The sequence below is a fragment of the Pseudomonas sp. WSY_20 genome (genome assembly GCF_043104335.1).
Classification (GTDB): Bacteria; Pseudomonadota; Gammaproteobacteria; order Pseudomonadales; family Pseudomonadaceae; genus Aquipseudomonas; species Aquipseudomonas parafulva_B.
The window spans coordinates 1-56,661 of sequence record NZ_JBICKP010000037.1; the positions used below are offsets into that span (position 1 = coordinate 1).

The following is a 56,661-nucleotide window of genomic DNA, read 5'->3' on the forward strand; positions in this document are numbered from 1 at the left end:
CGCGCTAATGAATACCAACTTGCTATGTGCGCCCACGCTTTTAAGTTTTAAGTTTTAAGTTTTAAGTTTTAAGTTTTAAGTTTTAAGTTTGATTGCGTTGGTGTGGGTGTTGAAAGAGAGCATAGTCCATTTGCGATGGCGACGCTTAATCACCTTTTCGCCATTACGGCGAGTCACTTTTTGTCAAACGCGACAAAAAGTAACCAAAAAACGCTGCGCTCCATTCATACGGCCCCTACGCTGCGCTTCGGGGTTCCCTCACTCCGGTCTTGCTCCCGAGAGGACCGCGCTGTAGGCCCCATCCTGGGGCCCAGCGCTTGACAGGCATCCATGCCTGTCACCTCCCTCCGCAAGACCTGCGTTCGGCCTTCTGAAGTCGCGAAGATCAAAAGCAAGATCAAAAGCCAAAGCAAGATCAAGATCAACAGCAACAGCAAAAAGTTGACGATGTAAGGTCAGGAGTTAATACGTGGCGTGCGAGCAGAGTCAGGGTTCGCGTCGTTGCTTCATTAATGTGTGCTTGGCCAGACACTATGGTTAAGTGAGTTTCTGCCTGAAGCATTGCTGACTGAATCGGGGCGGGTTTTCCTTATTTCTATAGGCTAAGCGATGGCGCAGTTAAGATTATGACTTTGATAGTCAGAGGGATGTTCGTTTCTCCCGCTGGGCACGATTTTTTGCAGCACTGGTGTGCCTTAATATGCCTCCATTATGGCATTCGTGCCTCCAGTTCGAATTTCACCTCATTCAAGTTACCTTCGACCTTGTAATAGGCCGTATTGTGGAATTCATAGATCTTATTTAGGGTGCGTAGTTTTACGGATCGGCCCGTAATCTCGTGGACCGCACCCGTACTTCTCGTCACCAAAAAAGGAACTGAATCTTTGCTTTTTTGCAAGGCGGCTTCATGACTGGGCTGGACCTCCATCACGAAGTACCTGTACACGTGAGGGACTGTAGCGCCCCCACCACTGTACCGAAGTTCATAGATGGCGCCGTTCTCTCCGACACGGGACACGGAAATGATTTCATCGGGATCTGGCAAAGTACGGTTGGATGCATAAATGTAGATTATCTGGCCTAGGCAGAGCAGTGTTAATAACCAGAGGCAAATCCTAGTGTTCTTTGGACTTGGCATAATCAATACCTGCTTTAATCCATGCTTGATCTACTGGATCGTCACCGTATGGCGCCTCTGCCCACCAAGCGTCGAAATCCGCTTGCGATGTGCCTGAAACCAACTGTGCAGCCCCCGCAGCTCTTAAAAGGACGGCTTCGGATATCCCGCTTGCAGTACCTGTAGCACCATAATTGAAATTTCCAAAGCTTTCAAACTGCGGGCCCAGCTGCTTGTGGTCCCACTCACCACGATTACGCACTATCTTATAAACCAGCTCAGTAGAAAAGCGGCACCATCATTCTTGAAGTGCTCTTTTTGAGCTTTAGGTACTTCGAGGTTCTGGTCAAGTGATACACCTGGGGTGGAGAAGGATACTGCTCCCGGCTCACCAACCTTAAAAAACAACCCGGGCGCACGCAAGGCAATGAGATAAAGCGAAACATATTCCTATTGATGCTTCTGTGTCTATTCTGTTGTAACAAGAAGAAACGGATACGCATGTAGTTGTGTAGAAGGTTTTCTTCAATGCAGTGTCATGGCCCCTAGCCAAGTATCTAGATGCTTTACAGCGCGTCCCACGATTTATTATTGCAGGCGATAAGTGCACCGTAACTTGGCTGGGTACACGTCACGAAAGCGCGGTGCCCAATTCACACTATTGATGCCGCTAGACAGGTCAGCCGCCTAGCCACTTGGGTCGCCCGCGTGGCCGCGGGCCCATATGGACGGCTCAAAGATTCAGGCCAACAGCCCATCCCCTCACACCCCCTGCGAAAGCACCCGATCAATACAGTCCACAAAATAATCCACACTTGCCCGCGTGGTGCACATCGGCGGTTTGATCTTCAGGATGTTCAGGTAATCGCCCGTCGGCTGCATGAAAATCCCCAGCTCGCGCAGACGGTTACACAGCACCATGGTTTCCTCGGTCGCAGGTTCCAGCGTATCCCGGTCGCGCACCAGTTCCAGCCCCAGATAAAAGCCCGAACCATGCGCCGCACCCGCCAAGGGATGCTTGTCGACCAGCGCTTGAAGGCGGGCCTTGAAATAGCGCCCCGTCTCGCGGGCGTTGTCCCACAGGCCCTCCTGCTGCAACACATCCAGTACCGCCATGCCAATGCGGCAACTGACCGGGCTACCGCCGGCAGAGGAAAAGAAGTAACCCTCAGCCTCCAGCGCCTCGGCGATTTCGCGACGCGTGATTACCACCCCCAGCGGCTGGCCATTGCCCATGCCCTTGGCCATGGTGATGATATCCGGCACCACGCCTTGCTCCTCGAAACCCCAGAAATGTTCCCCTAGACGGCCATAGCCCACCTGCACTTCGTCGGCGATGCATACCCCGCCGCGTGCGCGCACCTTGGCATAGGCCGCTTGCAGGTAGCCCGGCGGCAAGGCAATGCCGCCGGCATTGCCATACACAGGTTCGCAGATGATTCCAGCCAGCTGGCGCCCGCTCGCATCGAGTTCGGCCAGCCGGTTATCGACGTCGCGCAGGTAGTCAGCGGCGCTGTCCGGGCCTCGGAAACGGCCGCGGAACGTGTTTGGGGCTTCGACCGGGTGCACCCAGGCGGGGCGGGTTTCCAGGGCCTGCGGGTTGTCGGCAATGGACGTGGAGATCGCATCGGTCGCCACCGACCAGCCATGGTAGGCCTCCAGTACGCTGAGCATGTCGCGTCCACCGCTGTAGGCCCATGCCAGGCGGATTGCCAGGTCATTGGCTTCAGTACCGCTGTTGACCATGAACACCCGGTCGAATCCGTCGGGCGCCAGGGCCAGCAGGCGTTCGGAGAATTCGGTGACGGCGGCGTAGTGAAAGCGCGAATTGGTGTTGAGCAGCGACCATTGCCGTGCCGACTCGGCCGCCATGCGCGGATGACCATGCCCGAGTACGGCCACGTTGTTGAGCATGTCTAGGTAAGAGCGACCTTGCAGATCGATCAGGTAGTTGCGCCAGCCGCGCTCGATCTGGGGTGGGTCTAGGTAATAATGCTTCTGCGACCGGGCAAAACTGGCCTCGCGTCGAGCCAGTAATGCGTGAGGGTCTGGCAGGGCGTCTGCGTTGCAGTCCAACCTCAGTAAGCCCGCAGGGGAAGGGCACAGGGCCAGCCATGCTGGCGCGCGGGAGGGCGCGGCGAAGAACGGCGGTTCGAGGCTGCTGTCCAGGCATAGCTGGACGCTGAGCCTCTCGCCGCTGTTACCCACTGCATCGCCCTTTCGCAACCATTGCCCATCGGCGGGGGCCTGTGCCAAACCATTGAGCCACAGGTCCCATGAGGAGCTGCGCAAGTACCCGCTCTGTTCATCTACAGACCGCCACGTGCCGTCCTCCGGCGCCTGCACGGCCGTGCCAGGCTCCAGTTTCAGCTCCACCCCCAATGCGCAGGTTGCCGGTTCTTCGCTACGATCGATGTGTGTCTGGGACAAGCGATACTGCCCATGCAACGTGCATGCTGGTGCTGACTGGGCTGCCAGCAGGCGCTGGTCGAACCCTGGCACCTCCCAATTGCCGGCATCGCAGTGCACGCTCAGCACCCCCAAATCGAGGCGGGCGACCGGGTGGCCAGCCACGGTAGGTAGCAGCGGTGCGCAATCAACGAAGCAGGGGGCCGAAGGCGCCGAACCAGCTGCCTGTAAAATGGCGACTTCCATCAGTGCCAACGGTGAGGCCTGCGCAGTCTCGAAAATCTGCCATTCATGGGCGGCGTTATCGCGAATGTACTGGTTACCGGGGTCGATGGCCTGCTGTTGAGCACTGCTGAGCACCAACACGATTGCACGGTTGACCACCAAGGGCCACAACGCGCGTAGTTCTGCCTCGGTCAGCGGATTGACCGCCTGATAGGCACTGACGGCGGCAAGCACTCTGAAAGGGTCACCGTCGGCATGATGCAGCAGCGCTGCGCAGGTCACCGACAGATCGGCAACGCGCCAGGTGCGAACCAGGTCGCCGAAATCGATGAGCCCCTGCAGTTGCCACTGGCGCTGCGCATCTTGAGCCCAGACGGTGTTGTCATCGGTGATGTCCAGGTGCACGGCCTGGATGGGCAACTGCTTCATCAGAGGGGAAAGGCGGATGGCAGCGGCTCGTGCTGCCTCGCTCAGCCGTCCGCGTAGCCTTGGGTCTTCCACCTGTGCCAGCAGGCGGTCAATCAATGCCGGGGCGTGCCTGGGGTCCCATTGCAGCGTGCGTGCCAGACCTTCGTGGTCGAAATCTGCAAGGGCCCTGTCGACCCGCGCGCAAAGCGTGCCCATCGCCTGAATCACAGGGGCTGGAAGCCACCCGCATCGGGTCAAGGGCTGTCCTTGCAAGTACTCCAAGACCCGGACCCTCAGCGCTTGCCCTTCTATATCCAGTGTCAGCAGGGTGTGGCCAGTCTTTGCGGCAACCACCGAAGGCACTGGCAAGCCCTGGTCACGCAGCACACCCAGCGCAGCATGCTGGGCGTGCAGCTCTGGCTCGGCATAGCTGGCGTGGCACGCCTTGAGCACGAACTTGCCCTGGCCAGTATCCATAAGCACATTCAGATCCTGTTGACTGCCAAGCGGCTGTAGTTCGCCGCAGAGGCCGTAATGCTCCGAGAGCAGTTCACGTGCCTGGGAGGGTGCTAGACAGGGCGCTGGCAGGCTCACACGTTCTGTGATCTGGCGAAGGACGGTGGCGGCATCATGAAGACGTGTAGGCATGGGTCGTACCGGGTCATAAGGAGATTGACGTTATTTATGCGCGTTCTGGGCGATGAAGAAAGACGATTGTCTTCAGTTTTTCTGAAAACGCTTCACGCGGCAGCGCGGAGCAAAGGCCCTTGTATTGCACCTGTACACAGGTGATTTCTTGTACAGAAAGGTGATATCTGGATGATGGCGTCCTATGCCGCGCCTTCGTCCCGTTCAATCACATTTATTAAGCCTGTCTATAGGAACGACCGCCGTATCTTCGAGTCGAAACGGCATCAGGGACGTGATGGACAGACCCCAGGCATCCTTTGGACCGCGCTGTGGGCCTGTACAAGTATTGACTGATCTGTCACACGTAAGCAGTGACAGTACGCTGGTGCTGACGCACCCCACCCTCAGGTGACCCCATGTTCAATCGGCAACTCAAAGCTACCTTGGCCGCCCGCGAAACCGAACTGGCTACGCTTCGCCAGCGCCTGGACGTTTTGGAAAACGGCGCATTCTTGCGCCTTGATGCACAACGTCGCGCTCTCGAATGCAGCCCGGCGTTCGCCACTGCCTTGGGCGTTTCGCCCGAAGCGGTGGTAGGGCAGCCACTCGGGAACTGGCTGGCGGCGCCGGCGCAAGAAAGCCAGGCACTGCTGGAGGCCCTGTTACGCTCCAGCGCCATCATCCAGTTCGACCTTGAGGGCAAGGTGCTGGCCGCCAACCCCAACTTCCTGACGGCGTTGGGTTACCGCCTGGACGAAGTGGTGGGGCAGCATCACCGCATGTTCTGCAGCCCTGATGAGGTCAAGGGCGAGGCATACAGCAGCTTTTGGCGCACCCTCAACGCAGGTCGCTACGTGACCGGGCGTTTCAGGCGCCTGGACCGCCACGGGCATGAGGTCTGGCTCGAGGCCAGCTACAACCCGGTCAGCGATGCCAGCGGCAAGCTGGTGAGGGTGGTCAAGTTCGCTTCCTTGGTGACCGACCAGGTGCAGCGTGAAGAGGCCGTCAAGCAAGCGGCGCAGGTGGCGCTGGAGGTGTCGCTGCAAACCGATGGCAGCGCCAGCGAAGGGGTCGTGGTCATGCAGGAAGAGGGGCAGTCCATGCAGGGGGTCGCGCGTCAACTGCAGTCGGCCGGTGACACCATCAGCGCGCTCGGCCAGCAATCGACGGTGATCAGTGCCATCGTCCAGACCATTGGCGCCATTGCATCGCAAACCAACTTGTTGGCGCTCAACGCAGCCATCGAGGCGGCGCGGGCGGGTGATCAGGGGCGTGGCTTCGCCGTGGTGGCAGACGAGGTGCGCAAACTGGCCGGTCGTACCAGCGCGGCCACGGCGGAAATCGATGCGGTGGTGGCACGTAACCAAGCGTTGGTGACCCAGGCCGTGGGCGAAGTGCAAAGCAGCCGTGCCGAAGCGGCCAATGGCCTGCAGCTGGCTGACCATGCAGGGCATGTAATCAGCAGTATCCAGGAAGGCGCCAAGCGCGTGGTCGGCGCTGTCGAGCGGGTCAGCAAGGACCTGCGTTAGCGTCCTGCAGGTCAGGGCGCAGTGTGAAACGCCCGCCGCCGCCTGACAGCGTGTCAAACCGACGCGCCCTGTAGAAGAGCGCGTCGGGCCGGGACACGGTTAACGCGCCGTGGGCGTTAACGGGCTTCAGGCTGCAAGAACGCGGCCTCCAGCAGTTGCTGGGTGTAGGGGTGTTGCGGGGCCTGAAAGATGGTTTGAGCATCCCCTTGCTCGACCACATGGCCTTGCTTGATCACCATCAGCTGATGGCTCAAAGCCTTGACCACTGCCAGGTCGTGACTGATGAACAGGTAGGTGAGGTTGTATTTCTGCTGCAGGTTGCGCAGCAGCTCAACCACCTGGCGCTGTACCGTCCGGTCCAGCGCGGAGGTGGGCTCGTCCAGCAGGATCAGCGCCGGCTTGAGCACCAGGGCTCTGGCGATCGCGATGCGCTGGCGCTGGCCGCCTGAGAACTCATGGGGGTAGCGATGGCGCGTCTGCGGGTCGAGTCCGACCTCCTGCAGCGCTGCGATGATGGCGGCTTCCTGTTCCTGGGCGGTCCCGATACGGTGGATGCGCAGGCCTTCACCCACAATCTCGGCCACGCTCATGCGCGGGCTGAGGCTGCCGAACGGGTCCTGGAATACCACCTGCATTTCCCGGCGCAGGGGGCGTACGGCTTGCTGGTTCAGCCCTTGCAGGTCTTTCCCGTGGAAGCGGATGCCACCTTGGCTCCCGATCAAGCGCAGAATCGCCAGGCCCAGGGTCGACTTGCCTGAGCCCGACTCGCCCACGATGCCCAGGGTCTGCCCCTGGGGCAGGCTGAAATTGATACCGTCCACGGCTTTGACGTGGTCGACGGTGCGGCGCAGCAAGCCTTTCTTGATCGGAAACCACACCCTCAGGTCATCCACTGCCAGCAGTGGCGAGCCGGGGGTGTTGTGCGCCGGCAAACCGCTGGGTTCGGCGTTGATCAGCATCTGTGTATACGGGTGCTGTGGGGCATCGAATAGCGTGGCGCAGTCGGCTTGTTCGACGATCTGCCCCTGCTGCATCACGCACACCCGGTGCGCGATTCGCCGTACCAGGTTCAGGTCATGGCTGATCAACAACAAGGCCATGCCCAGGCGCGCCTGCAGCGCCTTGAGCAGGTCAAGCACCTTGAGTTGCACGGTCACGTCCAGCGCGGTGGTCGGTTCGTCTGCAATCAACAATTCTGGCTCGTTGGCCAACGCCATGGCGATCATCACACGTTGACGTTGCCCGCCCGAGAGTTCATGGGGTAGGGCCTTGAGGCGCTTGCGCGGCTCTGGGATGCCGACCATCTCCAGTAACTCAAGGGTGCGAGCGGTGGCCTGCTTGCCGGTCAGCCCCTTGTGGATGAGCAGAATTTCGTTGATCTGCTTTTCGATGCAGTGCAGCGGGTTGAGCGAGGTCATCGGCTCCTGGAAGATCATCGCGATACGGTCGCCACGAATGCGCTGCATGCTCTTTTCGTTCTGCTGCAGCAAATCCTTGCCTTGGTAGCGGATCGTGCCACCGGGATGACGCGCCAGGGGGTAGGGCAGCAAGCGCAGGATCGAGTGGGCAGTCACCGACTTGCCCGAACCGCTTTCTCCGACCAGCGCCAGCGTTTCACCTTTGCGGATGTCGAAGCTGATGCCGTCGACCACCCGGTTGGTGTGCTCGCCGGTCACGAACTCGACGGCAAGGTCACGCACTTCGATCAGGTTTTCTTCGCTCATGTCACTTCCTCGGGTCGAAGGCGTCGCGGGCGGACTCGCCGATGAATACCAGCAGGCTCAGCATCACGGCCAGCACGGCAAATGCGCTGATGCCCAGCCACGGCGCCTGCAGGTTGGACTTGCCCTGCGCAACCAATTCGCCAAGCGACGGAGCGCCCGGAGGCAGGCCGAAGCCGAGAAAGTCCAACGCGGTCAGCGTGCCGATCGCGCCGGTGAGAATGAACGGCATGAACGTCATGGTCGAGATCATGGCATTGGGCAGGATATGCCGGTACATGATCGCGCCGTTGCGCATGCCCAGTGCGCGCGCGGCGCGAACGTACTCCAGGTTGCGTCCGCGCAGGAATTCGGCGCGGACCACGTCCACCAGGCTCATCCAGGAAAACAGCAGCATGATGCCCAGCAACCACCAGAAATTGGGCTGCACGAAGCTGGCCAGGATGATCAGCAGGTAGAGCACTGGCAAGCCGGACCAGATTTCCAGGAAGCGTTGCCCAGCCAGGTCCACCCAGCCACCATAGAACCCCTGCAAGGCACCGGCGATCACGCCGATGATGGAGCTGAGCACGGTCAGGGTCAGGGCGAACAGTACCGAAATGCGGAACCCGTAGATCACCCGTGCCAACACGTCGCGCCCTTGATCATCGGTGCCCAGCCAGTTGTCAGCTGAGGGGGGAGCGGGGGCGGGCACGCGCAGGTCGTAGTTGATGCTCTGGTAGCTGAACGGTATGGGTGCCCACAGCACGAAGCTGTCCTTCTTGGCCAGCAGGTCACGCACGTAGGGGCTCTTGTAGTTGGCTTCCAGCGGGAACTCACCGCCAAACGTGGTTTCCGGGTAACGCTTGAAGGCAGGGAAGTACCACTGGCCGTCGTACTGCACGGCAATGGGCTTGTCGTTGGCGATGAGCTCGGCGCCCAGGCTCAGCCCGAACAGGATCAGGAACAGCCACAGCGACCACCAGCCACGGCGGTTGGCCTTGAAACGCTCGAAGCGACGACGGTTCAGGGGGGACAAGGCCATGTCAGTGCTCCCGGCTGGCAAAGTCGATGCGTGGATCGACCAAGGTGTAGGTCAGGTCGCCGATCAGTTTCACCACCAGCCCCAGGAGGGTGAAGATGAACAGGGTGCCGAAGACCACCGGGTAATCGCGGTTGATGGCCGCTTCGAAACTCATCAGGCCCAGCCCGTCGAGGCTGAAGATCACCTCGATCAGCAGCGAGCCTGTGAAGAAGATGCCGATGAACGCCGAGGGAAAGCCTGCGATCACCAACAACATGGCATTACGGAACACGTGGCCGTACAGCACCCGTGACCGGCTCAGGCCCTTGGCCTTGGCGGTGACCACGTACTGCTTGTTGATCTCGTCGAGAAAGCTGTTCTTGGTCAGCAGCGTCATGGTGGCAAAGTTGCCAATCACCAGGGCCGTGATCGGCAACACCAAGTGCCAGAAATAATCGAGGACCTTGCCCGTGGTGCTCAGCTCATCGAAGTTGTTGGAGGTCAGGCCGCGCAGTGGGAACCAGTCGAAGTAGCTGCCGCCGGCGAACAGGACGATCAGCAGGATCGCGAACAGGAACGCCGGGATGGCATAGCCCACGATGATCGCCGAGCTGGTCCACACATCGAAGTGACTGCCGTGTCTGACCGCCTTGGCGATCCCCAAGGGGATCGAGATCAGGTACATGATCAACGTGCTCCACAGTCCCAGCGAGATCGATACCGGCATCTTCTCCAGGATCAGGTCGATGACCTTGGCGTCACGGAAGAAGCTGTCGCCAAAATCCAGCCGGGCATAGTTCTTGATCATGATCCACAGGCGTTCGGGCGGCGATTTGTCGAAGCCGTACATGCGCTCGATCTCCGCCACCAGCGCAGGGTCCAGGCCTTGGGCACCCCGGTAGTTGGAGCCGGCCACCGACACCTCGGCGCCCCCACCTGCGATTCGGCTGGTGGCGCCTTCAAACCCTTCGAGCTTGGCGATCATTTGCTCTACGGGCCCGCCAGGAGCGGCCTGGACGATGATGAAGTTGATGATCAGGATGCCGAACAATGTGGGGATGATCAGCAGCAGTCGCCGCAGGATATAGGCCAGCATGTCAGTTGGCCTCGCCGGCAGTGGCCTGGCTTGCCTTGGGCGGTGTGCCGGGCTTGATCCACCAGGTGTCGATGCCGATGTCGTACTTGGGCGAAACCTTGGGGTGACCGATGTGGTTCCAATAGGCCACGCGCCAGGTCTTGATGTGCCAGTTCGGAATCACGTAGTAGCCCCACAGCAATACCCGGTCCAGGGCGCGGCAGTGGTCGATCAGGCTCTGGCGCGACTCGGCGTTGATCAGGCCATCGACCAGTTGGTCGATGGCAGGGTCACGCAGGCCGATGAAATTGCGGCTGCCGGGGTTGTCGGCGGCCGCGCTGGACCAGAATTCCCGTTGCTCGTTGCCAGGGGAGTTGGACTGGGGGTAGCCGCCGACAATCATGTCGTAGTCGCGCGAGCGCAGGCGGGTGATGTACTGAGACACATCAACCCGGCGGATGTTTAGCTCAATACCCAGGTCCGCGAGGTTGCGCTTGAAGGGCAGCAAAACCCGCTCAAACTCGGTCTGGGCAAGCAGAAACTCGATGCTGACCGGCTGGCCGTTGGTGTCGACCATCTTGTCGTCGACGATTTTCCAGCCCGCTTCCTGCAGCAACTTGTAGGCTTGGCGCTGCTGCTCCCGGATCATGCCGCTGCCGTCGCTGACAGGGTTATGGAAGGCCTGGGTGAAGACCTGCTCAGGCACCTGGCTGCGCACCGGCTCGAGGATTTTGAGCTCGCCAGGGCCGGGCAGGCCACGGGCCGCCATCTCTGAATTCTCGAAGTAACTGCCGGTGCGCGTATAGGCGCCGTTGAACAGCTGCTTGTTGGTCCATTCGTAGTCCAGCAGCAGGCTCAGCGCCTTGCGCACGCGTATATCCTGGAAGACCGGCCGGCGGATGTTGAAGATGAAGCCCTGCATGCCGGTGGGGTTGCCATTGGGCAGCTCCTCCTTGATCAGGCGGCCATCGCGCACGGCCGGCACGTTGTAGGCTGTGGCCCAGTTCTTGGCGCTGACCTCCAGCGCATAGTCGAAGGCGCCGGCCTTCAGTGCCTCCAGCGCAACCGTAGTGTCGCGGTAGGAATCGAAGGTCATGGCGTCGAAATTGTAGAAACCACGGTTGATGGGCAAGTCCTTGGCCCAATAGTCCTTGACCCGCTCATAGCGCACCGAGCGCCCGGCCTTGACCTCGGCCACCTTGTAGGGCCCGCTGCCCAGCGGAATTTCCAGGTTGCCGCGGTTGAAGTCGCGCTGCGCGTACCAATGCTTGGGCAGCACGGGCAACTGGCCGAGAATCAGCGGCAGTTCACGGTTGCCCTTGTGCTTGAACTTGAACACGACCTTGAGCGGGTCTTCGGCGACCACCTCGGCCACGTCCGCGTAGTACTGGCGGTACAGAGGGGCACCGTCCTTCATCAGCGCATTGAAGGTGAACACCACGTCTTCGGCGCGCATGGGATGGCCATCGTGGAACCGCGCCTCGGGGCGCAGGTAGAAGCGCACCCAGCTGTTGTCAGGCGCCTTCTCGATCTGTCGAGCGACCAGACCATATTCGGTGAAAGGCTCGTCCAGGCTCTGGCGCATCAAGGTGTCGTAGATGATGCTGATGTTTTCGGCCGATACCCCCTTGTTGATGAAGGGGTTGAGGCTGTCGAACCCACCAAAGCTGGACTGGCGGAAGGTGCCACCCTTGGGAGCGTCCGGGTTTACGTAATCGAAGTGCTTGAAATCCGCTGGGTATTTGGGCGGCTCGTCGTACAGGGTGAGTGCGTGCTGCGGCGCTGCCAGCGCGGGAAGGCTCAGGCAGGCCAGCAACAGGCTGCCGGCCAGCCGGCGCAAGGAATGCGTGGGCGTCATTGGGCTTTCTCCGAAGTCTTGATCCACCAGCTGTTCAGCCCGAGGGTATAGGGCGGCGTGGTGACGAAGCCGAACCGATTGCGGTAGGCCAGGCGGTGGTTGTCGAGGTACCAGTTGGGAATCATGTAGTGCTGCCATGACAGCACGCGGTCCAGCGCTCGCGCCGCTGCCACCTGGTCATCACGGGTGCGCGCCGCCAGCAAGGTGTCGAGCAGATGATCGACCACAGGGTCGTCAACCCCGGCGTAGTTCTTGCTGCCTTTGGTGGCCGCCTGGCTTGAATGGACGTACAGCCACTGCTCGAGGCCCGGGCTCAGGGTCTGGTTCAGGGTCATCAGAATCATGTCGAAGTCGAACTGGTCCAGTCGCTGTTTGTACTGGGCGCGGTCCACGGTTCGCAAGCGCGCGTCTACACCGATGCTGGAGAGGTTTTCGACATACGGCTGCAGGATGCGTTCCAGGTTGGGGTTTACCAGCAGCACTTCCATACGCAGCGGTTGGCCCTTGCTGTCGACCAGGCGCTGCCCCTTCAGCGTCCAACCGGCCTCCGCCAGCAAGGCCAGGGCCTTGCGCAACGTCTGCCGGTCGATCCCCCGCCCGTTCGTGCGGCTGACCTGGTAGGGTTCGGTGAACAGCTTGGCCGGAAGCTGATCGCGAAACGGGGCCAGCAACAGCCATTCCTTGCCCTGGGGCAGGCCGGCGGCTGCGAATTCGCTGTTGGGGTAATAACTGGTCGAACGGCGGTAGGCGCTGCTGAACAGCGCACGGTTGGTCCACTCGAAATCGAACATCAGGCCCAGCGCCTGGCGCACCCGTGGATCGCTGAAGGTGGCCCGACGGCTGTTCATGAACAGGCCTTGGGTCTGGGTCGGGATGCGGTGGGGGATCTGCGCCTTGATCACCTCGCCGCGCCGTACGGCGGGGAAGGTGTAGCCGTTGGCCCAGTTCTTGGCCTGATGCTCGATGTAGATGTCGAACTCGCCTGCCTTGAAGGCTTCGAAGGCAACGGTCGAGTCGCGGTAGAACTCGTACTCGACACGGTCGACGTTGTACTTGCCGCGATTGACGGCCAGGTCCTTGCCCCAGTAGTTCTTGACGCGCTCGAACACCAGGCGCCGGCCTGGCACTACCTGGGTCACCCGGTAGGGCCCGCTGCCCAGCGGCGGCTCGAAGGTGGTGGCCTTGAAGTCGCGCGTGCGCCAGTAATGCTGGGGCAGAACCGGCATTTCCCCAAGGCGCAGGATCAGCAGCGGGTTGCCGGCACGCTTGAACACGAAGCGGATACGAAGCGGACCGAGAATGTCCACCCGCTGCACTTCCTGCAGGTTGGTCCGGTAAAGCGGATGGCCTTCCTTGAGCAGTGTGCGGAAGGAGAAGGCCACGTCTGCCGACGTGATGGGCTTGCCATCGTGCCAGCGGGCTTGCGGACGCAGGTTGAACACCACCCAGCTGCGGTCCTGGCTGTATTCGACCGAGCGGGCGATCAGCCCATAACTGGAGGTCGGCTCATCGCCCGAGGGGTCGTACTGGCCGGTGCCCACCATGAGGGTTTCGTTGAGTTCGTTGACCCCATACTGTTGAAAGTTGGGCGTGCTCACCGGGCTCGTACCCTTGAAGGTATAGGGGTTGAGGGTGTCGAACGTACCGAAGGCCATCGCCCGCAAGGTGCCACCTTTGGGGGCTTGCGGGTTGACCCAGTCGAAATGGGTGAACGAGGCCGGGTACTTGAGCGTGCCGAACTGCGCGTAACCGTGGCTCTCGCTCACGGTTGCGACGGCGGGAAAGCTCAAGGCCAGGCTGAGTGTAAGAAGGAGGGGACGTATCAAGTCGGCATCCGATCCAAAGGCATTGGGCTTTGATCGGGCTACAGTAACAGTTTGCACTGGCGCGGCAAGCGCCAAACGGCAAGAAAACACAGGTACGCGCACGTACGGGTGTCTCCTTGCCGCCAGGGTCAGTGGCCGACGTAGACGGTCAGGGTCTGGCCTGGTTTCAGCGCATGGCCGCTGCGCGGGTTCCAGCGCTTGAGGTGGGTCATCTCGACATTGAAGCGTTTGGCCACCAGATACAGCGAATCGCCCTTGCGCACCTTGTATTGAGTGGTGCGTTTTGCCGAACTGGCGACCCGGTTGGCGGCGCCACTGGAGGCTTTGCCGCCGCGCAGGGCTAGCACCTGGCCTGCCCGCAGGCTGCTACCCGAAAGGCGGTTCCAGCGCTTGATGTCCGCAATGGACACACGGTTGGCCTTGGCGATGGCCCCCAGGTTGTCACCACGCCTGACCTTGTAGCTGCGCGCAGCCACGGGCGCCTTGGCTTCGGCCACGGCGCGAGCGAAAGCGGCCTTGGGCGGCTGAAGAGTGACCAACTGCTCGGGGTTGAGGTTGGAGAGGCTGGCCGAGAGCAACTGCGCCTTGGCCGTGGGTACCAGCAACTGCTTCGGGCCATCGACCGTCATGCGCTTTTTAAAGGCTGGGTTCAGCTGGATGAGTTCGTCTTCGTCGATGTCGGCGAAGGCAGCCACCCGCGTCAGGTCGAGCCGGTCGTTGATCGCGACGGCTTCGAAGTACGGTTCGTTGGCAATCGGCGTCAGGTTCACGCCGTAGGCTTCAGGCGTGGAAACTACCTGTGACAAGGCCAGCAGTTTCGGCACATAGTCACGGGTTTCCTGAGGCAGCGGCAGATTCCAGTAGTCGGTGGGCAAGCCCAGCTTCTCGTTGCGCTCCATTGCCCGACTGACCGTGCCTTCCCCAGCGTTGTAGGCCGCCAGCGCCAGCAACCAGTCGCCGTTGAACATGTCGTGCAGGCGGGTCAGGTAGTCAAGCGCGGCGTTGGTCGAAGCGGTGACATCGCGGCGCCCGTCATAGAAGTTGGTCTGGCGCAGGTTGAAGTGCCGGCCGGTGGCTGGCATGAATTGCCACATGCCGGCTGCACTGGCGCGTGAGTAGGCCATAGGGTTGTAGGCGCTCTCGATCGCCGGCAGCAGGGCCAACTCCAGTGGCATGCCGCGCTCTTCGAGGCGTTCGACGATGTAGTGCAGGTAGAGGCTGCCGCGCTCGCCAGCACTTTCGATGAACGTCGGGTTACTGGCAAACCACAGGCGCTGCTGATCGATGCGCGGGTTGACGTCGCGGTACTCCTGGAGCACGAAGCCCTGGCGCATGCGTTCCCAGACATCCCGAGGCGCTTGCTCGACCGGCTTGACCAGCAACGGCGCGGGTCTTGGCTTGATTCGCGCTTGCTGGCTGTGCGCGCGGACGCTATCGGCTTCGTCGAGCTGACGTGTGCTCTGGCAGCCCACCAAGGTGGCGGCCAGCGCGAGCGCACTGACCTGGGCCAGGCGCGTCAGCGCGACGGAATGAGAGGTTCTGCGGCTTCGGGAAGACATCGGCGGGCACAGGTATCCGGGCAAAAAATTTCGGCGATTCTAGGAACCGCTCCGGACCGGGTCAACCTCTGACCGCCACTTGCGATATATCTTGGGGTTATCAGAAGCTATCTTTCCAAGACCTCAAGGCAGCAAAAACAGCGACATGCGAGGTGTTGGAATGTCCCTTCCATTCGTCTGCTTTTTGTTTAACAGATGTTTCAGCGGTGCGCAGGAAAGGGTTGGTCAGCCGTTCCAGGGCAATGGTGGTGGGCAACGTGATGCGGTCTTGCGCACGCAGACGGGAAACCGCTTCGAAGCGCTCCAATACATCTTCATTGTCAGGTTCCACGGCCTTGGCGAAACGCAGGTTGCTCAAGGTGTATTCATGGGCGCAGTACACCAGGGTCTCGGCTGGCAGGGCTGCCAGGCGGGCCAGGGCCGGTTGCATCTGCTCGGCAGTGCCCTCGAACATGCGCCCGCACCCAGCTGCGAACAGGGTGTCGCCACTGAACAGTACAGGTGTAGCCGCGCCACCGTTGAAGAACGCAATATGCCCCAGCGTGTGGCCTGGCACGGCAAGCACGTCATACACCTCTCCCAGCACCGTGACCTGATCGCCATCGTCCAGTGCCACATCCCTGCACGGGATGCGCTCGTTGGCCGGGCCGTGTACGTGCGCGCCAGTCAACGCCTTGAGCCGCTCCACACCGCCCACATGGTCATTGTGGTGATGAGTGATGAGCATGTCGGTCAGCTGCCACCCCGGGTGAGCGACGAGCCACCGTTCTACCGGGCCGGCATCGCCAGGGTCGACCACCGCGCAGCGGCGTTTGGCAGTATCCTGTAACAACCAGATGTAATTGTCCGAGAAAGCGGGCAACGCTTCGATCTGTATCATGGTGGGAATCCGATTCGCCTTGCTTGGCACATGAAGGCATCTTAGCCGCGATGGCGCGGTGGGAGAACCTTCCGAGGAATTGCACAATGACCGACCAAGCCTTCGCCCAGGCCGACCCGGACTGGGTCAAGCTGATCAGCCTGGCCCGTGAGTGGTTTCAGGGCCCGCTCGGCCAGTTGATGCTGCACGAAGAACAGAAGCTGCTGGAGGAAGAGCTGGGGCGCTTCTTCGGTGGCTACCTGGTGCACTACGGCCCCTGCGCCGATGCCCCGCCCAGTGCGCCGAAGGTCCAGCGCAACGTGCGCCTCGGCGCACCGCTGCCGGGGGTGGAGATCGTCTGCGAGGAACAAGCCTGGCCGTTGAGCGAGCACGCGGCCGATGTGGTGGTGTTGCAGCATGGGCTGGATTTCAGCCTGTCGCCCCATGGGCTGTTGCGTGAGGCCGCCAGCGCCGTGCGCCCCGGCGGCCACCTGCTGGTCGTCGGGATCAACCCGTGGAGCAGCTGGGGAGTGCGTCACCTGTTCAGCCGTGGCGCTTTGCGCAAGGCTCGCTGCATCTCGCCTTCGCGACTGGGTGACTGGCTCAATCTACTGGGCTTTGCCTTGGAGAAACGTCGCTTCGGGTGCTATCGTCCGCCGCTTGCTTCGCCTGCCTGGCAGCAGCGCCTGCAAGGGTGGGAACGCATGGCGGGCGGTTGGCAGAGCGCTGGCGGCGGTGTCTATGTGCTGGTGGCGCGCAAGATGGTCGTGGGCCTGCGGCCGCTGCGGCCCCAGCGTCGCGAGCCGATGGGCAAGTTACTGCCGTTGCCATTGGCCAAGGTCAACCGCACCTCGGCGACCCCCGATCCCGATAAGCAGTGAATACGAGTGGTACATGAGCGATAGCGTCGAAATGTTTACCGATGGTGCCTGCAAGGGCAACCCTGGCCCCGGCGGCTGGGGTGTGCTGATGATTTTCAAGGGCGTTGAAAAAGAGTTGTGGGGCGGCGAACGTGAGACCACCAACAACCGCATGGAGTTGATGGCCGCCATCCAGGGGCTCATGGCGCTCAAGCGTGAGTGCGAGGTCGTGCTGACGACTGACTCGCAGTACGTGATGAAAGGCATCAGCGAGTGGATGGTCAACTGGAAAAAGCGTGGCTGGAAGACCGCGGCCAAGGAGCCTGTGAAGAATGCCGACCTGTGGCAGTTGCTGGACGAACAGGTCAACCGCCACAAGGTGACCTGGAAGTGGGTGCGCGGCCACATTGGCCACCCCGGCAACGAGCGTGCGGACCAGCTGGCCAACCGTGGCGTGGACGAAGTGCGCGCCCGGGCCTGAAGCCCTGAACCCGATCCCAGGTGCGAAGGGGGCACAGCGCTTGCCTTCGGCCTGCTGTTATACTGCGCACCTTTGTAAGCGATGCAAGTTGGAGTCCCCAGGTGGAGCAACAGCAAGACAAGCGGTTCGTTATCCTCGATACCGAAACCACGGGTATGCCGGTCAGCGAGGGGCACCGCATCATCGAGATCGGCTGCGTCGAGGTGGTCGGCAGGCGTCTGACAGGCAGGCACTTCCACGTCTACCTGCAGCCTGACCGCGAAAGTGACGAGGGCGCGATCAATGTCCATGGCATCACTGACGCCTTTCTGGTTGGCAAACCTCGCTTCAGCGACGTAGCCGAGGAGTTCTTCGCGTTCATCCAGGGCGCCACGCTGGTCATCCACAACGCAGCGTTCGACGTGGGGTTCATCAACAACGAGTTCGCGCTGCTGGGCCAGCAGGACCGTGCCGACCTGTCCCAGCACTGCACCATTCTCGACACCTTGTTGCTGGCGCGGGCGCGTCATCCGGGGCAACGCAACAGCCTGGATGCCTTATGCAAACGCTACGATATCGACAACTCGGGGCGCGAACTGCACGGCGCGCTGCTCGACGCCGAGCTGCTGGCAGATGTCTATCTGGCGATGACCGGCGGCCAGACCAGTCTGTCGTTGGCAGGGCACGGCAGCGATTCGGACGAAAACGGGCAGGGCAGTGGTGGAACTGACATACGCCGCATCAGCGGACGTGCGCCAGGCCGGGTCATTCTGGCCACACCGGATGAGCTGGAATCACATGCCGAACGTCTTGCAGCGATTGCAAAGTCCGCCGGCGGCCCCTCGCTCTGGCAGGCGCTGACCGAGCGGTCAGCGGACTGAAAAAATCACGGCCCGTTGCTGTTCAATCCAGGCCCGCAAAATCGGTACAAACATGATTGAGTAGCAACAGGCTAGTACTGTCTCCCTGTCATGGGATACGAATGATTTCGACACCGGTGCGGGCAAGCTCGAATCGATTTTCACCCAGGTAGTTGACGCGGTCGCCGATGGCAAGGCGGTAAGTAGTGATAGGTGCGCCGGTCGTGCTGCCGTCCAGTTGCAGGGTAGATTCCTGGAACTCGTGAACGGGATAGATACGGCCTTCGGCGTCGCGGGCATGGAATTGGCCGACCATTACTGCTGCCATTTGGGTGGAACCCTCTGAATTGCGTAGGAAATGTCTGTAGCAGTAGACCTTCCAAGGGCAAGGGAAGTTTTCGCGGCCAGGAAAAAAAACCAAAGCCGTGCAAAACGGTCATCTATAACTACATCGTCCCTGAAAACGTGAAGTTGGAGATTGCCATGACCCAGGTCTATTCGGTTGCCGTCGTCGTCGGTAGCCTGCGCAAGGATTCCTATAACCGCAAGGTGGCCCGCGCGCTGTCTGAGCTGGCGCCGTCTAGCCTGGCACTGAAGATCGTCGAGATCGGCGACTTACCCATGTATAACGAAGACCTGGAAACCGATGCTCCGCCAACTGCCTGGACACGCTTTCGGGAGGACATCAAGGGCAGCGATGCGGTGCTCTTCGTCACGCCAGAGTACAACCGGACCATGCCAGGCTGCCTGAAAAATGCCATCGACGTGGGTTCAAGGCCTTACGGGCAAAGCGCGTGGGGCGGTAAACCGGCAGCCGTGGCGAGTGTGTCGCCAGGCGCGATCGGCGGCTTTGGTGCCAACCATTCGGTGCGTCAGTCTCTGGTGTTCCTGGACATGCCGTGCATGCAGATGCCGGAGGCCTACATTGGCGGCGCTGCCAGTTTGTTCGACGAGTCAGGCAAGCTCAACGACAAAACCCGGCCGTTTCTGCAGGGCTTCATCGACAAGTTCGCGTCTTGGGTGAAGCTCAATCGGTCCGTATGACGGTGGGCTAGGCGGCGCCACATTGCGCAGGCCAGCCGACCGGCGCAATGTCTGTCAGCCAGAGAATGCTCGATTGTGGCAGTCAATGGAAGGTATAGGACACTCCAGCATAGACCGCAGCGCCTTCCCCCGGGGTGGAGCGGGCAATGTCGCGCCCTGCGTCATTGAAGCCTGGGGTAACGGTTGCCGCGTAACGCTTGTTGGTCAGGTTGCGTAGATCCAGCCAGGTCTGCCAGTCACGCTGCGGCGAGTCCCAACCGAGACGGGCACCGAGCGTAGCGTAATCGTCGGCGTGGTAGCTGTTGGCATAGTCCACTTGCACCTTGGACGCCATCTGCGTGTAGAGCCCGGCGTAGAAGCCATTGGGCCAGTCGAAGCGCAATTCGGCCTGGTAGTAATGCATGGGGATGCCCGGCAGGCGGTTGTGGCCGAATTTTTCGTCGTCGCGGTAATGGAAGTCACTGAAGGTATAGGCCTGGCGCAGGCTCAGACGGCCCATGCCTGACTGTTCCCACAGGGTGCTGTCCAGCCCGGCCTCCACGCCTTGGTGCACCGTGGCGCTGGCGTTGAATTCCGAGGTGAAGTTCGGCACCACCTCGACCGCGAGCAGTTCGTGGCGTACCTGGGAGTAGTACCAGGCAAGGTCCCATCGCCCGACCGCGGACGCGCCGCGCGCACCCACCTCCAGCGTGGTGGCGGTCTGGTTCTGCATTTTGATCGGTTGAATCTGCTTGCCGCCAACGCTTGGCGCACTCCAGATCAATGACCAAGGGTGCGGCGGTTCTACCGACCGGCTGAGGTTGCCGTATACCTGCAGGTCGGGGCGTATGTCGTAGCGCAGGCCCACCCGTGGCGCATAGTCCCAGTCGTGCAGGGACACCTTGCCGCCCTGGGCAGGGTAGGTCACGTCGCTCTCGCGGCGGGTATAGATCGCGGCCAGGCCTGTGGTCAGCCACACATTGGGTACCAGCTCCAGGTCGTTACCCACGTGCAACACGGTGTCTGAGCCTTGGTAGGTAAAGTCTCGGGTGCGGTCTGCGAATACATGGCCGTTACGAGCAAACTGCGACGCGCCGCTGTTGGGCAGGTGTTTGGTGGTGCGCCAGCCGATTGTGGACTTGCTTTCGCGCCCGAACAACGTATCGCGGCGCCTGTAGTCGAGTGTGCCGCTGACGTCGGTATAGGCGACTTTCAGGCGCATGGGCCCTTCGCGAAGGTCCATGGGGTAATCGTGGTACACCAGGCCAGCTTCAAGCTTGGCGTCATCATCGAGGTAAAAGGTTGTTTTGTTGCCCACCCAGGTGCTGCCCGGTTGCGGGCGACTGTCATCGCGAGCCAGGTAGCTTGGGTTGGCTGCCCGCGGGTGGTGCTTGATCTGGTCTTTGGTCAGGCGGCCGGCTAGTTCGTTTTCGGTTTCCCGGTAACGCAGGTAGAACCGCGTTTCCAGGTTCGGGTTGAAGCGGTAGCCGATGTTGGCGGCCATCCCGCTGGCGCTGCCACTGCTGTGCCGCTGATAGCCGTTGTACTCGACGTCGGTAAGGGCCACGTAGTAATCCAGGTCACCGAGTACCTGGCCCGAACTGATGTGCCGATGCTGATAGCCCCGGCTGCCCACTTCGTAGCGTATTTGCAACGGCGCGGCATCGCGGCCCGTGTGGGTGACATAGTTGATCGCGCCGCCGAGGGCCAGGGCACCTTGATCAAAGCCATTGGCCCCCCGTAGCACTTCGGCGCGGCTCAACCATAACGGTTCGAACAGCTCGTAGGGCGTGCCACCTGGTCCAGTCAGGGGCAGGCCATCGAACAGGGTGTACACACCCGAGCCATGCGCACCCGGTGCCCGGTTGATGCCCGAGCCACGGATCGACAGCTTGATCCCATCGTTGCCTGCCGACTGGGCGAACACCCCTGGCTGGTAGGCCAGAACGTCCTGATTGCTGGCCACGCGGCCTTGTCCAATGCTGTGCATGTCCACCATGTTGCTGGCGCCCGGTATGGCCCGCAAGCGCTCACTGGCGGCGCTCAGGTCGTCCTGTTCCTCCTCGGTGATCAGCACCTGGCCCAGTTCGACCGGCGCCGCTGCCAGCGCGGGCTGGGCGGCCATGAACACACCCAGCATACCCACGCAGGGGGTAAGGGACAAAACGCAACGCATTGTAGGGCTCCAGATAGATGGCGGACGAATATCAGCATTGAGACGAGCGAGATGGCGCTCGGAGCACGTCGAAAGTCGGCGAATTCATCGGGTTTCCAAGGCGCGCAATTGTATGAAGTTTCCGTACAAAGCCCGCCGCTAGAGTAGGCGCGTACTTGCTTCGTAAGGTGACTGCAGGCCGGCAGCATCGCCGGTCGTCACTTACCCGGAGTTCGAACATGGCTACCGATCCAAGAGGTCCACAACAATCCGTCTCAGCTAAACCCACAGGCGCGCCTACCGGCGACTCCCCAATCGCCCCCGCGCGCCTGACGCCCCGCGAACACCAGGTACTGCTGTGGTGCGCCTACGGTAAGAGCTCGTGGGAAATCGGGCAGATACTAGGTTGTAAGGAGTCGACGGTGAATTTTCATGTATCCAACATCATGCGCAAATTCGATGTGCCTACCCGGGTAGGGGCAGTCATCAAGGCTATTCGTTATGGCCTTTTGGCCGAAGCGTGAGGTGATTTATGGACCATCAAGACACTGCTCGTGCTGGCGACTGCCATGACCCATTCTGGCCACGCATTGATCTGAACGGGCTGCGCAAGCGCCTGAAGTTGCAGCGAACCACGGGGGATGCGGCAATTGAGGTAGCTGCTCATTGCGCCGTGATCAAAGCCGCTCGCGAGTTTGCCAACTGGCGCGTCGCGTTGCGAAGCCTGGGCTACAGACGCCTGGATGATGTGTGCGGGCATGACCATGGGCGCGCGCTGCGGATTTGTTATCTGTGCTTTGTGGACGCGGCAATCATGCTCTATCTGGGCCTGCCCTACGTACGCTCACCACGCCGGGGTGTGCGTCATGGCTGAACGACTTAACGCAGGGGGTGAATTCCAGGCGGTCATGGAGCTGCTGAGCGCCGAAGCCAGCGTGTTGTTTGCCGCCTTGCTTGGCGCGTTGCTGGTCAGTGCGGCTCGAGATCGGCTGATCACCGACACGGCCAAGCGGCTTACATTGAGCAAGAAAATACTGCTGGTGTTCGTGACGGTTGGGGTAGGGCATCTGTTCGAACCCTTGATTTCGTCCATCGCGCCTTTGCTGACCCCTGGCATGTCGGCCTTCGTCGCCGCTGTCGTGGTCATTCCCATCAGCTTGAAGGTCATGGTCTGGCTGGATTCGCTGGATCCGCGCGAGCTGATTCAGCGTTGGCGCCGTCGGGGTTAAGGGGCACTACTGCCAGAACCCTTACTGAGCTCGGTCAATCGTTGTTCCAGCAGCTGTATCCGTTGTTTGTCCTTGATCACGAGCAGGATGGCCTGGCGGTCAGTGGGGGACAGAGTGCGCAATCGCCCCAGCAGATCCGACTCCCACTCAGCGTTTTCTTGAGCAAAAAAAGCAGCTTGGCCCTTGCCCAACAGCAACCAGTCAAGAGAGCACGCATAGTGTACGGCAATCTCTACGCAAAACGAATATGGGACACTGTTGCGGACTTTCCAGCTGCTCAAGGTCTGCGGGCTGATCGACAACGCCCGTGAAAGCTCCGCATCAGTGTGGGTACCGGTCAGCTGCTTGAGACGCTCCATGACGGCAGCGAGCGCATGAGTACTCATAACAAATATCCATCACTGGTTTAATGATATTCCATGGGCTTAAACTACTCGTTACGAATACAGCCCTGTGCTTTTAGGAGGATTCCCGCATGAGGAACTTGAAGATGAGCCACCCAGCCATGCATTCAGCCAAAACTTACGTGGCCCTAGGATCATGCCTACATCGCAGAAGCAGCAACAATGCTAGCAGGTACTTCTCGTGAGTACTTATAAACTGGTTTGCCCGCATTGCCACAGCCGCATGCGCATACGTACCAGCGAAGGCCGTCATATTTTCCTGCGAATTGCCTATTTGCAATGCACCACCGAGGCGTGCGGTTGGTCAGTACGGGCTGAGTTCGAGATGACCCACGAGCTGTCCCCAAGCGGCATGCCCAACCCTGGCGTTTACCTCCCACCCGCCAAGGGCGACGTGCGCAAGGCGGCATTACCGGACACAGCCGCTGTGCTGGCGCGGTGAGTGAGGCGCAGCGATGTGGCCAAGGATGGCGTACCACGTTAATGGCGCGGATACAAAAACACCCCGCACAAGCGGGGTGTTTCGCGTTGCCAGACCGATCAGCCGATCAGTTGCAGGCTTGCTTGCTGGACAAGGTCCAGCAAGGGCTGTGGATACACGCCGAGAATGAACGCAAGCACGGCGACGGCCAGCAGCATGACGCCACCGGTGCGCTGTTCCCATTTCAGCGGGGCATCATGACGGCGCAGGTTCGGCTCTACCAGGTACAGGGTCACCATGACGCGCAAGTAGTAGTACACGCCAATGGCGCTACCGATTACCAGAGCACCTACTAGCCACCACAGTTGCGACTCGACACCGGTGGCAATGATGTAGAACTTACCGATGAAGCCAGCGGTGAGCGGGATGCCGGCCAGCGAAAGCATCATCACGGTCAGCACGGCAGTCAGGTAAGGGCGACGCCAGAACAGACCGCGGTACTCGTACAGCGCGTCAGCGTCGCGGCCACCGTAGGGCGAGGACATCAGGGTGATGACGCCGAACGCCCCCAGGCTGGTGAGCACGTAGGTGACCAGATAGACGCCCATGGCCTCCAGCGCCAAGCCCTTGCTGGCGACCAGCGCGATCAGCAGGTAGCCGAAATGGGCGATGGACGAGTAACCCAGCAGGCGCTTGAGGTTGTTCTGAGTCAACGCCAACAGGTTGCCGACCAGGATCGAGGCCACGGCGATCACTGCAAGCACCGTGCTCAGCACACCGCTGCTGGCGGCAGGGGAGAGCATGAACAGGCGGATGACCACTGCGAAGACCGCTACTTTGCTGGCCGTAGCGAGGAACGCTGCAACCGGCGCCGGGGCACCTTCGTACACATCGGGCGTCCACAGGTGGAACGGTACCAGCGACAGCTTGAACGCCAGCCCGACCAGCATCATGCCCAGACCCAGTTGAGCCAGCAGGCTCGGCATGCTGGTGGCAGCCAGTGCCTTGCCCAGCTGGTCGAAGGTCAGGCTACCGGCATCTGCGTACAGCAGCGCCATGCCGAACAGCAGGAAGGCCGAACCTGCGGCCGACAGCACCATGTACTTGATGCCGGCTTCAAGCGAGCGCTTGTTGAAGAAGGCGTAGGCCACCAGGCCATAGACCGGTACCGACAGCAACTCCAGGCCGATGAACAGGCCCGCCAGGTGGTTGGCGCTGACCAGCACCAGCCCGCCCAGTGCCGACATCAGCAGCAGCAGGTACAGCTCTTCGCGGTTGCCCGGGAAACCCTTGGCGCCTTCGCCCAGGTAGGCATGGGCCAGCGTCACGCACGCCAGGGTCGCGACCAGCATGATCGCCATGTACAGGCAGGCGAACTTGTCGATGGTGATCAGCGACGTGACCGCCAGGGGCGCGACCTTCAGTGCCGGCAGGATCGAGAGCAGGGCCAGGTTCAGCCCCACGGTGGACAGCAGGAATGTCTGCGAGTGATTGCGCTTCCAGGCGATCGCCAGCATCACCACCACCGTGGTGATGGTGGTGATCAGCATCGGCGCCAATGCGATGAAGTGTTGAGTGGTGAATTCCATAGCGCTCTTACCGGGCCGAAGCGAGTTGAGTGAAAGCGGAACCGAGCCACTGCTGCACACCACTCATGGTGGCGGCAGAGGTGTCGAGGAACGGCTGTGGATACACGCCCAGCAGCACCAGCAGTACCGCCAGGCCCAGCACCATGACCAGCTCGCGGGTGTCCATGCCGGCCAGTACGGTGTCCGATTTGCTCGGGCCGAAGTAGGCGCGATGAATCATGATCAGCGAGTAGACCGAGCCGAACACCAGGCCAGTGGTGGCGATGACGGTGATCCACGGCACGTGTACGAAGCTGCCGAGCAGGATCAGGAACTCACCCACGAAGTTGCCGGTACCTGGCAGCCCCAGGGAGGCGGCAGCGAAGAACAGGCTGATGGCAGGCAGGTAGGCGATGCGGTGCCACAGCCCGCCCATCTGGCGCATGTCACGGGTGTGCAGACGCTCGTACAGCTGGCCGGACAGGATGAACAGCGCGGCAGCCGACAGGCCGTGAGCCAGCATCTGGATGACTGCACCTTGCAGTGCTTGCTGGCTACCGGAATAGATGCCGATCAGCACGAAGCCCATGTGCGAGACGCTGGAGAAGGCGATCAGGCGCTTGATGTCGGTCTGGGCAAAGGCCAGGAAGGCGCCGTAGAAGATGCCGATCAGGCCCAGGGTCATGGCGATGGGCGCGAACTCTGCCGATGCATTGGGGAACAGCGGCAGGGCAAAGCGCAGCAGGCCATAGGCCGCGGTCTTGAGCAGGATACCGGCCAGGTCCACGGAGCCTGCAGTAGGCGCCTGGGCGTGGGCATCGGGCAACCAGGAGTGGAGCGGTACCACCGGCAGCTTCACCGCAAAGGCAATGAAGAAGCCCAGCATCAGCAGGTACTCGGTACCGGCCGGCAGGTCGGCCTTGAGCAGGTCGCTGTAGTTGAAGGTGATCACACCGGTATTGGTGTAGTTGACCAGGACCAGGCCCAAGATCGCCACCAGCATGATCAGGCCACTGGCCTGGGTGAAGATGAAGAACTTGGTCGCCGCGTAGATGCGCGTCTTCTTGCCGTCCGCTGAGCTATGACCCCAGAGCGCGATGAGGAAGTACATCGGCACCAGCATCATTTCCCAGAAGAAGAAGAACAGGAACAGATCCAGCGCCAGGAACACACCGACCACACCGCCCAGGATCCACATCAGGTTCAGGTGGAAGAAGCCGACATGGCGCTGGATCTCTTTCCAGGAGCACAGCACCGACAGCACGCCCAGCAGGCCTGTGAGCAGGATCATCAGCAGCGACAGGCCGTCCAGGGCCAGGTGGATGCTGATGCCGAAGCGCTGGATCCACTGGACTTTGTATTCCAGGGCCCATGCGGGCTCGGCGCCCGGGGCAGGGGCAAGGGTGTAGTCGCCGTTAGCCCACAGCCACAGGCCGATGCCGAGCAACAGGGACATGGTCAGCAGCGCGATCCAGCGCGGCAGGGTAGCGCCGAAGCGCTCGCCCAGCCAGCACAGGAAGCCGCCGATGAAGGGGATCAGGATCAGCCAAGGCAAAATCATGACGGGTTGGTTTCCTTTTGCAGGGTCGCAAGGTTCGCAAGGTTCATGGTCATACCGCGGCCACTACCACAGCGCCGAGTACCAGCACTGCGCCAATGGCGATGGAGGCGGTGTACCAGCGCAGCTGGCCCGTCTCGGTCTTGGTCATGGCCACGTGGCCACCGCGAGCCAGGCGAGGGATCAGGCCGATACCGCGGTCAACCGGGTCTTTGCGCAGCAGGTGGCTGATCAGCAGGTAGGGCTTGACGAACAGCTTGTCGTAGATCCAGTCAAAGCCCCAGGCCGCGAACCACCAGGCCGACAGCACGCGGCCGATACCACTGTTGGCCACCGCGCTGACGAAGCTGCGCTTGCCCAGGAACAGCAAGGCGGCGAGCAGGATACCTGCAATGGCGATGGCGCCCGAGGTGATCTCCAGCGCATGCTTGGCTTCACCGCCGGCATGGCCTGCGCTCTGTGGCAACACATCAGCCAGCGGCGGGGTGATCCATGCGCCGACGAAGGTCGACAGCACGATCAGCACGCCCAGTGGCAGCCAATGGCTGATGCCGTGGCCGGCATGGGCTTCGGTCTTCGCTTCGCCGTGGAAGGCGATGAAGATCAGGCGGAAGGTGTACAGCGAGGTCATGAAGGCGCCGACCAGGCCGGCGTAAAGCAGGCCGGAGTTGCCGCTGGCGAAGGCTTCCCACAGGATCTCGTCCTTGGAGTAGAAGCCCACGGTCACGATCGGCAAGGCCGCCAGGGCAGCGCCACCGACCACGAAGCTGGCGTAGGCCAGGGGCAGTTTCTTCCACAGGCCGCCCATCTTGAAGATGTTCTGCTCGTGGTGGCAGGCCACGATGACGGCACCCGAGGCCAAGAACAGCAGCGCCTTGAAGAAGGCGTGGGTCATCAGGTGGAAGATCGCCGCATCCCAGGCGCCGACGCCCAGGGCCAGGAACATGTAGCCGATCTGGCTCATGGTCGAGTAGGCCAGGATACGCTTGATGTCGGTTTGCACCAGTGCAGCGAAGCCCGCCAGCACCAGGGTCACGCCACCCACCACGCCCACCAGGTGCAGGATGTCCGGCGCCAGCAGGAACAGGCCATTGGTACGGGCGATCAGGTAGACACCAGCCGTGACCATCGTCGCCGCGTGGATCAGCGCCGACACTGGGGTCGGGCCGGCCATGGCGTCTGCCAACCAGGTCTGCAGCGGCAGCTGCGCGGATTTGCCCACGGCACCGCCCAGCAGCATCAGTGTTGCCAGCACCATCCAGGTATCACCGGCCTGGAATTTCTGCGGTGCCAGCACCAGCAGTTCCTGGACGTTCAGCGTGCCCAGCTGGGCGAACAGGATGAACAGGCCGATGGCCATGAACACGTCGCCAATCCGGGTGACGATGAAGGCCTTGAGCGCTGCGTTACCGTTGTTGCGGTTGCTGTAATAGAAACCGATCAACAGGTAGGAACACAGGCCCACCCCTTCCCAGCCGAAGTAGATGAACAGCAGGTTGTCGCCCAGGATCAGGAACAGCATGCTGGCGATGAACAGGTTGGTGTACGAGAAGAACCGCGAGTAGCCGGTCTCGCCACGCATGTACCAGGACGCAAACAGGTGAATCAGGAAGCCCACACCCGTCACTACGCCCAGCATGGTGACCGACAGGCCATCAAGGTACAGGGTGAAGTTCGGTGCAAATCCATCCACCGACATCCACTGCCACAGCAGCTGGCTGTAAGCACCGCCTTCAGGCGGGGCGACGTTGAACTGCCAGATCACGTAGGCGGCCGTGGCCGCCGACAGGCCTACCGAACCGACGCCGATCAGGGCGGACAGGTTCTCCGAGAACCTCCCGCGCGAGAACGACAGCAGCACAAAGCCGATGAGGGGAAAGACGAAAGTCAGGAAGAGAAGGTTCATCCGCGCATCTCACTGGCAGCATCGATGTCGAGAGTGTGGAAGCGGCGATACAGCTGCAGCAGGATGGCCAGGCCAATGCTGGCCTCGGCTGCTGCCAGGCTGATCACCAGAATGAACATCACCTGGCCATCGGGTTGGACCCAACGGGCACCGGCGACGACGAACGCCAGGGCAGAAGCGTTCATCATGACTTCCAGGCTCATGAGCACGAAGAGGATGTTGCGGCGGACCATCAGGCCAACCAGACCTAAGCAGAACAGGATGCCGGCGACGGCCAGACCATGTTCGAGAGGGATAGCACCCATGATTTACTCCTTCGCCTCATTGCGGCCCAGGTGGAAGGCGGTGACAGCTGCCGCGAGCAGCAGCATCGACGCCAGTTCGACCACCAGCAGGTAGGGGCCGAACAGGCTCACACCCACTGCTTTCGGGCCCACGGTGGTACCGCTGATGGCAGCGCCGCTGGGTGCGACGAACAGCACATACAGCAGTTCCACCAGCAACAGGGCGCCGAGGATCACCGGCCCTGCCCAGATACCGGGCTTGAGCCAGCCGCGCTCCTGGGCGACCGACGCCGGCCCCAGGTTAAGCATCATCACCACGAAGACGAACAGCACCATGATGGCGCCGGCATAGGCGATCACTTCCAGGGCGCCCGCGAACGGCGCGCCAAGGGAAAAGAAGATCATCGCCACGGAAATCAGCGAGATGATCAGGTAGAGCAGGGCGTGTACGGGGTTTGTGCCGGTCACCACCCGAAGGGTGGAGACCACGGCGATCCCGGATGCGAAGTAGAAAGCGAATTCCATCTTTCTGTCCTTATGGGAGCAAGCTCTTCACGTTGATCGGCTCGGCTTCGTTCTGCGCAGCGCCTTTCGGCTTGCCAGCGATTGCCATGCCCGCAACACGGTAGAAGTTGTAGTCAGGGTTCTTGCCGGGGCCGGAGATCAGCAGATCTTCTTTCTCGTACACCAGGTCCTGACGCTTGAACTCGGCCATTTCGAAATCCGGAGTCAGCTGGATTGCGGTGGTCGGGCACGCTTCTTCGCACAGGCCGCAGAAGATGCAGCGCGAGAAGTTGATGCGGAAGAACTCCGGGTACCAACGGCCGTCGTCGGTTTCTGCCTTCTGCAGCGAGATGCAGCCCACCGGGCAGGCTACCGCGCACAGGTTGCAGGCCACGCAGCGCTCTTCGCCGTCGGGGTCGCGCGTCAGGACGATGCGGCCACGGTAGCGTGGCGGCAGGTACACGGGTTCTTCGGGGTACTGCAGGGTGTCGCGCTTGCGGAACCCGTGGGAGAACACCATGGCCAGGCTGCGCAGCTGGGTGCCGGTGCCCTTAACGATGTCGCCGATATACTTGAACATGGGTCAAATCCTCACTGGGCCGCGACGGCTGGCGTGTTGTAAAGCACGATCGCAGCGGTCACCAGCAAATTGATCAGGGTCAGCGGCAGGCAGAACTTCCAGCTGAAGTCCATCACCTGGTCATAGCGTGGGCGCGGAATGGAGGCGCGCAGCAGGATGAACAGCATGATGAAGAACGCGGTCTTCAGGGCGAACCACAGGAACGACAGTTGCGGCAGGATGCCGAACGGGCCGTGCCAGCCGCCGAAGAACAGGGTGACCAGCAGCGCCGAGATGAGGATGATGCCGATGTACTCACCGACGAAGAACATGCCCCACTTCATGCCGGCATACTCGATGTGGTAGCCGTCGGCCAGTTCCTGTTCCGCTTCCGGCTGGTCGAAGGGGTGACGGTGAGTCACGGCCACGCCAGCGATGAAGAAGGTGCAGAAGCCGAAGAACTGCGGAATGATGAACCACAGGTTCTGCGCCTGGTACTCGACGATGTCGCGCATGTTGAACGAGCCGACCTGCACCACCACGCCCATCAGCGCCAGGCCCAGGAACACTTCGTACGACACGGTCTGGGCCGAGGCCCGCAAGCTGCCCAGCAAGGCGTACTTGTTGTTCGAGGACCAGCCGGCAAACAGCACGGCATACACCGACAGACCGGCCATGGCGAAGAAGAACAGCAGGCCGATATTCAAGTCGGCCACGCCCCAGGTCGGGGTGATCGGGATGACCACGAAGGCAATCAGCAGGGCGCTCATGGCCACGACCGGTGCCAGGGTGAAGATCACGCGGTCGACGAAGGGCGGGTTCCAGTCTTCCTTGAAGAACATCTTGAGCATGTCGGCAGCGATCTGGAACATGCCGAACGGGCCGACGCGGTTCGGACCGTAACGGTCCTGCCACCAGCCCAGCAGGCGCCGCTCGATGAAGCTGAGCAGCGCGCCGCAGACCACCACCGCCAACAGGACCACGATGGCCCGTAGCACGGTGAGGATCACGTCGATCACTTCGGGGGTGAACCAGCTCATTGTGCTGCCTCCTGCAGGCCTTCGACGGATGCCCCGAACACGGCTGGCGGGATGCCGGCCAGGCCCTTGGGCAGCGCGACCAGGCCAGCGCCCAGCGCTTCATTGATACGCAGCGGCAAGCGTAGCGCCACACCCGCGACGTTCAGGTCCAGCAGGGCGCCTTCGTTGACGCCCAGGCGATCGGCTTCGGACTTGGCCAGGGCCACGTAGGCAGCCGGAATGCGCTCTTGCACTGGCGCGGCACGCGAGGAGCTTTCTTCGCTGCCGAACAGGTGGAAGAACGGTACTGCCGTCCAGGTGCCGCGGGCCGGGTTGAAGGCGCCAGGCACCGTGGTGAACCAGGCCAGGCCATCACCTTGGGATTCGATCAGGCGTACGCCGGGGTCGCCGGCACGCAAGTGACCGCCCACCTCGTCCTGAAACTTGTTCCAGGCCTGGGGCGAGTTCCAGCCTGGCGACCAGGCGAACGGGACCTGCTGACGCGGCTCGGCCGAGCCCGAATACCCTTCCATGGAGAAGGCGAATGCCGTATCGCGGTCTTGCGGGGTACGCGGCTCGTGCACGCTGATGTTGGCGCGCATGGCGGTGCGACCGGAGTAGCGCAGCGGCTCGCGGGCAAGCTTCAGGCCCTTGATGCGGAAGGCGGCGCTTGGCGCGGCGTCGACGATGCCAGCCAGTTGCGGGGCCGCCTGGGCGCAGGCGTGGGTCACGTGGTCCAGTTGGGTCCAGTCCACGGGCTTGGCCAGCAGGGTTGCACGCAGGGCGTGCATCCAGCGCCAGCCTTCGTGGACCTGGATGCTGCTGTCCAGGTACTGCGGGTCGAACACCTGGAAGAAGCGCTGGGCACGGCCTTCCTGGCTGACCAGGGTGCCGTCGCCTTCGGCGAAGGAAGCGGCTGGCAATACCAGGTGAGCGCGCTCGACCGTCTGGGTTCTGGAGTGATCGGCAACGATGACCACCTTGGCCGCTGCCAGGGCAGCATCCACTTTGGCCGCAGGCACTCGGGCGTAGAGGTCGTTTTCCAGCACCACGATGGCGTCGGCCTTGCCGTCGATGACCGCATCCAGTGCAGCGTCGACCGATTCGCCACCCAGCATGGCCAGGCCAAGGCTGTTGGCTTCAGGCACCACCAGGCTCAGCGAGCCTTGTTTGTCGCGCAGCTTCAGGGCTTTGGCGATGTTGGCGGCGGCCTCGATCAGCGAGGCATCGGCCAGCGAGGTGCCGGCAATGACCAGCGGGCGCTTGGCGGCGATCAGGGCATCGGCGATGCGCTGGGCGAGGGCCTTGGCCTCGTCGTCCAGGCCGGCGACGGCGGGTGCACTTGGGTCGATGGCATGGGCCACGGCAAAACCAAGGCGGGCCAGGTCCGCCGGGGCTGCATGCACGCACTCCTCGGCCACGTCGTCGAGCTTGGTCTCGGCCAGGCTGGCGATGAACAGGGGGTACAGCGCATGCTGACCGATGTTCTTGACGGCGGCGTCGAGCCACGGCTGAACCTTCATCGCCTCGGCCATGGCCTCGGCCTTGCCCTTGGTGGCCTGGCGCACGGCCAGGGCGACACGGGCAGCGGTCTGGGTCAGGTCTTCACCGAGCACGAATACCGCGTCGTGGTCTTCAATGTCGCGCAGGGTCGGAACGGGCAGGGGGCTGTTGTTCAACACCTCCAGCGCCAGGCGCACGCGCGCCAGTTCACCGGCTTCCATCCCACAGTGGAAGTACTCGGCACCAACCAGCTCGCGCAGGCCATAGTTGCTTTCCAGGCTGGCGCGTGGCGAACCGATACCGACGATGGTGCGGCCGCGCAGCAGGTCGGCGGCTTTGTCCAGGGCGGCGTCCAGGCCCAGCTTGGTGCCGTCGGCCAGTTGCGCCTGGCGTGGACGATCCTTGCGGTTGACGTAGCCATAGCCGAAGCGGCCCCGGTCGCACAGGAAGTACTGGTTCACCGAGCCGTTGAAACGGTTCTCGATGCGGCGCAGTTCACCGTAACGCTCGCCTGGGCTGATGTTGCAGCCACTGGAGCAACCGTGGCAGATGCTCGGGGCAAACTGCATGTCCCACTTGCGGTTATAGCGTTCGGAGTGGGTCTTGTCGGTGAACACGCCGGTTGGGCAGACTTCGGTCAGGTTGCCCGAGAACTCGCTTTCCAGCACGCCGTCTTCGACGCGGCCGAAATAGACGTTGTCATGGGCGCCATAGACACCCAGGTCGGTGCCACCGGCATAGTCCTTGTAGTAACGCACGCAGCGGTAGCAGGCGATGCAGCGGTTCATCTCATGGGCGATGAACGGGCCAAGGTCCTGGTTCTGGTGAGTGCGCTTGGTGAAGCGATAGCGGCGCTCGTTGTGGCCGGTCATCACCGTCATGTCTTGCAGGTGGCAGTGACCGCCTTCCTCGCACACGGGGCAGTCGTGCGGGTGGTTGGTCATCAGCCATTCGACGACGCTGGCGCGAAACGCCTTGGACTCGTCATCGTCGATGGAGATCCAGGTGCCGTCGGATGCAGGCGTCATACAGGACATGACGATACGCCCGCGGGTGTCGTTCTCGTCGGTGTACTGCTTGACCGCGCACTGGCGGCAGGCACCGACGCTGCCAAGCGCCGGGTGCCAGCAGAAATAAGGGATGTCGAGGCCAAGTGACAGACAGGCCTGTAACAGGTTGTCTGCACCGTTGACTTCGAGCGCTTTGCCGTCTACGTGGATAGTGGCCATTGTTCAAAGTTCTTCGTTGGCCCGCGTGAGCAGGCGTGGCTAATGGAAATCGGTAAGCCTGCGACACGCCGCGATCGGGTCGGGCCTGTCGGCAAGCTGGCGGGTGGCACGGACCACCCGCTGGAACATGTTGTTATGCGCCGACTACGGTCGGCCCTGCCTGAAGCGGTCTTGCCAGGTCAGGGCGCAACGCCTCGCCAGCGACGACCGGCGCGACACCGGCCTCGAACTCAGAGCGGAAGTACTTGATGGCACTGCCAAGCGGCTCCACCGCACCCGGTGCGTGGGCGCAGAAGGTACGGCCTGGGCCAAGGAAGTTGACCAGCCCCAGCAGGGTCTCGATGTCTTCGGCACGGCCCTGGCGGTTTTCCAGGGCGCGCAGCATCTTCACGCTCCATGGCAGGCCGTCACGGCATGGTGTGCACCAGCCGCACGACTCACGGGCGAAGAACTCCTCCATGTTGCGCAGCAGCGAGACCATGCTGACGCTGTCGTCAACCGCCATGGCAAGGCCTGTGCCCATGCGGGTGCCGACCTTGGCGATACCGCCTGCGTACATCTGCGCGTCCAGGTGCTCGGGCAGCAGGAAACCGGTGCCGGCGCCGCCTGGCTGCCAGCACTTGAGGCGGAAGCCGTCGCGCATGCCGCCAGCGTAGTCCTCGAACAGTTCGCGTGCGGTGACGCCAAACGGCAATTCCCACAGGCCTGGGTTCTTGACCTTGCCGGAGAAGCCCATCAGCTTGGTGCCATGGTCTTCGCTGCCTTCGCGGGCCAGCGACTTGTACCAGTCGTTGCCGTTGGCGACGATGGCCGGCACGTTGCACAGGGTCTCGACGTTGTTCACGCAGGTCGGCTTGCCCCATACACCCACGGCGGCAGGGAAGGGCGGCTTGGAACGCGGGTTGGCGCGGCGACCTTCGAGCGAGTTGATCAGCGCGGTTTCTTCGCCGCAGATGTAGCGGCCTGCACCGGTGTGCACGAACAGCTCGAAATCGAAACCGCTGCCCAGGACGTTCTTGCCCAGCAGGCCAGCGGCCTTGGCTTCATCGATGGCGCGGTTGAGGTTTTTCGCCGCAGTGGTGTATTCGCCGCGCAGGAAGATGTAGCCGCGGTAGGCCTTCAGCGCGCGGGCGCTGATCAGCATGCCTTCGATCAGCAGATGGGGCTGTTGCTCCATCAGCATGCGGTCCTTCCAGGTGTTGGGCTCCATTTCATCGGCGTTACACAGCAGGTAACGGATGTTCATGGATTCATCCTTGGGCATCAGGCCCCACTTCACCCCGGTGGGGAAGCCAGCGCCACCACGGCCCTTGAGGCCGGAGTCCTTGACGCTTTGCACGATCTCGTCAGCCGACATCTGCGCCAGCGCCTTGCGGGCAGCGGCGTAGCCGTTCTTCGATTCGTACTCGGCCAGCCAGACCGGCTCGCCGTCTTCACGCAGGCGCCAGGTCAGCGGATGGGTCTCAGCCGAGCGCGCGATGCGGTTGGCCGGGCCGAAGGAAGTGATGGTCATGCGTAACCCTCCAGCAGCTTGGAGACGCCAGCAGGCTGCACGTCGCCAAAGGTGTCGTCGTCGATCATCAGCGCCGGGGCCTTGTCGCAGTTTCCAAGGCAGCAGACCGGCAGCAGGGTGAAGCGGCCATCGGCAGTGGTTTGCCCCAAACCAATGCCCAGCTCGCTCTGGATCTGGCTGACCACCGACTCGTGGCCGCCGATGTAGCACACCATGCTGTCGCACACGCGGATGATGTGGCGGCCCACCGGCTGGCGGAAGATCTGGCTGTAAAAGGTGGCGACGCCTTCGACGTCGCTGGCCGGGATACCCAGCACCTCGCCGATGGCATGAATGGCGCCGTCCGGCACCCAGCCACGGGCTTTCTGCACGATCTTGAGAGCTTCGATGGACGCCGCACGCGGGTCCTCGTAGTGATGCATTTCATGCTCGATGGCCGAGCGCTCGGTTTCGCTCAGGGCGAAACGGTCTGTCTGGATAAGCGTGCTGTTCATGCTTAGCGGTCCACGTCAGCCATAACGAAGTCGATACTGCCCAGGTACGCAATGAGGTCGGCAACCATGCTGCCTTTGATCACCGAAGGGATCTGCTGCAGGTGCGGGTAGCTCGGGGTGCGGATCCGGGTGCGGTAGCTCATGGTGCCGCCGTCGCTCGTCAGGTAGTAACTGTTGATGCCTTTGGTCGCCTCGATCATCTGGAACGACTCGTTGGCCGGCATGACCGGGCCCCACGACACTTGCAGGAAGTGGGTGATCAAGGTTTCGATGTGCTGCAGGGTGCGCTCTTTGGGCGGCGGCGTGGTCAGCGGGTGGTCCGCCTTGTACGGGCCTTCCGGCATGTTGCGCAGGCACTGGTCGATGATGCGGATACTCTGGCGCATCTCCTCGACGCGGACCATGCAGCGATCGTAGGCATCGCCGTTGTGGGCCAGCGGCACTTCGAACTCGAAGTTCTCGTAGCCGGAGTAGGGGCGTGCCTTGCGCAGGTCGAAGTCGCAACCGGTGGAGCGCAGGCCGGCACCGGTAGTGCCCCAGGCCAGCGCCTCTTGCGTGTTGTAGGCGGCCACGCCAATGGTACGGCCCTTGAGAATGCTGTTCTGCAGGGCGGCCTTGGTGTATTCGTCCAGGCGCTTGGGCAGCCACTCGACGAAATCCTTGACCAGCTTGTCCCAGCCACGCGGCAGGTCGTGCGCGACGCCACCGATACGGTACCAGGCCGGGTGCAGCCGGAAACCGGTGATCGCTTCGATCACCGTGTACGCGCGCTGGCGGTCGGTGAAGGTGAAGAATACCGGGGTCATGGCGCCCACGTCCTGGATGTAGGTGCCCAGGAACAGCAGGTGGCTGGTGATACGGAAGAATTCGGCGAGCATGATGCGAATCACGTCGACCTTCTGCGGCACCTGGATGCCGGCCAGCTTTTCTACCGCCAGGACGTACGGCAGGTTGTTCATTACACCGCCGAGGTAGTCGATACGGTCGGTGTAGGGAATGAAGCTGTGCCAGGACTGACGCTCGGCCATCTTCTCGGCACCGCGGTGGTGGTAGCCAATGTCCGGTACGCAGTCTACGATTTCTTCACCATCGAGCTGCAGGACGATACGGAAGGCACCGTGGGCGGACGGGTGGTTGGGGCCAAGGTTGAGGAACATGTAGTCCTCGTTGGCGCCCTGACGTTTCATGCCCCAGGCCTCTGGGTTGAAGCGCGCCGACTCTTCCTCAAGCTGCTGCTTGGCCAGGGTCAGGCTGTAGGGGTCGAACTCGGTGGCGCGGGCCGGGTAGTCCTTGCGCAGTGGGTGACCTTCCCAGGTCGGCGGCATCATGATGCGGCTCAGGTGCGGGTGGCCGGCGAAATCGATGCCGAACATGTCCCACACTTCACGCTCGTACCAGTTGGCGTTGGGCCAGATGCTGGTCACCGAGGGCAGGTTCAGGTCGCCTTCGCTGAGCGAAACCTTGATCATCACATCGCTGTTACGCTCGATCGACAACAGGTGGTAGAACACGCTGAAGTCGGCGGCAGGCAGGCCACGGCGCTGGGTGCGCAGGCGCTCGTCGACCCCGTGCAGGTCGTACAGCATGCTGTAGGGCTTGGCCACGCCGCGCAGGAAGCTCAGCACTTCCTTGAGCTGGGCGCGCTTGACCCACAGCACGGGCATGCCGGTGCGGGTTTCCTGGGCGACGAATGCTTCGGCGCCAAAACGGTTGTGCAATTCGACGACCACATCTTGGTCGTTTGCCTTGTAGGGCGGAATGTAAATAGCGTTGTCCGCTGTCATGGTCTCGGTCGCTTTGGGTCAACGTTAAGAATGAAGCCAGGCCGCCGGCACCCTCGGGCACCGGCGGCAGGTCGCTGGATCAGACTTCGTCGGGGCTGCGCAGGTTGGTGACGGCAATGCGCTGTTCACGACGCAGCTCTTTCTGGGCAGGCATCTCGGCACGGTAAATGCCTTGATCACCCACGACCCAGGAAAGCGGACGTCGCTCCTGGCCGATCGACTCCTGCAGCAGCATCAAGCCTTGCAGGAAAGCCTCAGGGCGTGGCGGACAGCCGGGCACGTAGACGTCCACGGGGAGGAACTTGTCGACCCCCTGAACGACCGAGTAGATGTCGTACATGCCGCCGGAGTTGGCGCACGAACCCATGGAAATGACCCATTTGGGCTCGAGCATCTGCTCGTAGAGGCGCTGGATGATCGGCGCCATCTTGATGAAGCAGGTACCGGCAATGACCATGAAGTCGGCCTGGCGCGGCGAGGCCCGGATGACTTCGGCGCCGAAGCGGGCGATGTCGTGGGGCGCCGTGAAGGCCGTGGTCATTTCCACGTAGCAGCAGGACAGGCCGAAGTTGTACGGCCACAGGGAGTTCTTGCGGCCCCAGTTGACGGCGCCACGCAGCACATCTTCGAGCTTGCCCATGAAGATGTTCTTGTGGACCTGGTCTTCGAGCAGTTGATCGGTGACGGTTTCCCGTTCACCAACCGGATACTGCTCGTTGGGTGCGTCCGGATCGATTCTGGTGAGATTGTATTGCATGCCAAAGCCTCATTGTTTCAGCTTCGCTTGCCGCTTGCGGCGACCTTCGGGTGCCCAGTCAAGGGCCCCGACGCGCCATAGGTAGACAAGACCTGCCAACAGAATTGCTATGAAAACGAGTGCTTCGACGAACCCGGTCCAGCCGCTTTCGCGGACGGACACAGACCATGCAAAGAGAAAGAGGGCTTCGATATCGAAGATCACGAAGAGCATCGCGACCAGATAGAATTTTGCCGACAGGCGCAGGCGCGCGCTGCCGGTGGGCAGCATGCCGGATTCGAAGGGTTCGTTCTTGGCGCGGCCCCAGGCCTTGCTGCCGAGTAGGCTGGACAGGCCGAGCATGAAGGCGCACAGGCCGACGACACCCAGAAGGAAGATGGCAAAGCCCCAGTTGTGGGCGATGAGTCCTGCCGAATCGGACATGCTTTAAATCCTTATACAGAGACCCAGCTCTGCAGTCTGAAATAAGTGTAGAGCGGCGACGTGGTGTCGCACTTGCAGTGACCAAATGTCGCAGCTGAATCAATCCTGCTGATTTTATGGGTAAACCCGGGCCAAGTAAAATTTCCGTAGCAAATTTATTCGCAGGGTCAACAACATAATCGGCGTGTAACTGGCTGAAAGCCTTGAAATTCGGGCATTGCGCGCGCTTTTGTTAATTATGTTTCTTGCGAGTGGTAACGAATTACGAATTGAGTAATGATAATTAATATCATTTGGACTGATGCCGCTTATTTGGTCCGTTCTGCGCCTTGTAAAGTTCATCTGCAGATTTCCTCTGCTTGCAAATGCGAAAAGCTCGTGTTCTAGCACTTATCGACCCGCTGGGTACCGCCCTGGGTCAATACTAAAGCGCGTTTGCGGTGGTGGGGTCGCGCGTGGCGCTGTGCCTGCAAGCATAGACCAGGGTGCTCTGATTGCTCCTCGTCGTGGCTGCACGCGCTGGATAGGCAGGGCTCGCTCTAGGCGACATCGCACACGCAGAGCGGGCTCAGCGCCAGGTGCAGTTAGGCGCGGGGTCACTGGAATGTCGGATTTAACCCCTTCCCTGTAGGGCATTTCCCAAACATACTCTTGCCGCCTGTTTTCCGTTGCGGCTGCCCGGGTAGCGCTCTAGTCTCGGCCTGTCGTTGCTCATCAACGACACAGCTTTGACAGGCTGTGACGGTAAATAGTGCGCGGCTTTCCTATATGGTGGCTGTGCGTGCGGGCACGCTTGCGTGCGCCGGAACTTAGCTATTTCCGCCGGTCTGTCAACCCACGTACAGCTGCCGCCCTTCTGTTTGACAGCAGGTGGGTGGCCAGCCATAGAAGGTAAATAGCTATGTTGAAGATAGTCCCCGATCCACCTCGCATCTCTCATTCCCTCGAAGACACCCTGATCCAGGCCACCGACCACGCACTCTGCGCAGCGACCGTGGTGCATCAGGCCTTGCTCCAACAGCCCAAGTCACCTGCATCGATCCTCATGATGACCTCGATGCATGAACCCGAAGCGCTTCGGGCTTTGCTTGAGTCGGCCTTGATTCAGGTGCAGATGCCAGCCGGTGCCAAGCCTTTGCACTGAGGCTGATCGATGTGTAGCGACAGCTGGCCTTTGGCGGGTAAGTCCACGCCTACACAATCACCGCAGCCTGCAATGTTCCACATTGACGGCGGGAGCGGGTCTGCCCGCATCAGGGGTCGGCTATGCAGTCGGACATTTCCAGGGGATTCAAACATGACCACAGAAGACACCCAGTTCACCGTCGGTCAAACAACGTTTTGCCAAGGTGAAAACGGCACGCACGCGTTGTTTCGCATCGAGCCCGGCATACCGTGCCGGGATGCTCGCGAGCAGTCGTCAGAGTTGATGGGTTACGTTCGCGAACTGACCATCATCGGCTTGACGGAGGACAGGCCAATGATGATCTGGGCGGCCCACTACCTCAGCGCCATGGCCAAGGCATTGATGGATGACGCCGAACTGGGCATGGCGCACTGAGGTACTGTGCGGTCACATGTCTAGATGCAGTTTTGCATGGCGAGCGCTCAGCTGGCAGCTGAGTAGTCATTGCTTGATGCCTGCATGCCGTTGCAGGTGCAGTGCATGCCGTTGCAGGTGCAGTGCATGCCTGCTTGTGTCAGGTGCATGAGACAAAGCCCCAAGCTTAGGAAGCTTGGGGCTTTGTTCGGTTGCAACCCACTATCAGTGGAACTGCTCTTCCTCAGTCGAACCGGTGAGCGCAGTCACCGACGAAGCCCCGCCCTGAATCACGGTGGTCATGTCATCGAAGTAGCCCGTACCCACTTCCTGCTGATGCGCCACGAAGGTGTAACCCTTGCTGGCGTCGGCGAACTCCTGCTCCTGCAACTTCACGTAGGCGGTCATGTCGTTGCGAGCGTAGTCGTGCGCCAGGTTGAACATGCCATGCCACATGTTGTGGATGCCGGCCAGGGTGATGAACTGGTGCTTGTAGCCCATGGCCGACAGCTCACGCTGGAATTTGGCGATGGTGGCGTCGTCCAGGTTCTTCTTCCAGTTGAACGAAGGCGAGCAGTTGTACGACAGGATCTGGTCCGGGTACTCCTTCTTGATCGCTTCGGCAAAGCGGCGGGCTTCGTCCAGGTCCGGCTTGGCGGTTTCGCACCAGATCAGATCGGCGTACGGGGCGTAGGCCAGGCCGCGGGCGATGGCCTGGTCTAGCCCTGCGCGCACTTTGTAGAAGCCTTCGCGGGTGCGCTCGCCGATCACGAACGGCTGATCGTAGGGGTCGCAGTCACTGGTCAGCAGGTCGGCAGCGTTAGCGTCGGTACGGGCAAGGATGATCGTTGGTACGCCCGAAACGTCGGCTGCCAGGCGCGCGGCGACCAGCTTTTGCACGGCTTCCTGGGTCGGCACCAGCACCTTTCCGCCCATGTGGCCGCATTTTTTCACCGAGGCCAGCTGGTCTTCGAAGTGCACGCCCGCAGCGCCTGCTTCGATCATGTTCTTCATCAGCTCGTAGGCGTTGAGTACGCCGCCAAAACCGGCTTCGGCATCCGCCACGATGGGCGCGAAGTAGTCGATGTAGCCTTCATCGCCTGGGTTCTTGCCAGCCTTCCACTGGATCTGGTCGGCGCGGCGGAAGGAGTTGTTGATGCGCTTGACCACCGTCGGCACGGAGTCGACCGGGTACAGCGACTGGTCGGGGTACATGGACTCGGCGGAGTTATTGTCGGCAGCTACCTGCCAGCCCGACAGGTAGATGGCCTGGATGCCTGCCTTGACCTGCTGCACGGCCTGGCCGCCGGTGAGGGCGCCCATGCAGTTGACGAAGTCTTTTTCCGGGCGGAACGATGGATGTGCACCTTGGGTAACCAGCTTCCACAGCTTTTCTGCACCCAGGCGGGCCAGGGTGTGCTCCGGCTGCAGGGAGCCACGCAGGCGAACGACATCGGCGGCGGTGTAGGTACGGGTCACGCCTTTCCAGCGCGGGTTTTCGGCCCAGTCTTTCTCAAGGGCTGCAATTTGCTGTTCGCGTGTCAGTGCCATGGAAGTAAACCTCGTCGCATCGATCTTGGGTTAATTGTGCGGATGCTCGGGGCAGATCAGGGCGCTGGCGGCAGTCCTGTTAAAGCAGGTACGGCGGCATCGGGCAAGGATGAGGGGTAAGGCGGGCAGTCAGGTCCATCGGTGCCCCGGCAGGTCGGCTCGTGGATGCCTCGCTGCGGTGCTACGCGAATGCTGTGACGGCGGTGACGCACTTGAGTCCCTCGCAACCACTTGCTCGTTGCAGTCGCCACCTCGTCGAACCGCCTTGTGGGCTGTACGGACACAGGGCGCCTCCAAGGTGACAGAGGGCGCCCCGAAGGCCCTTGCCAGGGCCCCTGATTAGCGGGAGCGAGGCCATCATGCCCTCGTGAAAAAGTGCCTGTCAAACGTTTTGTAGTGCTTTTTTAGGTCTACTACATCTTTGGTCTAATACGACTCATCAGTCAGTTCAGAGGCCTTTGGTCGAGGCCGCAGACTGTCTGGGATCAGTCCAAAACATCGACTTTCACTCGCACTGTCATGTTTTTTCCCCGCTCGGTACTGTAGATATGGCTTGCGCTGCTGAAACCGGCCTGACTCTGCTGGTTGTACCCGGCCATATCGATCCACTCGCCAACCTTGCCGGTCAAGGTTGTGTCGGTGCTTTGAACATCCACTACATCTGCACGTTCGCGGCTGATACGATCATTATTGGTGCTGATCTGTAGGCGAACGGTGTCCCCAGTAAGCATCGGCGTTACGTAAAAACCTTGGGTGACATTGCGGTATTGGGTGTCGCTCTGCACGCGCCCGTATCCATCGGTGCTGGAGCTGGTGACGGGGATGCTCTGGCCGACCTGAATCAGCGCTGGTTGGCCTTCGCTGGCCTGGATCTGCTGTACGCCGCCGTCGCGGTTGGAGGTGCCGTGGCGGATGATCCTGGCGTTGCCGCGGGTATCCTGAAATTGGCTGTCGCTGGTGTCGACGCTGATCAGCAAGCGCTTGGCGGCCGTGTCCAGTTGCTTGAGCACATTACGCAGCTCGCCGATGCGTTGTGGGCTGGCATTGACGATGAGCTTGTTCTCGAAGGCACTGACGGTGCCGTCCTGGCCGATGAAGGCTTGCGCGGGCGCCAGCAATTCGGCGCTGCTGCGGTGCTGCAGCGGCACGACCTCAGTCTCGGCCTGTGCGCTCAGGCTGGCCAGCATTGCCAGCGAGATGAAAAGCGGGCGTGTAGACATGGGCAGGTCTCCGTAAAAGGTGAGTGTAATCGCTGCATCGGCAGCGCCTGGACTTCCTGAGCTATTTCGCAGCAATTAATTCCTGGATCGTCAGTGGTGCCATCTTGGACCTCGGCTTCCACAAGGAGGGTCCCGAAGGACAGGGCAGCGGCTGAACCTTGGCAGGGGTCGTGGGTCGCAATCACAGGCCATCCGGGGGCGACTGTCATGAAACGCTGGTTCATCGTATGGGGGTGCTTGTGGAGCGCCGGTTTGCAGGCAGCGCCTGATGTGCTGCGCATCCAGCACCTGCAACGCTGCGGTGATGTATTGAGTACTGAGCGCCAGCAGTGGTGCCTGCGCGTGACGGGGCTGGGTGAACAGCCGCCAACATTCAAGGTTGGGGGTGTGACAGTGCCTGCTAAAGCGTTGGAGCGCCAAGGTGACACGTTCACGCTGACCCTTGGAGACCAGCCTGGACCGAGTGCGCCGTTGTGGCTGGAGGTCAACGGGCAGGCCAGCAACCCTGTGTGGTTGACTCGTCAACGCAGTCATGTGGTCGCCGCAGGCCCCGATGAGGTGGCCAAGAACATGGACGGCCTGACCACCTACCTGAATCTGGTCAGTGTGCTGGTAGAAGAGAAATACGACGGTCTGCACGAGGCCAGGCGCATTGCCGAAAAGTACGGCGCGCAGGTGGTGGGCGCCATAGCGCCGCTGAACGTCTACCAGTTGCGCTTGCCGGTGCACGACCTGGTGCAACGGGACGCCATGATCCTGCGCATGGGTACGGAGGTCAGTGTCGATGCAGTGATCGTGGAAGAGTCGGCTCCCGAACGGGGCGAGGAGGGGGACGACCGCGCCGAACCAGCCATCACCCAGGCCGATGAATGGGCCGCGAACCGCTTCATGGACGCCTTGTACTACTATCAGCGCCGCATCCCTGCCTCCAGAATCCCTGTCCAGCCTGTGCGTGTGGGTGTGATCGAGAGGGGTGTGGACTTCGGTGCAGCTGGCTTCACGCGTTATCGCGGCGCCTGCGAGCACGGGCAGACGTGCGTGTATGCCAGGGACGGCAGCGAGTCTGCTAGCCATGGCACTCATGTGGCGGGCATTTTCGCCGCCCAGGATGAAGGCTTTCTCGCTGGGCTGGGCAAGGCAAGCCCGGGGTTCGATGTGATCGTCGACCGTAATTCCGACGCCGGTATCACGGCCAATATCGCCGCATCCGTCAACCTGGTGCAGGACGGTGTGCGGGTGCTGAACTGGAGTTGGGGCATTCACCGGCTAGGTGCCCGTAACATCAAGGGAGATGAGGTCGACTCGCTGGTCCGTTCCGGGCTGGCCATGAGCGGTTATGAAGAGCTGCTGGAGGAGTTTTTCCTGTGGCTGCGGGCCAAGCATCCGGATGTGATTGTGGTGAATTCCGCGGGTAATGGGGCTTCGTGGTCGGGCACGGACGAATACCGATTGCCGTCGTCCTTCGTCACCGAACAGTTGCTGGTGGTGGGCGGCCATCAGCGCAGTGAGCACGCTGTACCCGTCAGTGACCCGCGGCATGTGCGCAAGCGCCACAGCTCCAACATCGACAGCCGTGTGGATGTCAGCGCCGCCGCATGCCTGCGCCCCTCCGGCGAAGCCAAACCCCATTGCGGCACGTCCTATGCCACGCCTTTGGTGGCGGCCACCGTGGCCGCGATGCTGTCGATCAACCCGGCGCTGACCCCGACGCAGGTGCGTATGCTGCTACGTCGCAGTGCGCTGACCCTTGGCGAGCAGCAGGATTTCGAGGCGATGGATGCCGAGGACTTGACTGCCCCCATTTTGCCGTCGGAGCGAGGCGGGCGCCTGGATGACCCGGACCTTGGGCGTTCTGCGCGCCTGGACATGCAGCGTGCCCTGGATTTGGCGGTGCAGAGCCGCGATCGGGTGCGCTGATCGGTGGCTCCTGGCTGACAAATTCCGTAACATCGCGCCTTTGTTTTCGCACTCCGTCCGTTCTGGACCGTCACCCAGGAATTCCATGAAACCCGTTCGCCTACGTGCCGACCTGCTGGCCGGCTTGACCACCTCGTTTGCCCTCGTGCCCGAATGCATCGCGTTCGCCTTGGTGGCACACCTCAACCCCTTGATGGGCCTTTATGGCGCATTCGTCATTTGCACGCTGACCGCGCTGTTCGGCGGCCGGCCGGGGATGATTTCCGGTGCTGCGGGCTCGATGGCTGTCGTGATCGTCGCCCTGGTGGTGCAGCACGGCGCGCAATACCTGCTGGCCACGGTGTTGCTCGGGGGCGTGGTGATGATCCTGTTCGGCGTGTTGCGTCTGGGCAAACTGGTCAGGCTGGTGCCGTACCCGGTAATGCTCGGCTTCGTCAATGGTCTTGCGATCGTCATTGCCATGGCCCAGCTTGAGCATTTCAAGCAAGGCGAGCGCTGGCTGCACGGGGTGCCCTTGTACCTGATGGTCGGCCTGGTGGCCTTGACGATGGCGGTGGTCTACATTCTGCCCAGGCTCACCCGCGCCGTGCCTCCGGCGTTGGTTGCGATCCTGGGTGTAGGCCTGTTGGTGTACCTGTTCGACCTGCCGACCCGGACCCTGGGTGACATGGCCCACATTGCCGGTGGCCTTCCGGAGCTGGCCTGGCCGGCGGTGCCCTGGACCCTTGAAACTTTGCAGATCATTGCCCCTTATGCCGTATTGATGGCCATGGTGGGCCTGCTCGAAACCCTGCTCACCCTCAACCTGACGGACGAGATCACCGAAAGCCGCGGCTTTCCGGACCGCGAGTGCGTGGCACTCGGGGCGGCCAATATGGTGTCGGGATTGTGCGGCGGCATGGGCGGATGCGCCATGATCGGTCAGACGGTAATCAACCTCAGTTCCGGTGGGCGAGGGCGGCTTTCCGGGGTGATGGCCGGGGTGATGATCCTGTTGTTCGTGCTGTTCCTTTCGCCATTGATCGAACGTATCCCCTTGGCGGCCCTGGTGGGTGTCATGTTCGTGGTCGCGCAACAGACGTTCGCCTGGGCGTCGCTGCGGGTGCTGCACAAGGTGCCGGTGAACGACATGCTAGCGATCATCGCCGTCACCGTGGTGACTGTGTTCACCGACCTGGCCATGGCCGTGCTGTTCGGCATCGTGATCGCGGCGGTGAACTTTGCTTGGCAGCATGCGCGCGAACTGTACGCCGACAGCCATGAGGACGAGCACGGGCACAAGCGTTATCAGGTGCACGGCACCTTGTTCTTCGCCTCGACCGCGCCGTTCCTGAACCAGTTCGACCCGGCCAATGACCCGGCCGAGGTGACCTTGGACTGCCAGCACCTGAGCTTTGTGGACTATTCGGCCATTGCCGCGCTGAAAACCTTGCGCGAGCGCTATGCCAAAGTCGGCAAGCACCTGCGGGTGGTGCATTTGTCCGAACGTTGCAAGAAGCTGCTCAAGCGGGCCGGCGAACAGCACTGAGGCGGCGGCCCCCCGCATGGGCCGCAAGCCAGAGCTTCAGTCAGCCGGGGCCTGCAGGTGCCACTGTCCGTCCGCTTCATGGGCCAGCCCGCTGGCGGGCAGCAGGGCGAGCAGGCGCGGGTGCAGCGCTGCATCCGTGAAGGTCTGTACGGTGGTCAGGTCGAGGATGCCGGACAGCGTCAGATCCACCTTGGTGTACGACAGCCAGGCCTTTTTCAGGACTTGCGCCACGTCGCTGGCGGCGGTACTGGCGAAGCGGCGATGCCATGGCCGGCCGTCGAACGAGAATGTGTGCGCCAGGGCGTAGCTCGTCTGGTCGGCGCCTTCAAGGCAACGGTGGCAGCGGCAGGGCCCCTCGCCAAACGCATTGCGCAGATAGCTGTTGAAATCGACCACCGGCTTGAGGGACAGGCGTTTGTCGACGTCGAACAGGTCGGCGATCATGGGTTCTTCAGCGCTCACTCGGGATCCTCGTATGCTAGGGCGTGTATCGGCCGGCACCCTAACAGATCGTTGCGAGCAGATCACCTGTGTTGGCCTGCACCGCGGCGGTTCGGCGGGCGAACGCTAGAGACAAGGCGCGGCCGCTGCCGTACTCTACGCGCCCCTATGCCCACCCACGTTTCGAGGTAGACCCGCTTGAGCAACCAGTACCCGTACATCGCCACCATCACCATCAGCGCCGAAGACCGAGGCGGCGACATCGAAGCCTCGGAAAACGCCAGCATGCGCGTGGGCCTGGAAGCGGTGACCGAGACCCTCAAGAAGGTGCATTTCGTCGGTACGCTGGCCGCTCCGGAAAAGAACGCCACGCACATCTGCGTGACCCTGGAGAATGGCCTGACCTACTACGGCCCGATCGTCAACGGCCACGCCGAACTCGAAGGCGGCTGGATTGCCTTCGAGTCCGATATGCTTACCCCGCAAGAGCTGGGTCTCTAAGCCCCTCTTCAGGAGCCAAGCTCGGCAAGGCACTGCTCGAGAATATCCAAGCCTTCCTCGAGCACGTGGGCCTCGATGGTCAGTGGTGCCAGCAGGCGGATGATGTGCCGGGCCTTGCCGCTGGGCATCAGCAGCAGCCCCCTGGCGCGAGCCGCTTCCATCACCTTGGCCAGTTGCGCCGGTGCCGGGCTGCCGTCGGCTTGGACAAACTCGATTCCGCGCATGGCACCGACCCCGGTCAGGCGGCCGAGGAACGGGCTCAGGCCAGTAGCCTTCCAGTGCTCGAAGCGGCGCACGATTGCCTGCTCCTGGCGTTCGCCCCAGGTAGCGACGTTCTCGTCGGTCATCTGTGCCAGGCTGGCCAGGGCCGCTGCGCAGGCGATCGGGTTGCCTGAATAAGTGCCACCCAGGCCGCCCTTGGGCAGCGCTGCCATCAGTTCCTTGCGCCCGACCACCGCACCCAGCGGCATGCCGCCGGCAATGCTTTTGGCCAACAGCAGCAGATCGGGCTCAAGCCCTAAACGTGGGAAGGCGAAGCGCTGCCCGGTACGCCCGAAGCCCGACTGGATCTCGTCGATGATGATCAGGATGCCATGCTCGTCGCAGAAACGGCGCAGGGCCTGGGCGAACGTTGGGTCAAGGGCGAGGAACCCGCCTTCACCTTGCACCGGCTCGAAGATGAACGCCGCCACGTCCTCCACCGCCAGCTCGACGCTGAACAGGCGGTCCATGGCCTTGAGAGCCTGTTCGCAGGTAACCCCGGTGTCGGCGCTGGGGTAGGGCAGGTGGTACACCGGCCCCGGCAGCTCGCCGACCCGCTGCTTGTAAGGGGCGACCTTGCCATTGAGGTTCAGGGTGGCCAGGGTACGGCCATGGAAGCCGCCATCGAAGGCGATGATGGCGCGCTTGCCGGTCGCCGCGCGGGCTACTTTCAGGGCATTTTCGGCCGCCTCCGCGCCGCTGTTGGTCAGCATGCCGGCCAGCGGGTAAGCGACCGGGATGAATTGGCTCAGTTGCGCCATCAGCTCAAGGTAAGGGGCATGTGGGGCTGCGTTGAAAGCGTAGTGAGTCAGGCGGCTGGCTTGATCCTGTATGGCTTGTACGACCGCTGGATTGCAATGGCCCAGGTTCAGCACGCCGATGCCGCCTACGAAATCGATGTAGCGTTTTCCTTGGTCGTCCCACACCTCGGCGTTGCGGCCATGTGCAAGGGTAATGGGATGAACGATGGCGATGGATTGGCTGATGCAGTCGTGGTTCATGAGGCGGGGACCTGTGGGCGATGTACTGCCTATCCAAGCGCCTAGGGGTCAGGGGGTGCAAACGAATTATTGGATTGGTTTCATTCCTACGGTTCTTGATGTGCCCGAGGCTGTGATCAGTGGTGCACTGGTCATGCTCTTTGAACAACATGATTCACCCTTTTGCAAGGGAGGCTCATACGCCACGCTAGGGAACGTAGTCCACGCAGGAGGACGCTTAATCATTCCCTCAAGGAATTACGTACTGATAAAACGTCGTTTGTGACACCTCTGGCAAGTCTCAATACTTACCCGGATCAAAAAATGACCGTGCGATCCAGTCAGAGGGTTCAACATGGCTTCCCCGAACAACAAGAAACAGCGTTCCTTGCAACATGGCCTGACATCCCGTCAGGTATCGATGATTTCCATTGCCGGCATCATAGGCGCCGGGCTGTTCATTGGCTCCTCCAACGCCATCGCCACGGCAGGCCCGGCGATCCTCATTTCCTATGCCATGACCGGGCTGCTGGTGTTGCTGGTGATGCGCATGCTGGGCGAGATGGCCATCGCCAACCCCAACAGCGGTTCTTTTTCCACCTACGCCTCGCAGGCCATCGGCCCGTGGGCGGGCTTTACCATCGGCTGGCTGTACTGGTGGTTCTGGGTGCTGATCATTCCGGTCGAGGCCATCGCCGGCGCTGATATCCTGCATGCCTACTTTCCCGGGGTGCCGTCCTGGCTGTTCGCCTTCCTGATCATGCTCGTGCTATCGGGTACCAACCTGATCAGCGTCAAGAACTTCGGCGCCTTCGAGTACTGGTTCGCGTTGATCAAGGTCGTGGCCATCGTTGCCTTCATCGTCGTATGTACCCTGGCGGTGACTGGCTTCTGGCCCTTGGCCGACGTGTCCGGGGTCAGCCGACTCTGGGATACCGGGGGCTTCATGCCCAACGGCTTTGGCACCGTACTGGGCGGTGTACTGATCACCATCTTTTCGTTCTTCGGCGCGGAGATCGTCACCATCGCTGCCGACGAAACGGCCAACCCCAAGGACAAGATCCGTCGTGCCACCAACCTGGTGGTGTATCGCATCGCGATCTTCTACCTGGCTTCGATCTTCCTGGTGGTTTCGCTGGTCGCCTGGAATGACCCAGGGCTCAAGGCAGTCGGCTCGTTCCAACGGGTCCTTGAGGTGCTGAACGTGCCTGGCGCCAAGCTGCTGGTGGACATGGTGGTGCTGGTGGCCGTGACCAGTTGCATGAACTCGGGGCTGTATACCGCCTCGCGCATGCTGTATTCGCTGGGCGCCCGCGGGCAGGCTCTGCCCATCACCCGGCGCATTGCAGGCTCCGGCGTGCCTACGGTCGCGGTGATCCTCTCGACGTTGGCAGGGTTTGCCGGGTGTCTGGTCAACTATGTGTTCCCAGGCAAGGTGTTCGGCTTTCTGCTGTCCACCACCGGTGCCATCGCGTTGCTGGTGTATCTGGTCATCGCCGTGTCCCAACTGCGCATGCGCGCGCGCGCGGAGCGCGAAGGGCGCTTGCTGGAGCTGAAGATGTGGTTGTTCCCCTGGCTCACCTGGCTGGTGATCGCCACCATCGTCCTGGTGCTGGGGTACATGTTGTTCAGCGATGCCTACCGGTACGAGACATTGATGACAGCCGGGGTCACGACGTTCATCCTCGTGGTGGCGCTGGCCAGGCGCCCCGGCAAGGCGAGCCTGCAAACCGCGTGACCTATCTGCTTTAATGAGGGCGTAGCGCGCCCTCATTACAACAAGCACAGGAAGCGTATGAACGATCAAGCCTTGAGCCTGCAGGCAGTGGCTGCCCCGGATGGCATTTGCTATGGCTGTGGCAGCGCCCATCCGCACGGGCTCCGTGTACAAAGCCATTGGGCCGAAGACGGCATTCATCTGGTCTGTCGACACACCCCCGACGCTACCTTTACCGGCTGGCCGGGGCTGGTCTATGGCGGATTGCTGGCAATGCTGGTGGACTGCCACTCCAATTGGACGGCCATGGCCTATCACTATCGAAGCGAAGGCCGGGCGCCTGGCAGCTTGCCGCGTATCGATTGCGTCACTGGCCGCCTGGGGCTTGAGTACCTCAAACCGACACCCATGGGGGTTGAGCTGCTGCTCAAGGCTCGAGTCGAGGGAGAAGTGGCACGCAAAAGCCGGGTGATCTGCGAGGTGTGGGCCGCTGGGGTGCTCACCGTCAGGGCCGATTCGGTGTTCGTTCGTGTCGATACCGATGCATTGCAGCGCCAAGCCCACGCAAGGGCGTGAGTTCGTTCCGGCCAAGCCTGCCTGAGCGGGAGAACGCGTGATGCTGCAACTCATTCCTGCCACTGACAGTGATCTGACGTTCGCCCGCGACCTGACGCGCCGCCTCATGCTGCCGTATTACCACCAATACGACCTGCTCTGGGTGGAGCAGGCTTTCGACCAGGCCTGGCAGTGGCGCGAGCAGTGGCTGGTGACCGATACCGACGCCGTGTTGGGTTTCTGCAGCCTCAGCCAGGATAGCCAGGCACTGTTCATCCGGGAGTTGCATTTGCTTCCCGCTTACCAGGGGCAGGGGATTGGCAGCTGGGTGCTCGAAACGCTCGCACAATGGGCAGCCCAACGGCGCTTGGCGCTACTCAGGCTGATGGTGTTTCGCACCAATCCGGCGCGCAGGCTTTACCAGCGACAAGGGTTCGTCGAAATGGGCGAGGATGATTGTTTTGTGCGCATGCAGCGCAGGATCGATTGCTCAGGGCAATGATGCCTTGTCCCAGTCGTCCGGCAGCGGCATAGTGCCCTTTGTAACCGAGGCAGCGGTGCATGTGGACGTGGCGCTGCTCGGAGATACCCAGGGACAAGGAGACGCCCGGATGAATGGAATCGGCCCCCGGCTGCGGGAAGAACGTGAACGGCTGGGTATGACCCAGCGTGTATTCGGCGATATCGGTGGGGTGGAACCCAACGCGCAGGGCAAATACGAAAGTGGGGAGCGCATGCCACGTGTCGATTACCTGGCTGCGGTAGCGGCCAGGGGGGTTGATGCGCTGTATGTTCTGAACGGGGTACGCATCCCTGTACCCTTGCATGGGCTTAGTGCGCAGGAGTCGGACGTGCTCAACGCGCTTCGGGGCCTGGCTGAGGCCGACAAGGCGGCGATTGTTCACCTGTTGAAACGTCTGTCTGACCACAGGCATGAGCAGCCGGGGCGTATATATTCAGACCCAGGTCGTCAGTCGTTTCTGACGAAAGCAATGCGCTAGGCCGGTCTTGAAAAATTTTGTTAAGGTGGCGTCATACAATCGCCCTGCTGAAGAGGTGTGTGCTTGATTAGGGTCCTAGTGGTCGACGACCACGATCTGGTACGAACCGGTATTACGCGCATGCTGGCCGATATCGACGGCTTGCAGGTAGTAGGTGAAGGGGACTCCGGCGAATCGGCGCTCAAGCTTGCGCGCGAGCTCAAGCCAGACGTTGTGCTGATGGACGTCAAGATGCCTGGCATCGGTGGTCTTGAGGCCACGCGCAAGTTGCTGCGCAGCCACCCTGACATAAAGGTGGTGGCAGTGACCGTGTGTGAAGAAGACCCGTTCCCCACGCGCCTGCTGCAAGCCGGGGCGGCCGGCTACCTGACCAAGGGCGCCGGCCTCGACGAGATGGTCCAGGCCATTCGCCTGGCATTTGCCGGCCAACGCTACATCAGCCCGCAGATTGCTCAGCAGTTGGCGCTCAAGTCGTTCCAGCCACAGGGCTCGCCATTCGATGCATTGTCCGAGCGTGAAATCCAGATTGCCCTGATGATCGTCGGCTGCCAGAAAGTGCAGATCATTTCCGACAAGTTGTGCCTCTCGCCCAAGACCGTCAATACCTACCGGTACCGGATCTTTGAAAAACTCTCGGTCACCAGCGACGTCGAACTGACATTGCTGGCCGTTCGCCACGGTATGGTTGACGCAAGCCTGTAAATCTCATGTCTGAAGTCTTTGATGCCAGCGCATTCCTGGCGACCTGCAGTGGTCGCCCGGGTGTGTACCGAATGTTCGACGCCGATGCGCGGCTGCTCTACGTGGGCAAGGCCAAGAACCTCAAGAAACGCTTGGCCAGTTATTTTCGCAAGTCCGGGCTGGCGCCCAAGACCGCTGCACTAGTCAGCCGCATCGCCCAGGTGGAAACCACCATCACCGCCAACGAAACCGAGGCGCTGCTGCTGGAGCAGAACCTGATCAAGGAGTGGCGCCCGCCGTACAACATCCTGCTGCGTGACGACAAGTCCTATCCTTATGTATTCCTTTCCGACGGTCAGTTCCCGCGGCTTGGCATTCATCGGGGCGCGAAGAAAGCCAAGGGGCGCTACTTCGGCCCCTACCCAAGTGCTGGGGCCATCCGCGAGAGCCTCAGCGTGCTGCAAAAGACCTTTCTGGTACGGCAATGCGAAGACAGCTACTACGCCAACCGCACCCGTCCATGCCTGCAATACCAGATCAAGCGCTGCAAGGGGCCCTGCACCGGCCTGGTCAGCGCCGAGGAATATGCCGAGGACGTACGCCATTCGGTGATGTTCCTGGAAGGGCGCAGCCAGCAGTTGGGCAATGAGCTCAATGCCGAGATGGAAAAGGCCGCCATGGACCTCAATTTCGAAAAAGCAGCCGAACTGCGCGACCAGATCGGCCTGCTGCGCCGCGTACAGGACCAGCAGTACATCGAAGGGGGCAGCGGCGAAGTCGACGTCATTGCCGCGTTCGTCAACCCCGGTGGCGCTTGCGTCCACATGATCAGCGTCCGTGGTGGGCGTGTGCTAGGGAGCAAGAACTTCTTCCCGCAGGTCGGCATCGAGGAAGACGTTTCCGAGGTGATGGCGGCATTCGTTTCCCAGTACTACGTCGGCAACCCGGAGCGTGAGTTGCCGGGGGAGCTGATCGTGAACGTGGTGCACGAGGACTTCGCGGCCATCACCGAGGCCCTCAACGCCCTGCGCGGCCGCGAGCTGACCATCAGCCATCGTGTGCGTGGCACCCGTGCGCGCTGGCAGCAATTGGCAGTGACTAACGCCGAGCAGGCGCTCAACGCACGCCTGGCTAACCGCCAGCACATGGCAGCACGCTTCGACGCACTGGCCGAAGTACTGGGCCTGGACGAAGTGCCGCAGCGCCTGGAGTGCTACGACATCAGCCACTCCAGTGGCGAGGCGACGGTCGCCAGCTGCGTGGTGTTCGGGCCGGAAGGGCCGATCAAGTCGGACTACCGGCGCTTCAATATCGAGGGCGTCACGGCCGGCGACGACTACGCCGCCATGCACCAGGCCCTGACCCGTCGTTACGGACGCATTCGCGATGGCGAGGGCAAGCTGCCGGACGTGCTGCTGGTGGACGGGGGCAAGGGCCAGTTGAACATGGCGCGCGATGTGATGCAGGAACTGGGGTTCAGCGAGTTGACCCTGCTTGGCGTGGCCAAAGGCGTGACGCGCAAGGCTGGTTTCGAAACCCTCTACCTGAACGATGTGCACAACGAATTCACCCTCAAGGGTGATTCGCCAGCGCTGCACTTGATCCAGCAGATCCGCGACGAGGCCCACCGCTTCGCGATCACCGGCCACCGTGCCCGTCGCGGCAAGGCCCGGCGGGTGTCGAGCCTGGAGGATGTGGCAGGCGTCGGGCCCAAGCGCAGGCGGGACTTGCTGAAACATTTCGGCGGCCTGCAAGAGCTCAACCGCGCCAGTGTCGACGAGATTGCCAAGGCACCGGGTATCAGTAAAAAGCTTGCCGAGTCGATTTATGCCAGCCTGCATAGCGAGTAGAATGCCGGGTTCAACCCGCGGCCAGTCGTACCGATGAATATTCCAAACCTGCTCACCGTTCTACGCGTTCTGCTCATCCCGATTTTCATCCTGCTGTTCTACATGCCGTTCCATTGGAGCTACATGGCCGCCAGCAGCGTATTTGCCGTCGCCGCCGCCACCGACTGGCTGGATGGCTACCTGGCGCGTCGGTTGCAGCAGAGCACCCCGTTCGGTGCGTTCCTGGACCCGGTGGCCGACAAGCTCATGGTCGCCGTTGCGCTGGTGCTGCTGGTGCAGACCCACGCCAACTTCTGGCTCACCTTGCCCGCTGCGGTCATCATCGGTCGCGAGATTGTGGTGTCGGCGCTGCGCGAGTGGATGGCCGAACTGGGCGCGCGGGCGCACGTGGCCGTGTCTAACCTGGGCAAGTGGAAGACGGCTGCACAAATGCTGGCGTTGGTGATCCTGCTGGGCAACCCGCCAGCGGTAACCTTCTGGGTGATCCTGGGTTATGGGTTGTTGTTAGTCGCGGCGGGCTTGACCCTGTGGTCGATGGTGCATTACCTGGTGGCTGCCTGGCCGCACCTGCGCGAAGGCTCGGAGCAGAAATAAAAGTTTCTTTGAATCAAGGGGTTGACGCCATTTTGGATATCGCTACAATGGCACCCATCACGACGCGGGAATAGCTCAGTTGGTAGAGCACGACCTTGCCAAGGTCGGGGTCGCGAGTTCGAGTCTCGTTTCCCGCTCCAATTTAGGTTCTGTAGACGTCCACCGAAGTCTGCAAGCCATTGAAAACAGGGCCTTTTGGCCCTTTTTTCATTCCAGCGAAGTCTACTGGAATTCACCCACATCTGTACGGATCACCCACATGGGTTACAAAAAAGTACACTCACACAGGTAACACCTGGAGTGTCACATATCCATCGATTGCATCCCTCTCATCGATCCTTCCAAGAATGATTGGACCGAAGATAACATCCCAGATCCCGTCTTCTACTTCCTCCAGTCCAATGGTCTGATGCTTGAGCACATTCCCCGCGTAGATCCTTAGGCCACGTCGATTGACTATGCCTGAGCAGTCGGCCTGGAGGCTATCGATGTGACTCGGGTAGGTCATGTCTGGCAGCTTTTCAGGGTGCTGGCGCGGTGAAGGTTCATAGCAGGATGCCGGTGTTTTCTGCTTCAGTGCTTCATGCAGACGTTCGTGATTGTAGTGCTGCATGAACCGGTCAAAGTGTTGTTGTTGAGCATCCCATTCAATTGCGGGCGGTGATGGAAGCGTGCTTTTCAGGGTCCGATGCATACGTTCATGTCGACCATTTTGCTCAGGCCTTCCGGGTGCGATCCGCTCAGGAATGATCCCAAGGCGCAACCACCAGATTGATAGCTGAGAAAGGCCAGCTCGTCCCTTACTTGCAAACGGGACCCCATTGTCGGTGCGGATGCGCTCCGGTAGACCATACTCGCGAAACACGCGGGTAAAAACTGCTTGGGTTTCCTGAAAATTGGTATTCGCCATGCTGTGGCACGCCAGCAAGAATCGACTGGCGTGATGCATGATGGTTAATGGATAACACCAGACTCCCGCACCCGTCAGGAACTGCCCTTTGTAATCGGCGCTGAACAGCTGGTTAGGGGTTTCTGCTTTCTGTAATGGCTTAGGGTAAACCGCGACGCGCTGACGCAATCGCCGTGGTTTGACGAGCTCAGCTTTCTTCAGGATGTTGTAGATCGAGGTCTTAGATGGCGGTTTCTGATCGGGGAAGCGCTCCTGCAAAGCCGCCTGGATTTTCTTGGGGCCGGGTTCTGTCTCGCCTCGACCGCGCAATTCAGTGATCGCCTCATGCACCGCAAGCGGCACCACCCATTCCTGGGAATGCCGACGACGGCTAAGGTCTTGGAGGCCGGCAGGTCCGTCCTTCTCATAGCGCTTGACCCACTTGTAGCCAGTCTTACGACTGATTTCATAGGCTTGGCAAAGCGCACTGAAGCTGGGCGGACCCTTGATGTAGTCCGCGATGAACAGCAGTTTCAGGTCCATAGGTCTCAGCTCTCGCCATGGCATGGTCAGATCCTCAAAAACCGACCCTGCCAATTAAAAACTGTTACCCATGTGTGTGAACTGATTGGTAACCCATGTGGGTGAGTCATACCAAAGCAAGGGCAGGAAGCGCTTTTTTGGCAAGGGAAAAGATTCGCCT

Annotated in this window: 50 protein-coding genes, 1 tRNA gene and 2 pseudogenes; 23 read left to right on the plus strand and 30 right to left on the minus strand. The window is 61.4% G+C overall.

The genetic code is table 11. The features are described from left to right. Positions 1-1,115 precede the first annotated feature (1,115 nt). Together ACF8E5_RS10235 and ACF8E5_RS10240 are read right to left on the minus strand one after the other, a co-directional pair. On the minus strand, positions 1,116-1,379 hold the full coding sequence (locus ACF8E5_RS10235; protein WP_392475230.1) for a polymorphic toxin type 44 domain-containing protein: 264 nt from the start codon (positions 1,377-1,379) through the stop codon (positions 1,116-1,118). Between the two features lie 500 nt (positions 1,380-1,879). Then, entirely contained in the window at positions 1,880-4,807 is a 2,928-nt protein-coding gene (locus tag ACF8E5_RS10240; protein WP_392475231.1) for an aminotransferase, read from the minus strand. Positions 4,808-5,205: 398 nt separating this feature from the next. On the opposite strand from ACF8E5_RS10240, the pseudogene ACF8E5_RS10245 reads away from it, so the two are divergent. After that, positions 5,206-5,781, plus strand: a pseudogene (locus ACF8E5_RS10245) (PAS domain-containing protein); the annotation flags it as partial. Between the two features lie 126 nt (positions 5,782-5,907). Beyond that, positions 5,908-6,318 (plus strand): annotated as a pseudogene (locus ACF8E5_RS10250) (methyl-accepting chemotaxis protein); the annotation flags it as partial. Between the two features lie 116 nt (positions 6,319-6,434). Here the strand turns inward: ACF8E5_RS10250 and ACF8E5_RS10255 are convergent. From ACF8E5_RS10255 to gloB, 7 genes are all read right to left on the minus strand, one after another. Continuing rightward, complete coding sequence (locus tag ACF8E5_RS10255; RefSeq protein ID WP_196125879.1) at positions 6,435-8,042, minus strand: ABC transporter ATP-binding protein; 1,608 nt, start codon at positions 8,040-8,042, stop codon at positions 6,435-6,437. Between the two features lies 1 nt (position 8,043). Further along, positions 8,044-9,063, minus strand: coding sequence for an ABC transporter permease (locus tag ACF8E5_RS10260; RefSeq protein WP_058605100.1), 1,020 nt, complete (start codon positions 9,061-9,063; stop codon positions 8,044-8,046). A gap of 1 nt (position 9,064) precedes the next feature. Further along, positions 9,065-10,138, minus strand: coding sequence for a microcin C ABC transporter permease YejB (locus ACF8E5_RS10265; protein WP_023534831.1), 1,074 nt, complete (start codon positions 10,136-10,138; stop codon positions 9,065-9,067). Position 10,139: 1 nt separating this feature from the next. Then, complete coding sequence (locus ACF8E5_RS10270; RefSeq protein ID WP_392475232.1) at positions 10,140-11,975, minus strand: extracellular solute-binding protein; 1,836 nt, start codon at positions 11,973-11,975, stop codon at positions 10,140-10,142. Then, positions 11,972-13,801: an extracellular solute-binding protein gene (locus ACF8E5_RS10275; RefSeq protein WP_392475233.1), complete on the minus strand. Its 1,830-nt coding sequence runs from the start codon at positions 13,799-13,801 to the stop codon at positions 11,972-11,974. Before ACF8E5_RS10275 ends, ACF8E5_RS10270 begins: the two co-directional genes overlap by 4 nt. A 128-nt stretch (positions 13,802-13,929) precedes the next feature. Then, positions 13,930-15,360: a lytic transglycosylase domain-containing protein gene (locus ACF8E5_RS10280; RefSeq protein WP_196141512.1), complete on the minus strand. Its 1,431-nt coding sequence runs from the start codon at positions 15,358-15,360 to the stop codon at positions 13,930-13,932. 100 nt (positions 15,361-15,460) lie between these two features. Beyond that, positions 15,461-16,240, minus strand: a complete 780-nt coding sequence (gene gloB / locus ACF8E5_RS10285) for a hydroxyacylglutathione hydrolase (RefSeq protein WP_196186358.1) — start codon at positions 16,238-16,240, stop codon at positions 15,461-15,463. Positions 16,241-16,326: 86 nt separating this feature from the next. Between gloB and ACF8E5_RS10290 the strand changes: the two genes are divergently transcribed. From ACF8E5_RS10290 to dnaQ, 3 genes are all read left to right on the plus strand, one after another. Then, entirely contained in the window at positions 16,327-17,100 is a 774-nt protein-coding gene (locus tag ACF8E5_RS10290) for a class I SAM-dependent methyltransferase (RefSeq protein ID WP_058639801.1), read from the plus strand. A gap of 13 nt (positions 17,101-17,113) precedes the next feature. Beyond that, on the plus strand, positions 17,114-17,560 hold the full coding sequence (gene rnhA / locus ACF8E5_RS10295) for a ribonuclease HI (RefSeq protein ID WP_058639800.1): 447 nt from the start codon (positions 17,114-17,116) through the stop codon (positions 17,558-17,560). A 155-nt stretch (positions 17,561-17,715) separates the two neighbouring features. After that, positions 17,716-18,420 (plus strand): DNA polymerase III subunit epsilon, encoded by a 705-nt coding sequence (gene dnaQ / locus ACF8E5_RS10300; RefSeq protein ID WP_230375146.1) that lies wholly within the window; start codon positions 17,716-17,718, stop codon positions 18,418-18,420. 88 nt (positions 18,421-18,508) lie between these two features. On the opposite strand, the gene ACF8E5_RS10305 is transcribed toward dnaQ, so the two are convergent. Then, positions 18,509-18,727, minus strand: coding sequence for a hypothetical protein (locus tag ACF8E5_RS10305; protein ID WP_023534782.1), 219 nt, complete (start codon positions 18,725-18,727; stop codon positions 18,509-18,511). Between the two features lie 155 nt (positions 18,728-18,882). Here ACF8E5_RS10305 and ACF8E5_RS10310 point away from each other — a divergent pair, with 155 nt between their 5' ends. Next, entirely contained in the window at positions 18,883-19,443 is a 561-nt protein-coding gene (locus ACF8E5_RS10310) for an NADPH-dependent FMN reductase (RefSeq protein WP_078478309.1), read from the plus strand. 82 nt (positions 19,444-19,525) lie between these two features. Here the strand turns inward: ACF8E5_RS10310 and ACF8E5_RS10315 are convergent, their stop codons facing one another. Then, the gene (locus ACF8E5_RS10315) at positions 19,526-21,598 is read right to left on the minus strand and encodes a TonB-dependent receptor family protein (RefSeq protein WP_392475234.1); all 2,073 of its coding nucleotides are present in this window, start codon (positions 21,596-21,598) and stop codon (positions 19,526-19,528) included. A gap of 218 nt (positions 21,599-21,816) precedes the next feature. On the opposite strand from ACF8E5_RS10315, the gene ACF8E5_RS10320 reads away from it, so the two are divergent. From ACF8E5_RS10320 to ACF8E5_RS10330, 3 genes are read left to right on the plus strand one after another with little or no spacing between them, the layout of a single operon-like run. Beyond that, positions 21,817-22,101 (plus strand): helix-turn-helix domain-containing protein, encoded by a 285-nt coding sequence (locus ACF8E5_RS10320; protein WP_288399204.1) that lies wholly within the window; start codon positions 21,817-21,819, stop codon positions 22,099-22,101. An 8-nt stretch (positions 22,102-22,109) separates the two neighbouring features. After that, positions 22,110-22,451, plus strand: coding sequence for a head completion/stabilization protein (locus ACF8E5_RS10325; RefSeq protein WP_197844719.1), 342 nt, complete (start codon positions 22,110-22,112; stop codon positions 22,449-22,451). A gap of 34 nt (positions 22,452-22,485) precedes the next feature. Next, positions 22,486-22,806 carry a hypothetical protein gene (locus ACF8E5_RS10330; RefSeq protein ID WP_228385183.1) on the plus strand — a complete coding sequence of 107 codons (321 nt, stop codon included), beginning with the start codon at positions 22,486-22,488 and terminating at the stop codon, positions 22,804-22,806. On the opposite strand, the gene ACF8E5_RS10335 is transcribed toward ACF8E5_RS10330, so the two are convergent. Then, positions 22,803-23,192, minus strand: a complete 390-nt coding sequence (locus tag ACF8E5_RS10335; RefSeq protein WP_058605088.1) for a helix-turn-helix domain-containing protein — start codon at positions 23,190-23,192, stop codon at positions 22,803-22,805. The genes ACF8E5_RS10330 and ACF8E5_RS10335 overlap by 4 nt on opposite strands. 199 nt (positions 23,193-23,391) lie before the next feature. On the opposite strand from ACF8E5_RS10335, the gene ACF8E5_RS10340 reads away from it, so the two are divergent. Beyond that, a complete protein-coding gene (locus tag ACF8E5_RS10340; RefSeq protein ID WP_058605087.1) occupies positions 23,392-23,652 on the plus strand; it encodes an ogr/Delta-like zinc finger family protein in 261 nt (86 codons plus the stop codon). A gap of 98 nt (positions 23,653-23,750) precedes the next feature. Here ACF8E5_RS10340 and nuoN read toward each other — a convergent pair whose 3' ends face one another. The 13 genes from nuoN to ACF8E5_RS10405 form a co-directional block, all read right to left on the minus strand. After that, the gene (gene nuoN, locus ACF8E5_RS10345) at positions 23,751-25,220 is read right to left on the minus strand and encodes an NADH-quinone oxidoreductase subunit NuoN (protein WP_058605086.1); all 1,470 of its coding nucleotides are present in this window, start codon (positions 25,218-25,220) and stop codon (positions 23,751-23,753) included. A 7-nt stretch (positions 25,221-25,227) separates the two neighbouring features. Beyond that, on the minus strand, positions 25,228-26,760 hold the full coding sequence (gene nuoM / locus ACF8E5_RS10350) for an NADH-quinone oxidoreductase subunit M (protein WP_392475235.1): 1,533 nt from the start codon (positions 26,758-26,760) through the stop codon (positions 25,228-25,230). 49 nt (positions 26,761-26,809) lie between these two features. Beyond that, positions 26,810-28,663, minus strand: coding sequence for an NADH-quinone oxidoreductase subunit L (gene nuoL, locus ACF8E5_RS10355; protein ID WP_078478313.1), 1,854 nt, complete (start codon positions 28,661-28,663; stop codon positions 26,810-26,812). Then, complete coding sequence (gene nuoK, locus ACF8E5_RS10360; protein ID WP_003251446.1) at positions 28,660-28,968, minus strand: NADH-quinone oxidoreductase subunit NuoK; 309 nt, start codon at positions 28,966-28,968, stop codon at positions 28,660-28,662. The genes nuoL and nuoK overlap by 4 nt, the downstream gene beginning before the upstream one ends. 3 nt (positions 28,969-28,971) lie before the next feature. Next, positions 28,972-29,472 (minus strand): NADH-quinone oxidoreductase subunit J, encoded by a 501-nt coding sequence (nuoJ, locus tag ACF8E5_RS10365; protein WP_023534783.1) that lies wholly within the window; start codon positions 29,470-29,472, stop codon positions 28,972-28,974. 10 nt (positions 29,473-29,482) lie between these two features. Further along, positions 29,483-30,031 carry an NADH-quinone oxidoreductase subunit NuoI gene (gene nuoI, locus ACF8E5_RS10370; protein WP_023534793.1) on the minus strand — a complete coding sequence of 183 codons (549 nt, stop codon included), beginning with the start codon at positions 30,029-30,031 and terminating at the stop codon, positions 29,483-29,485. A gap of 11 nt (positions 30,032-30,042) precedes the next feature. Then, positions 30,043-31,050, minus strand: coding sequence for an NADH-quinone oxidoreductase subunit NuoH (nuoH, locus tag ACF8E5_RS10375; RefSeq protein WP_027916254.1), 1,008 nt, complete (start codon positions 31,048-31,050; stop codon positions 30,043-30,045). After that, positions 31,047-33,761, minus strand: coding sequence for an NADH-quinone oxidoreductase subunit NuoG (gene nuoG / locus ACF8E5_RS10380; RefSeq protein ID WP_392475236.1), 2,715 nt, complete (start codon positions 33,759-33,761; stop codon positions 31,047-31,049). The genes nuoH and nuoG overlap by 4 nt, the downstream gene beginning before the upstream one ends. Before the next feature lie 133 nt (positions 33,762-33,894). Next, on the minus strand, positions 33,895-35,274 hold the full coding sequence (gene nuoF / locus ACF8E5_RS10385) for an NADH-quinone oxidoreductase subunit NuoF (RefSeq protein WP_023534745.1): 1,380 nt from the start codon (positions 35,272-35,274) through the stop codon (positions 33,895-33,897). After that, positions 35,271-35,768 carry an NADH-quinone oxidoreductase subunit NuoE gene (gene nuoE / locus ACF8E5_RS10390; RefSeq protein ID WP_027916252.1) on the minus strand — a complete coding sequence of 166 codons (498 nt, stop codon included), beginning with the start codon at positions 35,766-35,768 and terminating at the stop codon, positions 35,271-35,273. Before nuoE ends, nuoF begins: the two co-directional genes overlap by 4 nt. A 2-nt stretch (positions 35,769-35,770) precedes the next feature. Continuing rightward, the gene (gene nuoC / locus ACF8E5_RS10395) at positions 35,771-37,552 is read right to left on the minus strand and encodes an NADH-quinone oxidoreductase subunit C/D (protein WP_023534867.1); all 1,782 of its coding nucleotides are present in this window, start codon (positions 37,550-37,552) and stop codon (positions 35,771-35,773) included. Positions 37,553-37,631: 79 nt separating this feature from the next. Continuing rightward, positions 37,632-38,309, minus strand: a complete 678-nt coding sequence (locus ACF8E5_RS10400) for an NADH-quinone oxidoreductase subunit B family protein (RefSeq protein ID WP_023534774.1) — start codon at positions 38,307-38,309, stop codon at positions 37,632-37,634. A 9-nt stretch (positions 38,310-38,318) separates the two neighbouring features. Continuing rightward, the gene (locus ACF8E5_RS10405; protein WP_008096178.1) at positions 38,319-38,732 is read right to left on the minus strand and encodes an NADH-quinone oxidoreductase subunit A; all 414 of its coding nucleotides are present in this window, start codon (positions 38,730-38,732) and stop codon (positions 38,319-38,321) included. 901 nt (positions 38,733-39,633) lie between these two features. On the opposite strand from ACF8E5_RS10405, the gene ACF8E5_RS10410 reads away from it, so the two are divergent. Together ACF8E5_RS10410 and ACF8E5_RS10415 are read left to right on the plus strand one after the other, a co-directional pair. After that, positions 39,634-39,876: a hypothetical protein gene (locus ACF8E5_RS10410; RefSeq protein WP_197844715.1), complete on the plus strand. Its 243-nt coding sequence runs from the start codon at positions 39,634-39,636 to the stop codon at positions 39,874-39,876. A gap of 153 nt (positions 39,877-40,029) precedes the next feature. After that, a complete protein-coding gene (locus ACF8E5_RS10415; RefSeq protein ID WP_058605078.1) occupies positions 40,030-40,293 on the plus strand; it encodes a DUF3077 domain-containing protein in 264 nt (87 codons plus the stop codon). Between the two features lie 204 nt (positions 40,294-40,497). On the opposite strand, the gene aceA is transcribed toward ACF8E5_RS10415, so the two are convergent. Together aceA and ACF8E5_RS10425 are read right to left on the minus strand one after the other, a co-directional pair. After that, complete coding sequence (gene aceA, locus ACF8E5_RS10420; RefSeq protein WP_023534769.1) at positions 40,498-41,823, minus strand: isocitrate lyase; 1,326 nt, start codon at positions 41,821-41,823, stop codon at positions 40,498-40,500. A gap of 485 nt (positions 41,824-42,308) precedes the next feature. After that, a complete protein-coding gene (locus tag ACF8E5_RS10425) occupies positions 42,309-43,043 on the minus strand; it encodes a secretin N-terminal domain-containing protein (protein ID WP_392475237.1) in 735 nt (244 codons plus the stop codon). Between the two features lie 207 nt (positions 43,044-43,250). Between ACF8E5_RS10425 and ACF8E5_RS10430 the strand changes: the two genes are divergently transcribed. Both ACF8E5_RS10430 and ACF8E5_RS10435 read left to right on the plus strand, forming a co-directional pair. Next, positions 43,251-44,960, plus strand: coding sequence for a S8/S53 family peptidase (locus ACF8E5_RS10430; RefSeq protein ID WP_392475238.1), 1,710 nt, complete (start codon positions 43,251-43,253; stop codon positions 44,958-44,960). An 85-nt stretch (positions 44,961-45,045) separates the two neighbouring features. Next, on the plus strand, positions 45,046-46,488 hold the full coding sequence (locus ACF8E5_RS10435; RefSeq protein WP_392475239.1) for a SulP family inorganic anion transporter: 1,443 nt from the start codon (positions 45,046-45,048) through the stop codon (positions 46,486-46,488). A 36-nt stretch (positions 46,489-46,524) separates the two neighbouring features. On the opposite strand, the gene ACF8E5_RS10440 is transcribed toward ACF8E5_RS10435, so the two are convergent. Continuing rightward, complete coding sequence (locus ACF8E5_RS10440) at positions 46,525-46,950, minus strand: hypothetical protein (RefSeq protein WP_078478317.1); 426 nt, start codon at positions 46,948-46,950, stop codon at positions 46,525-46,527. Between the two features lie 177 nt (positions 46,951-47,127). Between ACF8E5_RS10440 and ACF8E5_RS10445 the strand changes: the two genes are divergently transcribed. Further along, a complete protein-coding gene (locus ACF8E5_RS10445) occupies positions 47,128-47,430 on the plus strand; it encodes a hypothetical protein (RefSeq protein ID WP_027916244.1) in 303 nt (100 codons plus the stop codon). Positions 47,431-47,438: 8 nt separating this feature from the next. Here the strand turns inward: ACF8E5_RS10445 and ACF8E5_RS10450 are convergent, their stop codons facing one another. Further along, positions 47,439-48,692 carry an aspartate aminotransferase family protein gene (locus tag ACF8E5_RS10450; protein WP_326384207.1) on the minus strand — a complete coding sequence of 418 codons (1,254 nt, stop codon included), beginning with the start codon at positions 48,690-48,692 and terminating at the stop codon, positions 47,439-47,441. Between the two features lie 334 nt (positions 48,693-49,026). Between ACF8E5_RS10450 and ACF8E5_RS10455 the strand changes: the two genes are divergently transcribed. The 8 genes from ACF8E5_RS10455 to ACF8E5_RS10490 all read left to right on the plus strand — a co-directional run bounded on the left by ACF8E5_RS10455 (position 49,027) and on the right by ACF8E5_RS10490 (position 55,209). Further along, positions 49,027-50,409 carry an amino acid permease gene (locus ACF8E5_RS10455; protein WP_100851900.1) on the plus strand — a complete coding sequence of 461 codons (1,383 nt, stop codon included), beginning with the start codon at positions 49,027-49,029 and terminating at the stop codon, positions 50,407-50,409. A 57-nt stretch (positions 50,410-50,466) separates the two neighbouring features. Continuing rightward, positions 50,467-50,964 (plus strand): PaaI family thioesterase, encoded by a 498-nt coding sequence (locus ACF8E5_RS10460; protein ID WP_392475240.1) that lies wholly within the window; start codon positions 50,467-50,469, stop codon positions 50,962-50,964. Between the two features lie 37 nt (positions 50,965-51,001). Beyond that, positions 51,002-51,445 carry a GNAT family N-acetyltransferase gene (locus ACF8E5_RS10465; protein WP_197844712.1) on the plus strand — a complete coding sequence of 148 codons (444 nt, stop codon included), beginning with the start codon at positions 51,002-51,004 and terminating at the stop codon, positions 51,443-51,445. Between the two features lie 109 nt (positions 51,446-51,554). Next, complete coding sequence (locus tag ACF8E5_RS10470) at positions 51,555-51,944, plus strand: helix-turn-helix domain-containing protein (protein WP_392475241.1); 390 nt, start codon at positions 51,555-51,557, stop codon at positions 51,942-51,944. Positions 51,945-52,007: 63 nt separating this feature from the next. Next, the gene (gene uvrY / locus ACF8E5_RS10475; protein ID WP_027916239.1) at positions 52,008-52,646 is read left to right on the plus strand and encodes a UvrY/SirA/GacA family response regulator transcription factor; all 639 of its coding nucleotides are present in this window, start codon (positions 52,008-52,010) and stop codon (positions 52,644-52,646) included. 5 nt (positions 52,647-52,651) lie between these two features. Then, the gene (gene uvrC / locus ACF8E5_RS10480; RefSeq protein ID WP_196127930.1) at positions 52,652-54,475 is read left to right on the plus strand and encodes an excinuclease ABC subunit UvrC; all 1,824 of its coding nucleotides are present in this window, start codon (positions 52,652-52,654) and stop codon (positions 54,473-54,475) included. A 33-nt stretch (positions 54,476-54,508) separates the two neighbouring features. Next, complete coding sequence (gene pgsA, locus ACF8E5_RS10485) at positions 54,509-55,069, plus strand: CDP-diacylglycerol--glycerol-3-phosphate 3-phosphatidyltransferase (RefSeq protein WP_023534788.1); 561 nt, start codon at positions 54,509-54,511, stop codon at positions 55,067-55,069. A 64-nt stretch (positions 55,070-55,133) separates the two neighbouring features. Further along, positions 55,134-55,209 (plus strand) — tRNA-Gly (locus ACF8E5_RS10490). A gap of 140 nt (positions 55,210-55,349) precedes the next feature. Here the strand turns inward: ACF8E5_RS10490 and ACF8E5_RS10495 are convergent. Continuing rightward, on the minus strand, positions 55,350-56,525 hold the full coding sequence (locus ACF8E5_RS10495) for an integrase core domain-containing protein (RefSeq protein WP_196186370.1): 1,176 nt from the start codon (positions 56,523-56,525) through the stop codon (positions 55,350-55,352). Between the last annotated feature and the right edge of the window lie 136 nt (positions 56,526-56,661).

Bases quoted from the DNA above. Each gene is read 5' to 3' on its own strand.
- ACF8E5_RS10305 (WP_023534782.1), bottom strand. From the start codon at position 18,727: ATGGCAGCAGTAATGGTCGGCCAATTCCATGCCCGCGACGCCGAAGGC.
- ACF8E5_RS10255 (WP_196125879.1), bottom strand. From the start codon at position 8,042: ATGAGCGAAGAAAACCTGATCGAAGTGCGTGACCTTGCCGTCGAGTTC.
- nuoE (WP_027916252.1), bottom strand. From the start codon at position 35,768: ATGAACAGCACGCTTATCCAGACAGACCGTTTCGCCCTGAGCGAAACC.
- ACF8E5_RS10405 (WP_008096178.1), bottom strand. From the start codon at position 38,732: ATGTCCGATTCGGCAGGACTCATCGCCCACAACTGGGGCTTTGCCATC.
- ACF8E5_RS10450 (WP_326384207.1), bottom strand. From the start codon at position 48,692: ATGAACCACGACTGCATCAGCCAATCCATCGCCATCGTTCATCCCATT.
- ACF8E5_RS10315 (WP_392475234.1), bottom strand. From the start codon at position 21,598: ATGCGTTGCGTTTTGTCCCTTACCCCCTGCGTGGGTATGCTGGGTGTG.
- nuoG (WP_392475236.1), bottom strand. From the start codon at position 33,761: ATGGCCACTATCCACGTAGACGGCAAAGCGCTCGAAGTCAACGGTGCA.
- nuoC (WP_023534867.1), bottom strand. From the start codon at position 37,552: ATGACAGCGGACAACGCTATTTACATTCCGCCCTACAAGGCAAACGAC.
- uvrC (WP_196127930.1), top strand. From the start codon at position 52,652: ATGTCTGAAGTCTTTGATGCCAGCGCATTCCTGGCGACCTGCAGTGGT.
- ACF8E5_RS10470 (WP_392475241.1), top strand. From the start codon at position 51,555: ATGAATGGAATCGGCCCCCGGCTGCGGGAAGAACGTGAACGGCTGGGT.
- gloB (WP_196186358.1), bottom strand. From the start codon at position 16,240: ATGATACAGATCGAAGCGTTGCCCGCTTTCTCGGACAATTACATCTGG.
- ACF8E5_RS10455 (WP_100851900.1), top strand. From the start codon at position 49,027: ATGGCTTCCCCGAACAACAAGAAACAGCGTTCCTTGCAACATGGCCTG.
- ACF8E5_RS10415 (WP_058605078.1), top strand. From the start codon at position 40,030: ATGACCACAGAAGACACCCAGTTCACCGTCGGTCAAACAACGTTTTGC.
- ACF8E5_RS10270 (WP_392475232.1), bottom strand. From the start codon at position 11,975: ATGACGCCCACGCATTCCTTGCGCCGGCTGGCCGGCAGCCTGTTGCTG.
- ACF8E5_RS10310 (WP_078478309.1), top strand. From the start codon at position 18,883: ATGACCCAGGTCTATTCGGTTGCCGTCGTCGTCGGTAGCCTGCGCAAG.
- nuoI (WP_023534793.1), bottom strand. From the start codon at position 30,031: ATGTTCAAGTATATCGGCGACATCGTTAAGGGCACCGGCACCCAGCTG.
- ACF8E5_RS10425 (WP_392475237.1), bottom strand. From the start codon at position 43,043: ATGTCTACACGCCCGCTTTTCATCTCGCTGGCAATGCTGGCCAGCCTG.
- nuoK (WP_003251446.1), bottom strand. From the start codon at position 28,968: ATGGGTGCTATCCCTCTCGAACATGGTCTGGCCGTCGCCGGCATCCTG.
- nuoL (WP_078478313.1), bottom strand. From the start codon at position 28,663: ATGAACCTTCTCTTCCTGACTTTCGTCTTTCCCCTCATCGGCTTTGTG.
- ACF8E5_RS10265 (WP_023534831.1), bottom strand. From the start codon at position 10,138: ATGCTGGCCTATATCCTGCGGCGACTGCTGCTGATCATCCCCACATTG.
- aceA (WP_023534769.1), bottom strand. From the start codon at position 41,823: ATGGCACTGACACGCGAACAGCAAATTGCAGCCCTTGAGAAAGACTGG.
- ACF8E5_RS10290 (WP_058639801.1), top strand. From the start codon at position 16,327: ATGACCGACCAAGCCTTCGCCCAGGCCGACCCGGACTGGGTCAAGCTG.
- nuoF (WP_023534745.1), bottom strand. From the start codon at position 35,274: ATGACCATCACTTCCTTCGGCCCGGCCAACCGCATCGCGCGCTCGGCT.
- ACF8E5_RS10325 (WP_197844719.1), top strand. From the start codon at position 22,110: ATGGACCATCAAGACACTGCTCGTGCTGGCGACTGCCATGACCCATTC.
- nuoN (WP_058605086.1), bottom strand. From the start codon at position 25,220: ATGGAATTCACCACTCAACACTTCATCGCATTGGCGCCGATGCTGATC.
- ACF8E5_RS10240 (WP_392475231.1), bottom strand. From the start codon at position 4,807: ATGCCTACACGTCTTCATGATGCCGCCACCGTCCTTCGCCAGATCACA.
- ACF8E5_RS10330 (WP_228385183.1), top strand. From the start codon at position 22,486: ATGGAGCTGCTGAGCGCCGAAGCCAGCGTGTTGTTTGCCGCCTTGCTT.
- ACF8E5_RS10430 (WP_392475238.1), top strand. From the start codon at position 43,251: ATGAAACGCTGGTTCATCGTATGGGGGTGCTTGTGGAGCGCCGGTTTG.
- ACF8E5_RS10280 (WP_196141512.1), bottom strand. From the start codon at position 15,360: ATGTCTTCCCGAAGCCGCAGAACCTCTCATTCCGTCGCGCTGACGCGC.
- ACF8E5_RS10400 (WP_023534774.1), bottom strand. From the start codon at position 38,309: ATGCAATACAATCTCACCAGAATCGATCCGGACGCACCCAACGAGCAG.
- ACF8E5_RS10320 (WP_288399204.1), top strand. From the start codon at position 21,817: ATGGCTACCGATCCAAGAGGTCCACAACAATCCGTCTCAGCTAAACCC.
- ACF8E5_RS10260 (WP_058605100.1), bottom strand. From the start codon at position 9,063: ATGGCCTTGTCCCCCCTGAACCGTCGTCGCTTCGAGCGTTTCAAGGCC.
- ACF8E5_RS10460 (WP_392475240.1), top strand. From the start codon at position 50,467: ATGAACGATCAAGCCTTGAGCCTGCAGGCAGTGGCTGCCCCGGATGGC.
- ACF8E5_RS10495 (WP_196186370.1), bottom strand. From the start codon at position 56,525: ATGCCATGGCGAGAGCTGAGACCTATGGACCTGAAACTGCTGTTCATC.
- pgsA (WP_023534788.1), top strand. From the start codon at position 54,509: ATGAATATTCCAAACCTGCTCACCGTTCTACGCGTTCTGCTCATCCCG.
- ACF8E5_RS10410 (WP_197844715.1), top strand. From the start codon at position 39,634: ATGTTGAAGATAGTCCCCGATCCACCTCGCATCTCTCATTCCCTCGAA.
- nuoH (WP_027916254.1), bottom strand. From the start codon at position 31,050: ATGAGCTGGTTCACCCCCGAAGTGATCGACGTGATCCTCACCGTGCTA.
- dnaQ (WP_230375146.1), top strand. From the start codon at position 17,716: ATGCCGGTCAGCGAGGGGCACCGCATCATCGAGATCGGCTGCGTCGAG.
- rnhA (WP_058639800.1), top strand. From the start codon at position 17,114: ATGAGCGATAGCGTCGAAATGTTTACCGATGGTGCCTGCAAGGGCAAC.
- nuoJ (WP_023534783.1), bottom strand. From the start codon at position 29,472: ATGGAATTCGCTTTCTACTTCGCATCCGGGATCGCCGTGGTCTCCACC.
- ACF8E5_RS10435 (WP_392475239.1), top strand. From the start codon at position 45,046: ATGAAACCCGTTCGCCTACGTGCCGACCTGCTGGCCGGCTTGACCACC.
- ACF8E5_RS10335 (WP_058605088.1), bottom strand. From the start codon at position 23,192: ATGAGTACTCATGCGCTCGCTGCCGTCATGGAGCGTCTCAAGCAGCTG.
- nuoM (WP_392475235.1), bottom strand. From the start codon at position 26,760: ATGATTTTGCCTTGGCTGATCCTGATCCCCTTCATCGGCGGCTTCCTG.